Origin of the sequence: Victivallis sp. Marseille-Q1083, from assembly GCF_903645315.1 — a bacterium.
Classification (GTDB): Bacteria; Verrucomicrobiota; Lentisphaeria; order Victivallales; family Victivallaceae; genus UMGS1518.
In genome coordinates, this window is sequence record NZ_CAHJXL010000002.1 from 692,058 (window position 1) to 749,728 (window position 57,671).

Consider the following 57,671-nt stretch of genomic DNA (forward strand, 5'->3'; position numbering starts at 1 on the left):
TACTTCTGATTTGACTAAAAATAATTACGTGCTCTATTTTAGTAAATAAAATAAATTGTTTTATTTTTTTTTACTGTATTTATATATTTTGCTTTATTATATAAGTGAAAATATTATTAGTTTTTTTCTTAAAAAATAGCAGAAAAAATCTTGAACAAGGTAGCCCTTTATTGTGTTAAGGTCTTGAAGGAATAGGATTTGTAGAGTATATTCTCTCATGGGAAGGATATAGAGTGAATAAGGTTATTTTAAAGCTGATATTAGCGAAAAGTAAAGGAAAAAAAGATTCAAAGATTATATTCATCGTAGATACTCATTATTTTCTTGTTCCTATATATGTAGCAAGTGTATTGGCATACGAGTTCACGTCTATGAAAAAACGTTAGGAAGGAAAATTTTGAAATACTTGGCTGATGGCAAGGTTTATGCACCAAAATAAGGTTAGAGTAAAAAACTTACAGAAAAGAACAGGATCGTTGGATTTTGTACAGCTAAAAAGAAGGAGGAAAGTAAAACGGATTAATATGCGTGACCCCAGAATTTTAGAAAATCGCGATCCATTGGGAATATAAGCAAAGCTGGTAATTATTTAGGGTTTGTATTACTGGCATGTTTGATTATTATTTTGAGGCCAGTTCTAAAAATGATAATATCGGAGGGGATATGACTAAAAAAACTGTAAAAAAACAAAATGCTCATGAAGAAATAAGTAATATTCCAATTCGTAAAAATGGAGCACCTCCTCCCTATCATGTATTTGAAGTATTTAATGATTTTTTTTGTTTTGATACTTCAACTAAAGCTCTTTACAAAATCGATGAAGTGAGTTATATACTTCTTGCCAAGTGTCTTGAAGGTGTTTCTATTCAGAAAGCGAGCACGTGGGTACTTACAGAGGGACGTTTTGATGCTACTGACGTGGATAGTGCTGCTCGTGAAATAATGCTTCTTGCACATAATGGATTATTTGATGTGCCGAATTATAAGTTTACTGACGAGGAACTTGAAATTTCATTTGCAAAATATTATGAGAACTTTTCTATTTCAAGTATAATCCTTGCAATGTCTGAGTCATGTAATCTTGCTTGTAGATATTGCTATTGTGGGGATCGATTGCATACCAGAAATATATCGCGCGCAAACATTAGGGAGTCAATTCACTGGATGTTGGAAAATTCGGGAGATAATCAGGAATTAGAGCTGGTATTTTTTGGGGGAGAACCATTGATGAACAGATCTGGCATTGAATATGCTATAGACTATAGTACTGAAATAGGCAAATGTTATAGTAAGAGTTTTAAATACCGAATGACATCAAACGTTACTTTGATTGACGACAAAATTGCTGATTTTCTCGTAAAAAATAAAGTACAAGTTTTAGTGAGTCTTGATGGCCCGCAAGAAATTCATGATATGCAATGTCCGACAGTTGCTGGAGGTGGATCTTTTGAAATGGCTTCTGCTGGAGCAAAAAGGTTATTGCAACGTCAAAAAAATGTTGCAGTGCGGAGTACTGTAACTTCTCCTGTAACTAATATTGAAATGTTACTTAAATTTTATGAAGAGTTTGGTTTTTCTAGCCTGAATATTGCGTAAATTTTCAAAAACAAAGAGGCAGATTCTCGACTAATGTATTATATTGTAATATTTTACGTGACAATATAACGCCGAGGTCTGCCAATGACAAAATGTAATGTTTCGATTCCGGTCTTTCAAGGTCCGAAAAGCAGAAAAATTGAATTCAATTTCGCCGGTGGAGATATCAGCAGTGACGGCGGGTTGCTTTTTGTGAAAGAATTCGACCGCAAACCCGGTTTGACCCGGCGCGCCGGTAACCTGCTGGATTCTTTTGATATTCGACAGCCCGGAAAAGTTGAACATTCCTATCTGAGCATGCTTCGTCAACGAGTTTTTGGTTTGGTTGCCGGCCATGAAGATCTCAATGACCATCATGAATTGCGAACTGATCCGCTGATTCAAACTGTTGTCGGTCGTGATCGTCAACTCGCCACTCCAAGCACTTTATGTCGATTCGAAAATGGAATCGATCGTCGTGCTTGCGTAGATTTGAGCCGATTGTTTGTCGAATTCTTTATCGAAAGTTTCTCCACGCCGCCTCGAGAATTGATTCTTGATTTCGATGCTATTGTACCGGCAACTAACTAACTTGCATATAAAACAGTCTTGGAATGGAATAATTTCTTGATTCGTTCCGGTTGTTCAGCTATCATTTCCATATGTTGCTTGGCATGTTCGGTTATTTTTCCTTTGGCGCGTCCCAAGGGCTTGTTGTTCAGATTTGATTTCAAGTCGCGGTTGAGATATTCATCCGGGTTCAGGTCGGGACTGTAGCTCGGCAAGAAAAATAACTTGATGAAAGCCGCGTTTTCCTGCAGAAAGCCAGTCAACGTTTTGCTGTGGTGAACCCGCAGGTTATCCAGAATCAAATACACTTTCCGCTCATTTTGACGAATCAGACGTTCCATGAATTGGATCAGGAGTTGAGCCGTCATCGTTTCGCTGTAAAACATGAAATGAGTTTTCCCCTGGTTGGTAATCGCGCTGATCATATTAACTTTTTCGCGTACCGGATTGACTGCTTGCACCGGAGTGTTGCCTTTCGGCGCATAACTGCGGCCCTTGGCCTCGTCATTGCGAATTCCTGTTTCATCCCCCCAAAAGATATCCGCGTCTTCTGATTTTGCCAGCTTTTTGATTCGGGGATACTCCTCAATCAGCCATTTTTGAACGTGCGCCTCATTGCGCTGATAAGCTTTCTTAACTGGTTTTTGCGGCGTAAATCCCCAGCGTTTCAAGTACTCCCCCATGGTTCGGACTGGTATTTCGATTCCAAACGAAATCTTGATGTGCAACCGTACCGCCTGACGAGTCCAGAGCGCAAATGGCAATCTTAACTGATCCGGACAATGATCGACCAAATCTTTCCGTATCTTACTCTCTTCATGCGGAAGCAGACGGCGTCCAAAGCCGACTGGACGACCGCATTTCTTTACTTTCAAAGCAGACAAGCCGCTTTTTTTCCACTTGCTTATCCACTTGCCCACCGTGTTGCGGTGCGCTCCGACGATTTTTCCGATTTCTGTACAATTATTACATTTGCCGCTTTGATACAATCTCACGGCCTGCTTGCGCCGCTCTTCAAGAGCGACCTTATCGAGTTTTCGGGCATCTTGAGTTTCCATGATGATAATATACACCATCAAGCAAATATTGCACGTATGTTAATTGCCGAATCTATAACACCCATAATATAATTTCTGAACCATTTTTTATTCCTTCGTGGATTCAATACCCCCTTGCTCTGCATCGGGGATAGTTTGACCTGAAGCAAAAATTTTATTATCTCCGGTAATACATATTTGATATAGTTATATGGATATTCATCGCGATTAGCCTGAATATTATTGTGCCGGCAACTAACTAACTTGCATATAAAACAGTCTTGGAATGGAATAATTTCTTGATTCGTTCCGGTTGTTCAGCTATCATTTCCATATGTTGCTTGGCATGTTCGGTTATTTTGCCTTTGGCGCACCCCAAGGGCTTGTTGCTCAGATTTGATTTCAAGTCACGGTTGAGATATTCATCCGGGTTCAGGTCGGGACTGTAGCTCGGCAAGAAAAATAACTTGATGAAAGCTGCGTTTTCCTGCAGAAAACCAGTCAACGTTTTGCTGTGGTGAACCCGCAGGTTATCCAGAATCAAATACACTTTCCGTTCATTTTGACGAATCAGACGTTCCATGAATTGAATCAGGAGTTGAGCCGTCATCGTTTCGCTGTAAAACATGAAATGAGTTTTCCCCTGGTTGGTAATCGCGCTGATCATATTAACTTTTTCGCGTACCGGATTGACTGCTTGCACCGGGGGGTTGCCTTTCGGCGCATAACTGCGGCCCTTGGCCTCGTCATTGCGAATTCCTGTTTCATCCCCCCAAAAGATATCCGCATCTTCTGATTTTGCCAGCTTTTTGATTCGGGGATACTCCTCAATCAGCCATTTTTGAACGTGCGCCTCATTGCGCTGATAAGCTTTCTTAACTGGTTTTTGCGGCGTAAATCCCCAGCGTTTCAAGTACTCCCCCATGGTTCGGACTGGTATTTCGATTCCAAAGGAAATTTTGATGTGCAACCGTACCGCCTGACGAGTCCAGAGCGCAAATGGCAATCTTAACTGATCCGGACAATGATCAACCAAATCTTTCCGTATCTTACTCTCTTCATGCGGAAGCAGACGGCGTCCAAAGCCGACTGGACGACCACATTTCTTTACTTTCAAAGCACGCAAGCCGCTTTTTTTCCACCTGCTTATCCACTTGCCCACCGTGTTGCGGTGCGCTCCAACGATTTTTCCGATTTCTGTACAATTATTACATTTGCCGCTTTGATACAATCTCACGGCCTGCTTGCGCCGCTCTTCAAGAGCGACCTTATCGAGTTTTCGTGCATCTTGAGTTTCCATGATGATAATATACACCATCAAGCAAATATTGCACGTATGTTAATTGCCGAATCTATACCGATGACCTCACTTACGGGATGCAGGAAAATCGCTTTTTTCATGGCTATTATGACCACTATTGCTTTTTGCCGTTGTATGTTTTCTGCGGGGATCAATTACTTGTGGCTTATTTGCGTCCATCAAAAATTGATGCGGCCAAGCATGCCTGGGCGATTCTCTCGCTACTGGTAAAGCGCTTTCGGCAGAAATGGCCGAAGGTTAAGATTATTTTCCGGGGAGACAGTGGCTTTTGCCGGCAGAAAATGCTGAACTGGTGTGATAAAAATGAGGTCAAATATATTGTCGGATTGGCGAAAAATCCACGTTTGCTGGAATTATCAAAAGATCTTCAAGTGAAAGCGGAAGCACTTTACAACGAAACACATGAAAAAGCAAAACTGTTTACTCAGTTCGAATATGCGGCAGGAACTTGGAAATATCCGCGCCGGGTGATTGCCAAAGCGGAATTCAACTCCCCCGGACCGAATAATCGTTTTATCGTCACCAATCTTGATGATGATGGACAATATCTTTATGAAAAAGTTTATTGCGCCCGAGGTGAGATGGAAAACAGGATCAAGGAACAGCAGCTGGATCTTTTCGCTGATCGGACAAGCTGCCATGACTTTGCGGCAAATCAATTCCGGCTTCTGCTTTCAAGTTTGGCTTATATTCTCATGGAACGGTTTCGGGCATTGTTGTTGACAGGAACTCAATTTGCCGAGGCTACCTGCGGCAGCATTCGCTTATACCTGGTGAAAATCGGTGCCATTATTCGGCGGAATACCAGAAAAATTTATGTTGCTCTTTCAAGTGCTTGTCCAAATCAGGAACTCCTCCGCTTGATCGCTGCGAAAATCATCGCTTGGGAATAAAACCTTGGAGAGCTGTCCCCGGCTCGCCGAACAACAACGGGGGAAAGGGGGAATATGCTCAATTTGCAAAAAAACGACAATATCCGACTCTGAAAATAAAAACTTCCGAATCTTCTGAACATTTCTCGACGATTCGAAAGTTTCATGCAACATTCAGGTTAAAGCTGCTGCGGCAGGAGATTACCGCCATCGAGGCAAACAAAATAGACCAAAACTGCATCGAGTGGCATTGCCGTGACTTCGGCAAACTGTGGGAAAAAATCCCAAGAGTTGAGCAAGTAAAAGTGATTGACCTGATGATAGAAAGTTTGATATTCGATGCCGCCAAAGGGACAATCAAAATCAACTACCGCGACCACGGCATCAACGCCGTCTACGATTATGTAACCTACAAAATGGAGCGATAAAAATGGCTTATGAAGTGGAAAAAAGAGTTCATACTGGGCAATGGCAAACCATTCCGGCGGCATACGCCACAGTTGCAGGGACAGGGCAAAGTACCGCATATCAGCAAACTGCTGGCGCTGGCTCTGCGTTACGACCGGCTGTTGCGTGAGCGGCAGATTCCGAATGTGTCAACCTTGCATCATATCGCCGGGGTAACCAAGCCCCGGATGACCCAAATCATGAACTTGGTGAACCTCGCCCCGGACATTCAAGCGGAGGTGCTGACCTTGCCGAACATCTGCCAAAGCCGCGGCTTCTTCACCGAGCGCAAACTCCGTCCCATCGCCCGCGAACCCGACTGGTCAAAGCAACGGATGATGTGGATGATTTTGAGCAAACCTACCGCATCGGCGTGTAATTGACAGCGGCATCCTCGTTGGTGGCTTCGAGCTTGAAGATCACCGGGCGCAAGCCGTCATTGCAACTGCAAATCGCCACACCGGGTTTTAGAATCCAGTCGCCATGATAGAATAACTCATTGCCGCCGCCGTGCGCCAGGGCGAAAACATACTGGTAAATCGCTTTCCACGCCTCGTCGCAGAAACCTTCCGGCTTGGCGTAGTCGGCGTAAAAGATCATTCCAACTTTCAACATCGGGCACGGCCCCAGGTTTTCCGACCCGTATTCCGCGGCAAGCTCTTGATCCAACGTGGTTTTCAAAACGGTGATTTTGACTTTCTTCATGATCATACCTCTTTGATTTTTAGGTGCAAAATCGGAAATGGATTGCCTTGTCCGTCAAGTTCGGAGCGGCCGATCACCTCAAAGCCGCAGTGCTCGTAGAAGCCTCTGGCCTGCAGATTTTGCTCGTTGACATCAATGTATTGAAGATGATGTTGGGTCAATCCATGCTGAAGCATCTTGCGCCCGAGGCCGCACCCGAAACTCGCCGGAGCGAGAAACAACATTTCAAGTTTGTCGCCGTCAATGCCCATGAATCCGGCGATTTTCTCTCCGTCAAAGGCTAGATAAAGGTGCGGGATTCCCTGCAATCCCATCGTCACCAAAGGGCGCAATCCAACGATTTGCTCTTCCGTTAAAAAGTAGTGCGTCGCCCGCACCGAGGCTTCCCAAACTTGCAACAGCGCGTCTAAATACAGATCGCGCGGCTGATTTATTGCAATAATATTCATAATGTTCCTAACCTGAATATTGCGTAAATTTTCAAAAACAAAGAGGCAGATTATCGACTAACGTATTATATTGTAATATCTTACATCACAATATAATGCCGAGGTCTGCCAATGACAAAATGTAATGTTTCGATTCCGTTCTTTCAAGGTCCGAAAAGCAGAAAAATTGAATTCAATTTCGCCGGTGGAGATATCAGCAGTGACGGCGGGTTGCTTTTCGTGAAAGAATTCGACCGCAAACTCGGTTTGACCCGGCGCGCCGGTAAACTGCTGGATTCTTTTGATATTCGACAGCCCGGAAAAGTTGAACATTCCTATCTGAGCATGCTTCGTCAACGAGTTTTTGGTTTGGTTGCCGGCCATGAAGATCTCAATGACCATCATGAATTGCGAAATGATCCGTTAACCTCAATACTGCTTACTTTAATCAATAAAGCATTCATGCGGAGCCGTCTTGGATGAAAAATCCTGCTTGATGTTCCATCCTTTGATTTTGCGTTTTACTGCCCGTTCTCGTGTAATCCCGCGAGAAGAACAGGCAGTTGTTGCCGCAATTTCCTGAATGATTGCTTCGCGAATATACTCAATTTCCTGTGGTTTGAGGGGGAAAATGAGCAGCAGTGATTTTTCTGCACAGAATTCGTACCGCATTGATAAAGGAAAGCCGGTCTGGATCGACCTTATTTTTCCGTGCGGCTTGATGTATTAACCTGAATATTGCATGAAACTTTCGAATCGTCGAGAAATGTTCAGAAGATTCGGAAGTTTTTATTTTCAGAGTCGGATATTGTCGTTTTTTTGCAAATTGAGCATATTCCCCCTTTCCCCCGTTGTTGTTCGGCGAGCCGGGGACAGCTCTCCAAGGTTTTATTCCCAAGCGATGATTTTCGCAGCGATCAAGCGGAGGAGTTCCTGATTTGGACAAGCACTTGAAAGAGCAACATAAATTTTTCTGGTATTCCGCCGAATAATGGCACCGATTTTCACCAGGTATAAGCGAATGCTGCCGCAGGTAGCCTCGGCAAATTGAGTTCCTGTCAACAACAATGCCCGAAACCGTTCCATGAGAATATAAGCCAAACTTGAAAGCAGAAGCCGGAATTGATTTGCCGCAAAGTCATGGCAGCTTGTCCGATCAGCGAAAAGATCCAGCTGCTGTTCCTTGATCCTGTTTTCCATCTCACCTCGGGCGCAATAAACTTTTTCATAAAGATATTGTCCATCATCATCAAGATTGGTGACGATAAAACGATTATTCGGTCCGGGGGAGTTGAATTCCGCTTTGGCAATCACCCGGCGCGGATATTTCCAAGTTCCTGCCGCATATTCGAACTGAGTAAACAGTTTTGCTTTTTCATGTGTTTCGTTGTAAAGTGCTTCCGCTTTCACTTGAAGATCTTTTGATAATTCCAGCAAACGTGGATTTTTCGCCAATCCGACAATATATTTGACCTCATTTTTATCACACCAGTTCACACGCCTGTCCTAACAAACTTTTGAAAGGGTGAAAAAAGTGGAGCCAACTTGTCCGTAATAGTATATTACGGTTGCCTAAACCACAAGGAGGCTCCGTAATGAAGAATACATCAGTCAGTCTTTTTCGTCAAGTGTTGGATTTGATACCGAAGCGAGAATTTGAAGAAATAGTCATGAAACACAATGGAGACAAGCGAAAACAGTCCTTTGACAGTTGGGCACATTTTGTGTCGATGATCTTCTGCCAGTTGGCGCAGGCCAATAGTCTGCGAGAGATTTGCGGAGGTTTGAAAACCTGTGGAGGCAAATTGAATCATCTTGGAGTGGAATCCGCTCCAACCAAATCCAACTTGTCGTACGCCAATGCCCATCGCTCTCCGAAAATGTTCGGCGATATTTTCCATATGCTTCTGGGACACTGCCATGCAATTGCGCCACGGCATGAGTTTTCGTTTCCCAAGAAACTTTACAGTCTCGACGCAACGCTGATTGAGCTTTGCGTTAAAGTTTTTCCATGGGCAACCTATCGGCAAACCAAAGGGGCAATCAAGCTCAATATGCTGTTGGATCACGATGGTCATCTTCCCGTGTTCGTTGATTTCACCAATGGAGATGTTCATGAGGTAAACAGCGCCAGACGAATGGAACTCCCGCGTGACAGCATGGTGGTTTGTGATCGCGGATACGTTGATTTTTCCATGCTGTATAAATGGAATCTCTCCGGTGTGGATTTTGTCACGCGCCTCAAGACCAATACGACCTACGACATCCCGGAATACGATGTCAAGCAATATCCCGGAACCGTTTTGAGCGATGAAGTCATTTTTCTGCGTGGTTCGCAAGACAAATATCCGGAACGTCTCCGCAAAGTGGTCGTCTGCGATGTGGAAAACCATCGGACATTGACCTTGCTAACCAACAATTTTGAGCTGGACGCACAAACGATCGGCGACATCTATAAGGCTCGCTGNGGTTCGCAAGACAAATATCCGGAACGTCTCCGCAAAGTGGTCGTCTGCGATGTGGAAAACCATCGGACATTGACCTTGCTAACCAACAATTTTGAGCTGGACGCACAAACGATCGGCGACATCTATAAGGCTCGCTGGCAAATCGAAAGCTTTTTCAAGATGCTCAAGCAGAACTTCAAGATCAAAACGTTTATCGGCACCAGCGAAAATGCGGTTCGGATTCAAGTTTGGACAGCGCTTATCGCTATTTTGCTGACCAAGTACCTGAAGTTTTTGTCGAAAGCGCAATGGCATTTTTCAACCCTGGTCACTTTCCTGAAATGGAATCTATTTGTTTACCGCGACTTGCGCCAATGGCTGGATCAACCATTTACCAAACCACCGGAGCCGGAATCATTTCAACCAGAGTTCGCTTTTTAGGACAGCAGATTTACAACAAAGGGGGGCTACTTTTGAGAATTGGTGTGAAATAGATGAAAATGAGGGGGCGTAATCAGAAAATTACGCCATTTTGAAAATTGTTAGGACAGGTGTGNTCAACCAGAGTTCGCTTTTTAGGACAGCAGATTTACAACAAAGGGGGGCTACTTTTGAGAATTGGTGTGAAATAGATGAAAATGAGGGGGCGTAATCAGAAAATTACGCCATTTTGAAAATTGTTAGGACAGGTGTGTGAAGGAGTATATTATCAGCTTGGAAACTCAAGATGCCCGAAAACTCGATAAGGTCGCTCTCAAAGAACGGCGCAAGCAGGCGATCATTGTCCGGATCAGTTAAAATTGCCTTTTGCGCTCTGGACTCGTCAGGCGGTACGGTTGCACATCAAGATTCCCTTTGGAGTTGAAATCCCAGTCCGAACCATGGGGGAGTACTTGAAACGACGGGGGGGACCCCGCAAAAACCAGTTAAGAAAGCTTATCAGCGTAATGAGGCGCACGTTCAAAAATGGCTGATCGAGGAGTATTCCCGAATCAAAAAGCTGGCAAAATCAGAAGACGCGGATATAATTTTGTCGGCGATCAACCGGACCTGGTTACCTCCTACTCCTATGACGCCAAGAACCGGAAAACTTTCGAAACCGTCAGCGGCGGCGGACTCAGTTTAACCGCAATGTGGCAATACAATCCGGCCGGCCAGCTGATCCAGGCCACCGACGCCACCAGAACGGTGACCAGTTACTCCTATGCAAACGGCGTCAACAGCGGTGGCGATTTGCACGGAGGCAGAACCGTCGTCACCCTGCCGGGCAACTATGAAGTGACCGCCGCAGGCTCTGGGAAGAACGGTCAAGACCGAACGTTCTGGCTTCAACGGCGCGGTGGTCACCGATAGTTACTCGTATAACGAAAAAAATCAACTGGCTAGAATCGCCCGCACCGGCCAACCGACGGTCATCCTCGGATATGACGCTCTCGGCAACCGTACGCAAACCGGCTGGAACGGCGACGGCGACGGCCTGCTGACCGCCGCGTCGAGCGACCGGATCGTTATCGACGAGACCGGCTATCTGAAAGAGAACGGCAACTGGTTCCTGCACTAGGTACAATCTTACGGTATATTGAACGACGATACCGCAACCGCCGTTGCGCAAACCAAAGAACAATTCTCTGGACTGCCGGCCGGCACAGTTGCGGCGGTCAGCGGCATCGACATCTACGGCAATATCACCACGCAATCGGCGGAGATCGACCGCAGCACCAAGACCATCACCGTAAGCGCCGTAAGCCCCGGCTCGACCGAAGCCCGGCAGCTGGTTTACGTCAACGGCCAGCCGGCCTCGCAAACGAGTTGCTCCGGTCTGACCACCGTCTACGGCCATGACGGCCTCGGCCGCATCATCTCCGTCACCGACCCGCGCCTCGGCGCGGAGCTGACCGCCTATTATACCGCCGGAGCCGGAAAGATCGGCCGCATTCGGTCGCTGACCGACGCCGCCGGAAATACCACCGTCTACGATTACGACACCGCCGGAAACGTGGTTATGGTGCAAAATCCGCTCAACCGGAAGAATTATTACTACTACAACCCGATGGGGCTGCCGACGCGGGCGTGGGGAGAAGCGCAGTACCCGGTCGAGTTCGCCTACAACAACCTCCTCGGCCAACCGACCGCGATGAAAACGTATCGCGGCGACAGCGGCTGGAGCGGCGCGGAGTGGCCGGCGGGCGATACGGCGGCGGATATCACTTCGTGGAGTTACGACGCCGCTTCCGGCCTGTTGACCGCCAGAACCGCCGCCGTCGGCAAATCGACGGCCTACTCTTATTCGCCGGACGGCAAACTGCTGAGCCGTACCTGGACGAGAAAGCGTTACGGGCAGCCGGTAGTCACCACCTGCAGCTATGACGACTTCAGTCAACTGCAAAACGTCCATTATTCAGACAACACCCCGGCCATCTCCTTCACCTACAACCGGCTCGGGCAACTGCAGAGCGTCGCCGACGCGCTCGGCAACAGAAGTTTCAGTTATAATGTGCAGTTTTCCTTGCAACAGGAGGCGATCATCGGTAATTATACCAGAAAGTTAAGAGTTTATCAACTAATAAATGATTATAGCACCGGATAAAACCTTATGATTTTATTCATGATGATCATAGCGACCGCTAGCTTCAATACTGCTTACTTAAAACTTGACATTTACAAGCACAATGTTATATTATCCATCAAATCCCCCGGAAGACTGTATGGCGCGTACAAAATCTTGTTTGTCGGTTAATTTTCGTGAAAGTGATTTTTTGACCTTAGCCTCTCTGCTTGGAGTTGTTTCTTTCGATGCGCTCACCAATGCGATGTAAAAATGCGGTCTTGTAACAAAACGCTATCGCAAATTGCCATTGGAATTGATGGCATATTACGTTATTTGTCTTTCGCTCTACTCAAGCGTGTCTTTGCAGGAAGTTCTTCGATGCCTTCTGGAAGGTATGCAGTGGCTGAAGTTAAAATTTCCCTGCAGAGCCATTGAAGGCCGCGGAGGAATTTCACGCGCAAGAAAACGCTTGGGCAGTAAGTTAATGGAAGTCTTATTTCAAGATATTTGTCGCCCTCTGGCCTCGCCGGAGTCAACATTTGCTTTTTACAAAAAATGGCGCTTGATGGCGATAGACGGAACAACTTTCGCTCTCCCGGATGAAAAAGCGAACAGTGATTATTTTGGTCTCCCGCTCGGATCCGAAATAATATGAAATTTGAATGTGAAAAGATGTTGCCTGACGGCTCATTTTTGAGTACATTTTACAGCGGTTTAGAACATCGGAAAAAGATCAATGGAAGTCAGGTGCGGGTTATTGAATATGCACTCAAAGGTGCGAAAGAGAAATACCGCCTGATCACAAATATACTTGTGCCGGAAGAAGCTCCGGCAATTGAACTCGCACAATTGTACCAGGAACGATGGGAAATTGAAATTGGGTATGACGAGTTAAAAAATCACTTGAAATTGCCGGGGACAAATCTACGAAGCAAAACCCCGGAATTGGTTATTCAGGAACTTTATGGATTTTTCCTTGCACACTATACGGTACGGACATTGATGTACAAGGCGGCACTGAAAAAACACATTGATCCGGATTCATTATCGTTTATCGGAACTGTCAGGATTTTGCGGAGAAAGATCACCACCGCGCGTTTTCCCCCTTAGTCGGAATCTGATTAAAAATATCCGACGCGAAATTATTGAAGAAATCGCCGCTACGCGATGCGTATCCTCACGCGGTGTTACTCGCGAACGAGCGGTGAAGCGAAAAGTCAAAGGATGGAATATAAAAAAGTGTTTTTTGTCGATTCCAAGGTGTCAACAATGCATGATCTTAACTAAGTAAGCAGTATTCAAGCTAGCCAACTACCGCTGGCAAATTCCGTCAACCGGTTCCGGCGAAGGCGGCGCTTCGCCGCCCACTCAGATATAGTGGTCGAAATGGTCGTACAGCAGGAAGTTGCTCACCTGCCGGGCAGCCGCCGTACTGAACAGAATTCCGGTATGGGTGCCGTTCAACATGATGAAATCGTTTTCGGTCTCCAAATGCGCCGACTGCTCCGAAACACAATGATCGCGGTCGGCGGCGATAATGCCGATTTTCAGGTGGCGGAGCACCGGCAGCGTCGCCGCCGGCGCATCTTCGCCGTAACGCAAATCCGGCAGCGATTTGACCAGTTGTTCGCCGCAGGGAATCTTCGACAGCCAGTAATCAGCCTGCCTGGAACCGCAATTCGGCGTACAGATCATCACCAGATGTTGAAAACGCGGCGGAACCAGACATTCGTTCTCCGGCAGTTGTTCCGCCGCCAGATGGCCGAACGCACAACGGCACAGCAACCCACCCATACTGTGCGCCACCAGGTCAATCGGTCGCGTCGACGGCAGATCAGCCGCCAGTTCTTCCAGAAATTTTTTCAGCCTGGCGCCGTGTCCGACGATCGTATCGCGGCTGGAACGATAATCATAAATGAACACCTCAAATCCCTGACTGCAGAGAAAGCGCCCCAGCATATGCATCACCGGACCGACCAGCATGATGCCGTGAACCAGCACCACAGTGCGGCCGCAATCCGTCCCGCGCGGCGCCAGACGGTAAGGCCAGGCGGCGTTGACGGCGACTTTATGAAAAATTTCTTCCAGCATAATTTCCTCTTGCTTTGGCGGTTGCCAAACAATAACCGGAAGCGGAGCGTTATGCAAATCCCGCGATGAAAAAAAACGGATATTTCCGCGGCGGCCGCCCGGATTGCGCGGCGATTTTCATCAATCACGCCACCGGCAAGTTTTTCCATGATCCGGCTGGCTTAGCGGACACCTGGCAGCGCGTCTCAAAAAAAATTGCCTACGGCGTTCAATCGCATTTTCTTTTGTAAAATGTGATTGACAACTGGAAAGCGCCCAGTATATTCCCTCCAGGTAGTCAATTTCGTTTCTGGAGCATACTATGCGGCAATCCTGGTTGTGGTTCACCCTTTTCGCCGGCTTGGGGCTTTCCGGCTCGACGCTGGCCGAGTCCCCGGCGGATTCCTATTTTGCCATCGCGTTGAAACGGCCGGATTCCATTCATTTGTTCAACCGGTTTTACGAACACTACGATGCGGCGCAGGAATCGCTCGAAGCATTTTTGCTGCGCCAGGCGGAAGTGCCGCAGCAGGCCGACGCCTGCCGGCGGCTGCTGGTCAATCTTTACGAAAAGGAAGGGCGCTATCAGCAGGCGGTCGAATTGCTGCGGACGCTGCTGGAAAAGGATTCCGGCAGTATGAACGACCGATATGCGCTGGCCCGGCTGGAATTTTTCCGCAATCAGCCGGAACGGGCCGAAGCGGCGCTGCAGGATTTGCTGGCCCACCATGAGGAACTCAATTTCGATCTTTATCAGTCGGCGGTGAAACTGGCCGGCCAGGTGTACGATGCGCTCGGCAAACCTCAGCAGGCCGTCGAGCTTTATTGGCAACTGTACCGGGAATTTCCGGAGGACGACAATGCAGATTTGCTGTTGCAACTGTTGATCGAACAAGGGCTGTATCCGGAAGCGGAAAAGTTTGCCAGGCAATGGCGGGAGCAGGCGTTAGATCCTTTTCAGAAGATGAAGGCGACAATGCAACCGGCCGAAATCGCCCTGCGGCAGGACAACCGGCCGGCGGCGCTGGCGGGAGATGAGCAACTGCTGGAGCAAAGCGGCAGCGCCAGGTTTCTGGAACGTGATTTGTATGCCAAAATCTGCGATACGTTGAAAAAAGCCGGCGAATATAAAACTTTGTTCGACTGGTCGCGGCGCTTCCTGACGCAGCATCCGGAACGGCTCGAACTGCAATTGCTTTTCTGCCGGCAGTTGGCGGAATACGGCGAGTCGGCCGAAGTGTTGGAACGGTTGGCGCAACTGGTGGAACGGGCGCCGCTGAACCGCGGCGTTCGGGAGGCTTATGCCGAACAGTTGGCCGGGAGCGGACGTTTTGCCGAAGCGGACCGGCAATTGCAGCTGCTGCTGGTCCAATATCCGGATCAGAAGGAGCTGCTGTTGAGCGGGGCTGCATTGTTGCTGCGCGACCTGGAAGCGGCGCCGGCGAAAATTTCCGAACGCCTGCGGGCCTATTTGACTTTGGCCGGCAACAGTGAATACGCCTACGGCAAGGTGCTCGATTTATTGACGTCAAGCGACCGGCCGGAATTGTCCGACTCATTTTTTCAGGCCTGTCTGGCCGCCTATCCGGACAGTCTGGAGGCCGTATTGAAATATGCCGATTGGCTGTATACGGCGGAAAAAGCGGCCGACGCCGATGCCCTGCTGCGGCAGGCGATGCCGGCTTTCGATGCCGACCGGCTGTTCCGAATCGCCAATTTGCTGCTGAAACGGGAACGCAAAGCAACTGCTCTGGAATTGTTGAAGCAATATCACCGACAACCGTCCTTCGGCTGGCGCAACGCCAAACTGTTGTTTCCACTCGCCCTGGAACAAGCGGACCGGCCGCTGGCTTTGACGGTTCTGGGACAATTGCTTGATGCGGTCGACAATTTCGAGGAATTTGAACGGCTGGCGGCCGGCGCCGCGCCATTGCTGGCAGAGGCGGATGCCCGGCTGGAACTGTTTGACGCCGAAGCGTCGACGCCGGGACGGCTGGCGCTGCAAATCTCCTCGCAGACGGAGCCGGAGGCGGCCTGGACCGCGGTAGAGGAGGCCGGCCGGCGTTATCCGGATTCCATTTTACTGCTGTCACAGAAACTGGCGCTGCTGGAGCGCGGTTATCGTTACGAACCGGCCATTGAGGTTTTGACGCGGTTGTTGGATTTGGACGGGCGCAATGTCAAAAAGCATCGGCAGCGCCTGCTGCGTTTGCTGCAGCGCACCGGGCAGACGGCCCGGGCCGGCCAACTGCTGGAAAGGTGGCGGCTCGCCAATCCCGAAGACCCGGACCATTGGCTGGCGGAAGCCGATTTCTATCAGACTGCCGGCCAGTCCGCCGCGGCGCTGGAACTTTTGACCCAGGCCTGGCATCGATTCCCGGATTTGCCGGAACTCAGTCGCCGGTTGATCGACTTGCAGCAGCAGAGCGGTGATCTGGCGGCGGCGCGGGCGCTGGCCTGGCGGCTGTTCGAGCAAGCCGAAGATGTCAATGTGAAGCGTTCACTGGGGACCAGGCTGTATCGGCTCAGCGTTCAGGACAATACGACCGACCAGTTGGTGGCCCGCTTTCAAACCCTGAGCGGGGAAGATGCCAAGAACCCGTTGCCGCTGCTGGTGTTGACCGACATTTATCGGCAAGCCGGCCGGATGGCCGAATATGAGGCCGCCTTGCGCAAAGCCATCGCCCAGACGGAGGATAATTTCGATTTGTGGAATGAACTGGCGCTGTTTCTGGAGCAGAACGGTGACCTGGACGGGGCGGAAGCGGCCTGGAAACGTTTCCCGGATTCCACTGCGGCGAAACAGGCTTTGATGGACTTTTACTGGCGCAACGACCGGCTCGGCCTGGCTTTCGAATTGCTGAAGCAATTGCCGGCCTTGCAGGCTGATCCGGAAAAATTGCAGCGCAGTATCGGCAATCTGATTGCCTGGCGGCAGCCGGAAGCCGCATTGCAACTGATCGAGGAGTTTGCCGAAAGTTTGCCGGATGATTTCAATAGCTGTTATTTGCGGGCGGTGGCGCTAGAAAGTGCCGGCGACACCGTTCAGGCCATTCCGGCGCTGTTGCAGGCACTGCCGCTTGCCGCGTCGTTGACCGGATCGCCGGCGAACGCTTTCGGCAATCCGTATTTCGACCGGATGCTCGACAAACTTCCGGCCGAGAGCGCCAAACTGGCGGCGATGTTCATCGATCGCCGCCAGGCTTATCGGTTCGGGGCCGACAATTCCAATGGATACAATTCGTCCCTGCTGTCCGGTTGGAGCAATGTCGTTTTGCCGACAAGACCGGAAGTGGCGGAAGCGTTTTGCCTGATCCACCTGCAGCGATTGCTGCAAATCCATCCGGAGCGGCAGAACGAAGTCCGTAATGCTCTGGCGGCGTCCGGCGTCAATTACCTCGACTTGAAGCTGCGCAGCAACGAAAATTTCAGTCTGGACGAATTCCGGCCTTATCTGGATGATCTGAACGTCGTACAAATGCTGACTGCCGTGATGCCCTATCTGTTGACGACCGAATTGAATCAGGCCGAATTGGACGAACTGTTGCCGAATTTGTACCGGATGGCGCCCGGCCAGGCGCTGGTGTTGCTGGTCGATTTGTTTCAGCAGAAGCGGGAAATCAGCGAGGTCGGCCGCCGCTTGTTGGTGCGGGCCTGTCAGGATCGCGTTCCGCCGCCGGATTCCTGGCGGCAGTTGTTTTTGGTGGATCTGTGGAATCTGTCGCCTTTTACGGCGGAAGAGCAAGCCGTCATTGCCCGGTACGCCGCCGATTGGCGCCGGGAGCAGTGGGAGAATCAGCTCAACGCTTCGTTCGATATTTTTCCTTCTATTGCGGTTTACGATTTGGAAAGCGGCAATTACGACGGCGCCATTCAGTTTATTGAGGAGGCATTTCGCCGGCAAAAGGCCCGGCCGGTTTCCGTCGCCGGCCGGCAGTCATTCAATCGCCGGGGCGGGGAATCGAATTTCCTGCCGCTGCAGTTTCCGGTGGCGGAACTGCTGGACAATCCGGCGGTTGCTTGCCTTGCGAGCAGCGTATTGAATGCGAATTTCTGGAAAAATCCGTTGCGCCGCAATTGTCAAATCGACTTCGAAGCTCTCTGGAAAGCGGCGCGGCAATTGACCTCTCCGACCGCCCGATTGCTGCTCGCCGAATTTTGCCGACAGCAGGAAGAAGGACAGCAATTGGCTGCGGCGTATTTGCAGCAGGCCGACCGTCTGCCGGCGCATGAATTTTTGCAGATCGTCGCTTACCTGGGGCGCAGCGATGTCGAGGCGGTCGTTCCGGCTTTGCTGGCGAAAGCGGCCGACGAAAACGGCGAATCTTCGAATTTGTTTCTGTGGCTGGCCGTCACTTACCTGGAGCAATGGCCGGAATCGCCGGTCCGCCAGGAGATGGCGGCGAAACTGTTGGAGAAGCTGACGCCGCAGACGATGCCGCTCGACAATTTGGCGCGGCTGGCCGCCTGGTGCCGCCGGCTGGGCTTGTTGGACGCCGGCAGCCGGTTGGAGCAAAAAATCATACAGGAACAGTTGCGGAAGCCGCTGGCTCCGCCGGCGGCAGCGCCGGCGGGCCGGTCGCGCTTGGAGCCGCCGGAAAAAGTTGCCGACCTGTTTCAGAACGATCAGGCGGAAAATGCGCTGCTGAATGCGGCGGCCTCGCTGCAGCGCGGGATGAAAAAGGTTCAGGAGAGTTGGCGCCAGGAAGCGGATTTTTATCAGGCGCAGCGGGAACTCCGTCAATTGGAGGCGATTCTGGACGTGGTGCGCCAGCATGGCCAACTGGAAAAATTACAGGCTTTGCTGCAGGATAACTCTCTGGCGCTGGTACTGTTGCTGCTGTACACCCGGCAGTTCGATTCCGCCATTGCGTTGGCCGCCTCCTTGGAAGAGGACCCGAGCGCCGGGCGCTTGGCTGGTCTGTTTGCCTTGCAGGCGAAGCTGCAGAAAAAGTTGCCGCTGGAACCGGATGTGGCGCTGCCATCCCTTTCTTTGCGCGATTTGTTGTTCATTTACTTTTTCCGGCTGCAGGAACGAGAGGAATATTTGCCGCAAATACTGGCGTTGACCATTCCCCGTCTGGGGGATGTTCGGAAGTGGACGGAAGAGAACGATCTGTCTTATCAATTGGGTATGCTGCCGGATCTCCTCTACCGGAACCAATTGGCGGACCGCTCCCCGGAAGAAAATCCGGAAGCCCGCCAATTGCTGCTGCGATGGAGTGAGGCAGCTTTGCGGCAGCCGGGCGGTCTGGGCGATTATGGTTTGGATCTGAAAATTCGTGTGAAGCCGGATTTGAGTGACCGGGAATTTCTCGACGATGCTTTGGAACTGGTTCGGCTCAATGCGGAAAGCGGTCTTGGCGGCGCCGGTTGTTACCTGTACCGGATGGCAACCGACCAGACTGTCGTTGAGCGTTTGCAGGAGTACCTGGCCCGGCATTCCGCAATGGCCGAAGACATTGCCGGCCGGTTGGCTTCCCTGCCGGAGTCCGCTGACGTGAAGGTCTTGAAGGCTTACGCACAGAATTGCCGGGAAATGAGCTCTTATGACGACGACGCATTGCTGCGGCATTTCGACACGGCGCTGTCCGAACTGGCCGCCCGGAACGATTATTCGGTCCTGGAAATTCAATTCGAGGAAGCGCTGCAGCGCCGCCTTCACGGCGCAGTCGGAGATTTGATCCTGCATCATTTCGAATCGCTTGCCGAGTCCGGCAACGGCCAGTCCAAAATGATTCTGAATCAGTTGCTGGAACAGTTGTTCCAGGCGGAAGAGGCCGTTTCTCGGTTGAATCTGTCGGATTATTTTCGGCGTTATGTCACCATATTGGCTGCCAAATTGAGTAAAGTTACTTCGGAAGACAGCTTTTATTATTGGGATAGCGGACAACTCCGCGAATTGAGCCGCCTTTGGTTGACGGCGCAGCCGGATGCCTTGAAAGAGTGGTACGATGCGATGCAGATATTGCGCCAATTGCCGATGCTCTGGTATCAGTTGTCGCCGGGAGATTGGCTGTTCGAATTCGACAGCGGGCAGATCACGGCTGAAAATGCCTCGCGTGTCGCGGCGCCCTGGCTTGAAATGTCGTTGAAAACGTTTGACGCCGGCTTGCTGCCGGCCGGGAACGCCTCGTCGACCATCTCGCTGTTGGAGCTGTTCGAAGGAAAGTTGCCCGAAGACGAAATGGAAGACCGGCCGGATTCCTTCGGCGCCGACCTGTGGCGTATCAGGCCGCAAAATACCGGCGAGTTGCTGCGGATCATCGAGGAAAAACGTTGGGATGAATTCGAAGCGCTGACCGAGGAGGAACGGAACCGGCTGCTGTCCCAGTTGGCCGAATTGTCCGGCATCTTTTTCAAGGATCAAACAGTCCGCACGGAAAAAACACCGTTGGCCGCCGCGATGGCTGCTGCCGAGGCGGCGAGTTTGAAACAGCAGGCGGAAGCATTCTTCGATCAGCCTTTTGTTCTCAATGCCCGGTTCTACCAACCGATGTTCCAAAACCTGTTCGAACGTCTGGCCGACTGCGATGCCGGAGCCGCCTGGGATTTTTATCAGCGTTTTAGCCGGGTTGCCGAAAAAAGCGGAACGAGCTTTCTCTATCTGAAAAGAAATCTCTTCAACTCGTTTCTTTACTCTTTCCAGCCGCGCAGCCTTGCCGCGTTGCGGGTCGGCTATCAACTGCTGCAGAGCAATGCCCAATGGCTGGAATATGACCAGGGGCAACGCTGGTTGAACTGGCAGCAGCAATTGCCGGTCGAATACGATGAAGCGTTTCGCAAACAGTTGAGCGATCATTTCGCCGATCTGCCGCCCACCGATCTGACTGCTCTGATTGCCGGAGCATTGCAGCGGCAAAGTGATCTCCAGCTGGAACGGATTCGGGCGGCGGCGGCGGAATCGGCGAGCTGGACCGACCGGCAAATCGTTCTGAGCGTCGACTGCCTGAAACGCGCCAGAGCGCAACAGCCGCTTTCCGCCGAAGAAGCGGCGCGTTGTTATGAATGGTTCGATTCGGAACGGTTCCTCAGTTTCAAACTGGCCAACGGCTGGCGGCTCGTTCAAATTGCCGGCTTGGAGAACATTGCCGTCGACCTGGTCGATTTGTTGTATCTCGAAGCGGCGCAAGAGGGTGGTTATCGACGTTTCGAACAGCTCGATGCCCTGTTGGAAAAATTGGCGAATTGCCGGCCGGACCAACGCCATTCCGAGGCCGATCATCAGGCCGCAGTCAGCAAGGTGATCCGTTTCTGTCTGCAATATTATCAATTCTGGCAGGGAAAGTGGCCGGATAACCGTCTGGGAATAAAACTGCTGCGATTGGCGGCCCGCTCCGGCCGGCCGGAAGCGGTCGGGGAATTGCTTGGTTTTGCTCCGCTGCAGCTTCGGCAAACTCCGGAAACGGTGCTGATTCTTGCCGGCGCCGGCCGGGAAAAAGAGTTGGAGCAGCTCCTGAACCGGCAATTCCCGCCGCTGGGCGACCGGGAGCTGCCGAATCTGGATGAACAGGCGCTTCAGTTGCTGAAAAGTAAAATCATGGCCGACGCCGACGCCGGGCGCCGCCTCAATCATCTGTTGGTGTTTTATCCGGTAACCGGGCTTTTTGAACCGCGGGAGGTGCTGGAGGTTTACCGGCAATTGCCCGCTGACGTTTCTCCGGAAATCAGGCAGCAGGTATTGTCCTGGCTGGCGGCGGCAGCGGATCTGGAGCTGACGGCCGAATTGACCGCCTGGCGCCAGGCGCTTTCCAGTGAAGGGTTGAGTACGTTGCCGTTTCACTCGGCGTTGGGACGGCGGCTGCAGGAGGAGTTCGAGCAACTTCTGCGGCAGGACAAATTTGCCGCGGCGGCCGAGCTGGCCGAATTGGTATTGCAGCCGTTGGCTTCCCGCCCGCAGGCGTTCTCCGATGAACAGCAAAACCTGCTGAAGGATCAGTGGCTGCCGGGGCTGGCCGGCCTGCTTTCCGCCAATTTGCTCAATCGTTCCCCGCTGGAATTGCCGGAGGACGCCAAAGCGCCGCTGTACCGTCTGGCCCATTTGTTTCAACAGGGAAGTTGGGAAATGACGGCGTTTTTATTGCAGCTTGCCGATCCGGCCGACGAGACTTTTGCCCGGGCGGCCCGTTTGCAATTGACGGAGGTTGAACCGGTGCACTTCCGGCAAAGTGCCGAATCGTTTTACGCGCTGCAGGTGATGCTGTCGGGAGAGGAGGCGGCGCAGCGGCGGCTGGCGCAGTTGTTGACCGATGTTCGTTTTCGGGAAAGTTGTCCATCTCCTTCGGTGCTGGCGGCCAGATATCTGACGGTTTTACAATTGCTGCAGGCTGCCGGCGTGGATATTACTGGAGCCATGTTGGAATTTCCTCCGGATTTTCTTGAAGGAAAGTCTATTTTCCTGGCTTTCGAGTCGCTGCTGGTCAACCAGGCGGCCCAAAGTGACCGAACTTTGGAATTGCTCAATCAGTTCAGCCGCGGCATCGGGGAGCTTCTGCCCGGGGAGCAGCTTGCCTGCGCCGCTAAATTTCAAACCATACTGGAACAGACGTCGGCGGAGCAGTTGAGCGCCTGGTTGACCGGGGCACTGGCCGGCAATTGCGGATATGTGGCCCAAATGACCGCCCGGCTCTGGCAATGGCGCCATGACGAGGCCGAACGGAACGAGTTTATCCTGCTTTTTGATGAATTGCTGGAAGAAGAAAACATCCCGGTTGACGAGCGGCTGCAAGCGGTTGTTCAATTGTGGAATCTGCCGGAACTGGGGCCGGCAATGTTGCAGCAGCTTCTGCCGCTGTGTCAACTGATTGCCGAAGCGGAAGCCGCCCGGGCGCAGGAGATGTTTCTGCTGTTGACCGCTCATATCGGCGAGGACCGGGCCAATTACCTGAAGAATCTTGCTTCGCTGCATATCCTTTATCAGCAATTGCTGCTTCAGGGTGTTTCCTTCGCGGATTTACCGGCGGAGTCGGCGATCGACTGGTGCGTTCAACTGTTGCAACTGAACGATCTGGAAGCGCTGGCCAGCTGGCTGGAACAGTCGCCGGAATTGGCCGGCCAGCCGGCGGTTTTCCTGATGCTGATCCAGGCCGGGCAGGGAAGGCTGGCCATCGATATCTTGAAGAATTGCGAAGAAGAACTGGCGGCGGCACGGCCGCTGGCCAGACAATTCCGTTTTTCCCCGGCATTTTTCCGGCAGTATCAGGCCTTGACCAGCACGCTCTCCAATGAGTCGGAAAAATTATTGTTGGCCTGGGTGTTCTGCCAGGCTTCCAATCAGGACAGTCCGACTTCGCTGCAAACGCCGGCGGAAGCGCCGGGAGGACCTTTTGAATTCTTTCTGCCGCCGGGCATCAACTGGAGCCGGGAAACCCGCTACAGACTCGACCAGCTTCGTGTCCCGGCACTCCGGGCGTTGCGGACCGGCACTTTCGGCAATGCCCGCCTGGAAACGTTGCGCCAGGAATTCTATCCGGCGGCGGAGGCGCAATGACCGACCCGATCGAACAATTCATCCATTTACTGCGACGCGGCCTGAACCGGCGGCTGCTCTGGCGCCGGTTCTGGTATTATTTTGTCGCGGCGCTGGTTGCCATGACGCTCTGGGCTTTCTTCCGGCGGGTGCAGGGGCAGCCGGCCGAAGGGCAGATCTACGGCGGCATTGCCGTCGCCTTCGGCATCTGTTGGGGCGGTCACTGCTGCTTCCGGCGTTACACGCTGCCGATGGCCGCCCGTTACGGCGATGCGTTCTTCCGGTTGCACGACGCTTTGTTGAGCCATTTGGAATTTCGCGGCCGGTCCGGCAGCTTTCAATGCTTGCGTCAACAGCAGACGCTGGAAATCTGTCGCTCATTGTCCGTCAAACAACTGCCGTGGTATCGACCGCGCCGGAGCGTTCCGTTGGCCCTGCTGTTGTTGATCGCCGTGCTTGGCGGCGCCTTGCTGCCGCCGTCGCCCGCCGTCCGGGCGGCAGCAGTCCGGGCGGCGGAACTGCGGGAGGAAACCGGATGGCGGAATGCCGAATTGCGTCGGGAAGTGACGGAGCTGCAGCGGCAGTTGTCCGAAGCGGAACGGGAATTGTTCGAGGATGCCGGCATTGCCGACCTGATCGGGCAATTTACCCCGCAGGGCGATTGGAAGGACGCCTTGCGCCAGTATGGACAACTGGATCAAAAACTGGCGGCGCTGGAATATGATCCGCCGCTGGCGGCCGACCGGCAATTGCTGCAGCAGTTGGCCAAGGCGATGCAGCAGCATGCCGCCGGCAGGCAACTGGGAAAATTATTGTCACAGGAGGAATATGCCGCGGCGGCCGAAGAGCTGGAGGCGTTGCAACTCTCCGGCACGGAGGGGGTAAGCCGTCAGCAAAAGCTGGCGAAACTGCGGGAAATGCTGCAGAGTTATTCCTCCCGCGGCGATCGAAAGTCATCGACCGCGCTGGAACGGGAAGTGGAGGCGCTGCTGCGCCGGTTGGCCGACCGGGACGACGGGGCCATCGACAACCGGCAAATTGACGCTTCGCTGCAGAAGATATCGTCCCGTTTGCAGCAGATGCAGAATATGACTCAACTGTTGGCCAAACTTACCGCCTTGCGCCAGGCGCTCAACCGGGCCCAAAACGGCGTCGGCCAGAATCGGACGGCGCAGGCCGGCCGGAGCCGTCAGCCGGACCGGGATGAGCAGAACGCCAGAGGCGCCGGCAGCGGGGACGGCAACCGGAAATTGTCCGACCGCCAGACCGGGCAGGAAACCGATTTCGGCAATTTCCAGTCGGTGGAAGCCGCTGTTGGCGACGGGGCGGCGGACCGGCGGATTACCGAAACGGCGGCCGGCAGCGGGACTGCCGGCCGGGCGCGGCGGGAATTGGGCACCGCTTACCAGCGTCAATTGGAAAGCTTCATCCGCCGCAGCGATGTGCCGGAAAATCTGAAGACCGATGTAAAAAACTACTTTATTTCAATTCATCAACCCCAAGGCGGAGCAGAAGATGAGTGACAGCGACAGCCAAGCGGCAACCCGGGCGGCAGTGACGGAATTTTCGACTATGTTTCAAACCCTGCAGCGGGAGATCACCAAATTCATCGCCGGCCAGGACGAAGTGGTGGAGCGGCTGCTCATCGCCATCGTCGCCGGCGGCCATGTGTTGCTGGAGGGAGTTCCCGGCCTCGGCAAAACCGCCTTGGTCAGCACTGCCGCCAAGGCGATGAATCTGAACTTCAAACGCATTCAGTTCACCCCGGATCTGCTGCCGGCCGATCTGCTGGGAACCCATATTCTGCTGGAACAGCCTTCCGGCAGGGAATTCGTCTTCCAGCCCGGTCCGATTTTCACCAATCTGCTGCTGGCCGACGAAATCAACCGGGCGACGCCGAAAACCCAGTCGGCGTTGCTGGAAGTAATGCAGGAGAGAACCGTGACGGTCGGCAACCAGACCCACCGGCTGGCTTTGCCCTATTTCGTGTTGGCCACCCAGAATCCGTTGGAGATGGACGGCACTTACCCGCTGCCGGAGGCCCAGCTCGACCGTTTCTTTTTCAAATTGTGCGTCGGTATGCCGCCGATGTCGGCTCTGGCGACCATTCTCGAACGGACTGCCGGAGTGGATGCTCCGGAAATCAATCCGGTGGCCGACGGCAAGGCAATCCTCCGAATGGGCGAAATCGCCCGGCAGGTGCCGATTGCCGATTCGGTGCGGGATTACCTGCTGCGCATCATTCTGGCCACCCATCCGGAACAGTCCGGCGCATCGGCAGCCGTCCGGCAATTCGTCCGGTACGGTGCTTCGATCCGGGCCGCGCAGACGGTTCTGGCCGCCGCCAGAATCAAAGCATTGCTCTCCGGCCGTTATCACGTGGCGCACGAGGATATCGACGCGATGGTCGTGCCGGCGATGCGTCACCGCATCATTCTGAATTTCGAGGGACAGGCGGCGGATATTTCCATCGAGGCGATTCTGCAGGAACTGGTGAAAGCCGAGGCGGGAAAGAATTGAAATGCTGCTGACCGACGCGGAATTCGTCCGGAAACTGGACATGCTGTCGCTGCTGGCGCGCCGGATGGTCAGCGGGCCGTTGAAAGCGGACCGCCGGACCCGACGGGCCGGCTCCGGTTCCACCTTTGCCGATTACAGCGAATATCACAGTGGCGACGATTTTTCCGCCATCGACTGGAATATCTTCGCCCGGCTGGAAACGCTGGTCATCAAGCTTTTCGAACTGGAGGAGGATGCCAGAGTCTATCTGTTGCTGGATTTGAGCCGTTCCATGGCGCGCAAATTGTCTTATGCCCGGCAACTGGCCGCCGCAGTCGGCTACATTGCGCTCAATCGATTGGACTATCTGTCGGTCTTCGGCATGGCCGATCAACTGAAAGTCCTGATGCCGCCCGGCCACGGCCGGGAACGGATCATGCCGTTTTTGAAACTGCTCGAACAGACCGACTGTTTCGGGACGGCCAACGATTTCGACGCTTGTGTCAAAAGTTTGCTGTCGCGCTGCCGGCGGCCCGGCATCTGCCTCCTGCTGTCCGACTTTTTCCTGCCGGGCGGTTATGAACGCGGTTTCGACGCGTTGCGCTGGAGCGGCCATGAAATTTTCTGCCTGGAAATCATCGATCCGGCTGATGAGCGGTGCGAATGGCGCGGCGATATCGAGCTTGAATGCGTCGAAAGCGGTGCGGCCCGGGCCTTGACCATCGGAGCCGCCGAGGCGGCCGCTTTCACCGTCGCCGTACGGCGGTGGCGCGAACAGTTTCATCGCGACTGTAAAAAACGCGGCATCGGCTGGGCGGAAGCGGTCATCACCCTGCCGTTTGAAACGGTTATCCGGGAGCTGTTGAAAAAGCGCGGGGTGGCTTGATGAGTTTTTCTCATCCGTGGTTGTTGAGTCTGGGCGGCCTGATCGTGTTGCTCGGTATTTTTTACTTTCTGAAGGTCCGGCCGGAACGCCATGGCACAGCACTGTTGTTCCTGTGGGAAAGCGTGGTGCCGGACAAAAAATACAGTGCGTTGTTCCGGCGCCTGCGGGATTTGTGGAGTTTTCTGCTGATGGCGTCGGCATTTGCGCTGATTACGCTGGCGCTGGCCGGCCTGCACGGCAACGCCGGCGCCGACCGCCGGGACCTGTTGATGGTTGTCGATTTGAGTCCGTCGATGGCGGTGGAACACGCCGGCGTTTCGCGTCGGGAAGAGGTTCGGCTGGCGCTGGCTGGCATCATCGAAAACCTGGCGGACGGCCAGCGGATGACTTTGGCGGCCGCGTCCGGCGCCAGTTTGACGGTTGTGCAGAATGCAACCGACAACCGCCGGGCGCTGCGCCGGGCGCTGGAATCCCTGTCCGTCGGGGATGAGCCGCTGAAACCGGCTGCGCTGGAATTGCTGCAGTACTGGCGGGCCGCTTTGCCGGATGGCCGGCTCGTCTTGTGGTCGGACGGCGGTTTCACGCGACGGAACGCTTTCGAGTTGCCGGCCGCGCTGGAGTTGGGTAAGGTCGGATGTCCGGTTGATAATGTCGGAATCGTCAATCTGGAGTTGTTGCGGTTGCCGGATGGCGCCTTGCAAAGCTGGGTAGAAATTTTCTCCGGCAATGACCAGCCGGTGGAGTTGGAGCTGGTGATCGCCGAAGGAGCGCCGGAAGCGGAGCGCCAGCGGCTGCATCTCGCCATCCAGCCGGGCGGACAGCGGATTCCGCTGCTGCCGATCCCGGCCGCCCAGGCCGGTCTGTGGTATTATCGTCTCGAATTGCCGGAGCGGGATGCGCTTGCCGCGGACAATGAAGTCGTTGCCGTTTTGCCGGCCGTGCCGCAGTTCGAAGTCGCCTGCCTCGGCAATTCGCCGGCCCTCCGGCGGCTGTTCCGCACCTGGCTGGCCGGCGGCCCGTTCCGGGCTTCCGGCGGGACACCGCAGTTGATAATCGGTTCCGGTTCGGTTGAGCCGGTTGAACATTGCAATCACTATATCGTCTGGGCTCCGGAAGGCGAATCAGCGTGGTGGCAGGAGACGGCCGATGCCGCCGCCGAAACGGCGATTCTGGAAGTGCGCCAGCCGGAACATCCGGCGATGCGCTGGTGCGACATCGACGGGATTGAAGTCGGCGGCGTTCGTCCGCTTCGTCCGCCGGATAACGCATTGGTGTTGGCGGAATCGGCCGACGGACTGCCGCTTATTTATCTGACCGAACAGGCCGGCCGGCGAATTTATGTGCTGAACTTCGATCCGGAATCGGCCGATTTTGCCTTGCGTTTGGCTTTTCCGGTTCTCAATGGCAGCATGGCGATGGAATTGTTGGGAAATCGGCAGTCGCCTGCCGGCCTTTACCGGATTGGCGACCGGTTGCCGGGGACCGGCGGCGTGTTGCAAACGCCGTCCGGCCGGACAATTGCCATCGACGATGCCGGCGTTCGCCTGACCGAAAGCGGTATTTATACGTTGCAGCGCGGCGCTGTTTCCTATCGCTTGGCGGCGGCGTTGCTGGATCGGACCACCAGCGACACTGACAATTCCGCGGTCGTTTCGACGGTTCAGGCGTTGAATGCCGGGCCGTCGCTGTTGCGTTGGCTGTTCGTCGCCGCCCTGTTGCTGTTGGGGGTGGAAGAGTGGCTGTATCACTGGCGGAAAGTGGGGTGAAAAGGTGAATGACTGGTGGATGATCGATAGTTACCGGCCGTTGTGGTGGCTACTGCTTTTGCCGCCGCTGCTGGCGGCCGGATATTGGTCGAGGGTCAATCGTCCCGGCTGGAAAAAATATCTGGCGCTGGCTTTGCGGCTGGCCGGCATGGTTTTATTGATTCTGGCGTTGTGCCGGCCTTATTCCAAAATTTCCGGCCGGAAGACGCACACGGCCTATTGGCTGGATGTTTCCGCCTCGATCGATCCGGAGGCGGTACGGCAGGGGGCCCGGGACATCCTGGCTGATATTGCGGCGCTGCCCGGGAATCATTCCCATCGCATTTATCTGCTGGGTGACGGCTTGAAAGAGATCGACATCGAAGTCTTGCGGCAGCTGGAAAAACAGTTTCCCCAACCGGAAGAGTTGTCGTTCTATGGCGCGACGAAGTTGTCCGAAGCATTGAAAATCGCTCCCGGCCTGTTTCCGGCCGATGCCGGAGCGGAATTGATTCTGCTGTCGGATGGCGTCGCTACCGACGACGGTGCCGGCAAAGCGCTGAAGGCCCGTTTGGCTGGAAAGCTGGCCGTCTATCAGAAAAAGCTGGCGCCATTGGCGGCGGCGGAAGGCGCGATCGTCGATTTCAGCGCCGATCGGGAAACGGCTTACCCCGGCAGTACCGTGCGCTTTCGGGTCAAGTTGGTTGCCAATGCCGATTTGCCGGGAAAAGTCAAATTGATCAATCGGGAAATCGCCATCGCCGAACAGCCGGTTGTCTTGAAGGCCAACCAGCCGGTGACGGTCGGTTTCGATCTGCCGGTCGGCAAGGAGAACGGTGCGTTGTGGCAGGCCGAATTTCTGCCGGAGCGGGATCATTTCCCGGAAAACAACCGGGCGGTAACTACCGTGACGGTCCAGGGGGAACCGAAAGTGTTGGCGCTGCACCGTCAGGAACGGGAGTTGCGCAGTTTCGTTCGGGCTCTGGCCGCCCAGGGAATTCAGGTCACCGGCCGCGGCCGGTTCGGTTTTCCGGCGACGCTGGAGGAATTATTGGAATTCGATGCGGTCTGGCTGGCCGATTTTCCGGCGGAGAATCTTTCGGAAAGCCAAATGCAGATGCTTCAGAATTATGTGGAAGAATTCGGGCGCGGCCTGGTGATGTCCGGTTCGGAAAATAGTTTCGGGCTTGGCGGGTATTATCAGACGCCGGTGGAACACGTCCTGCCGGTCGTCTCCCGTTATGAGAAGGAGGAACAGCAGCCCTCGATGGCTCTGGTGTTGATCATCGACAAATCCGGCAGCATGGATGGCCGGCCGATCCAGCTTGCCCAGCAGGCGGCCAAAGCGGCCATCGACTTGCTGAGTCCCCAGGACGAAGCCGGCGTCGTCGCGTTCGACAATCAGCCTTGGACGGTAGTCGATTTGAAGCCGATCGCCGGCAATGCGTCGCCGGGAATCGCCATCGACGGCATTGTGGCCGACGGCGGCACTGAATTGTATCCGGCCATGGAGGTTGCCTGCGAGTTGCTGCAGCGCAGCAGTTGCAGCATCCGCCACGCCATCATTCTGAGCGATGGGCAGAGCATGCCGGGTGATTTCGCCTCCCTGGCGACGTTGATGGCCGGGCAGGGGATGACGCTGTCGACCGTGGCGTTGGGAGAAGACGCCGACCGGGCATTGCTCGAAAACCTGGCGCAGATCGGCCGCGGCCGTTATTATCCGGTGGACGACGCCGAAACGGTGCCGCGCATCTTTGTCCGTGAAACGCTGCAGGCTTCCCGTTCCGCCATTCGTGAGGAGCCGGTCCTTGCTGCTCAGGTCGGCAAAGCGGAATTTTTGAACGGCATCGATTTTGACGCGGCTCCTCCGCTGCTCGGGTATGTCCAAACCAGTGTGAAACCTCAATGTGAAGTGCAGTTGCTGACCGATGGCGGCGAGCCGTTGCTGGCCACCGGCCGTTTCGGTTTGGGACAAAGTGCCGCTTTTACTTCCGGCATCACTTCGCAATGGGCTTCGGAGTGGCTGCAATGGCATGAATGCGGTAAATTGTTCGGACAATTGCTGCGCAGTTTGATGTCATCCGGCGGAACGGGATCGATGCAAGTGGAAGCCGACCGGCTCGGCAACCGGTTGGAGCTTTATGCGCGCGTGCTCGAAACGAGCGGCGCTCCGGCCGCCGAGGCCGATTTGCGGGCGTTACGGCTGATTCCAGGCCGTCCCCCCGAGCCGCTGGCGGCCGAACCGGTCGGCTTCGGTCGTTTTCGCCTTGAAACCATGCTGCCAGACCATGAATCCTGCAGCATTCTGCTGCAGGATCCGTCCGGCGGCGCCCGCCGGACGCTGCATTACAATTATCACTATCCGGCGGAATACAATTTGAGTGCCGAACCGGTGGCGGAAATCGCGGCTCTGCTGGAATTTATACCGGGACAGCCCCGGACCGGACGGTCGGTTTCGTTGTGGTACGGTTGGCTCAATGGCTTGAGCATTGCCGGATTGCTGCTGTTGATGGCCGGCATCGCCTGCCGGCGGCTGTGATGATGCCCGGTCCCGGGTGTCGAAACAAGTAAAATCACCAATCCCGGTCCTGGCGCTGTCGCTTTTTGACGGAGTGCTTTTTCTTCGTTTCCAACCGCCGCCGGACGGCGCCGAGCGAAGGTTTGGTCGGTCGGCGGACTTTAGGCGTGGTCAATGCTCCGCGCAGCAGGTTTGCCAATTTTTCCGCCGCCTGCTGGCGGTTCTGTCCCTGGGTGCGGTAACTCTGACAGGTCACCGCCAGCACACCGTCGCCGGTGAGCTGGCCGGCCAGGCGGTCCAATATCCGGGCTTTCTGGTAGTCCGACAATGCCGAAGAGGCCGCCGGACGGAAGGAGAGCCGGACCGCGGTCGAAACTTTGTTGACGTTCTGGCCGCCCGGCCCGGAGGCGCAGAAAAATTCCTCCTGCAACTCTTCTTCCGGAATGATGATGCGGGCGGTCACCGCCAGAGGATTGGCCATTACAGAATTTCCAGCAGCTCCACTTCGAAAAGCAGCATGGCATTCGGCGGAATCGCTTCGCCGGCGCCGCGTTCCCCATAGGCCAGCGCCGCCGGAATGAACAGTTTGTATTTGCTGCCGACCGGCATCAATTGCAACGCTTCCGCCCAGCCGGGAATGACCTGATTGACGCCGAATTCCGCCGGCTGCCCGCGCTTGACGGAGCTGTCGAACACCCGGCCGTCGAGCAGCATGCCGGTATAATGCACCCGGACGGTATCCGCCGCCGACGGTTGCGGACCGTTTCCCGGCGTCATGACCTTATATTGCAGGCCGCTGGCGGTGGTCACGACATCGGGCAATTGCCGATTGGTCGCCAGGAATGCCGTTTCCGCCTCGCGATTCTCTTGGGAAATTTTGGCAATGGCATCTTTGGCCTTCTGCTGCATCTGCTGCTGGAACAGCTGCATGGTATTGTGATATTCTTCGCTTTTCAATTGCGGCGCACCGGCAAAATAATCCTTCATCGCCTGCAGCAGCACGTCCTTTTCTATTTCGATCGGCAAATGGTTGAGATATTCTCCCATGTTGATGCCGAGCGCGTAACTCATCCGGGTCTTTTCCTGGGTCAAATCCATGTTCATCGATTGCTTTCCTGTTGCTGATAGGTTATTCCGAATAGAATAACCGGCGAGTGCGACAATTGCAATAGCCGAAAGAATTTTATTCGTAAAAAGCTGCAGAAATGATTATCATTTCCGACTTTAGATATTGCATTTTCGAAATATTGAGCTATTATCAAAGCGGGAGTTATTGTGTGTCCGAAACTGACAGATTTTCAACAGAAGCGAAATTCATGTTCAAAAATATCTCTGTCTGGCGGCGTTCCATCGTATTGTTGTTCGCGCTCAGCATCCTGATGATTATGACAGCGGCTCTCCGGGCGGATGACCCGGATCGCAAGCCGCTGCATATTCTTTTTTTGACTTCCTATGATTCATCTTACAAATGGACGACCGATGTCGTGGAGGGATTTCAGGAGTATCTGCGGCGCCGGAATTTGCCGATCAAGACCGATATTGTCGAATTGAATTTCGCCCATACCGGCGGCAATCTGCCGGAACCGACCGATCTGACCTGGCTGGAACGTCATTTGGACAAGGGCGATTACGATCTGATTGTCGCCTCCGGCAGTGCCGCCGTTGAGTTGTTGCTGGACAATCAGGCGAAATTACCGGAAAATTTCCCGTTGATTTTCTGCGGCTATTACGATGACGGGAAACTGACTCCGGAGGCTTATCCCAATCTCACCGGCTTGCTGCAAAAGGTCGACATCGCCGCCAATGTCCAGCTCGGCATGAAACTGTTGCCGGAGACCCGGACCATCGCCATCATCACCGACGGCACTGCCACCGGGCAGCAGGTGCAGCGTGACGCGCGGGAAGCGCTGAAGGATTTCACCGACGCCGAACTGATTTTCATCAACAGCAGCGATTATTCCACGATGGAAATGTTGCAGAAAGTAGCCGAGTTGCCGGCCGATTCTTTCGTCATATTCAACAGTTGGAGCAGCGACACGCAGGAAGCTTCGCTGGCCACCCACAGCTTGACGCAGAAGCTGCACACGGTCAGCCCGGGACCGATCTTTTCGACGACCAACTCTTCGATGGGATTCGGCATCCTCGGCGGCGTCATGACCGATGGCAGCTTTCTGGGATTCGAGACCGCCAAACTGGCTGAACGGGTTTTGAACGGGGAAACGGCCGGCAGCATTCCGATCCGAACCATGCCGACCCGCGTACTCTTCGATTGGCAGTTGTTCCATAACAATTATCAGTTGAATTCCACGTTGACGCCGCCTGGAGCGATTTTTATCAATCAACCGCCCGGCCTCATCAATGTTTACCGCAATTGGCTGATCGTGGCCCTGTTCGTCCTGGTCATCCTGCTGGCCCGCTTGATTTTTCTGCAGCGCAGCCGGCGCGACGTCCTGAAAAATATGGCAATCTATGAAGCGTTTCCGTTTCGGCTGGTGGTCGTCGATCCGACCGGGAAAATTCTTTTCCAGCAGGTGGAAAAGGAGTTGCGGCAGGATTGTGAAACCATCGACCAACTGCCGGAAAACCTGAAGGAAAAATTTCAGGAAAGCATCGACAAGGTTTTTGCTTCGCGGCAGCCGCAGTCATTGGAATATGATTTTGCCGGCAGTCGGCGCCGGGTGATGTTTTCCCTGTTTCCCCAGGCTGTCTTCGATATCGACGCGGTGCTCTGGGTGTCGATCGACATCAGTGAATTGGATACCTCCCGGGAAGCTTTGGCCCAACTGGCCAACCGCTTCAAATTGACGCTGGAGTCGATCGGCGACGGCGTTATCGCCACCGACGACCGGCAGCTCATCACGCTCTGCAATCCGGTTGCCGCCACGTTGATCGGCCGCAAGGCCGAAGCATTGATCGGCAAGCCGCTGGATGAGGTATTGCACCTGGTCAGTTATCTGGATGACCGCCGGCTGCCGTCGCCGGTCACCCATGCGCTGGAACGCGGCGAAATTGTCGAATTGGCCAATCATACCGATCTGCTCGCCCTGGACGGACGGCGCTACCATATCGCCGACAGTGCGGCGCCGATCCGGGATATGGCCGGCAACATCGCCGGCGCGGTTCTGGTCTTTCGCGACGTCACCAAGGAATATGAACAGCGCAATCAATTGCGCATGAATAACTTTCTGTTGACCACCGCCGCCAACACCGCCGAACTGACTTATTTCAAAAGCAGCATCGACGGCAACCGGTTGATCGAAGAGATCGACCCGCACTACTGGGGGATGTGTGACGGCCGTCACCTGGACGTGGATGAATGGCTCATCCCGGAAGACCGCAGTGAATTCCGGCGGCAGAAACAGGCTTTGTTGTCCGGGGAGAATTCGGAAATGGAGATGGTTTACCGCTCCGATTACGAGGGGCGGCGGCGCTATTTTTACATCCGGGTGATGCCGTCGCCGGCTCCGGAGGAGAACAAGAAGGTCTTTTTCGGTATCATCCAGGATATTACCAAAGCGCGGGAAAATGAACAGAAGTATCACGATTTGAGCAATATGCTGCAGAGTATCCTCGACAACCTGCCTTGTGCGCTGTTCGTTAAAAACTTCGACGATGAAAACCGTTATATCATGGGCAATCCGGCCTATTGCTCGATGCTGGGCAGAACTTCCGAGGAAATCATCGGCCGGAATGATGCCGATCTGTACGATGCCGCCACGGCGGCCCGGCTGCTGTATGCCGACAGCCAGGTGATGGAGAGCGGCACTTCGCTCGACACGGTGGAAAATATCGCCGTCAACGGAACCGAACGGATTTACCGGACGCTCAAATCCAGGCTGCAGCGTACGTTCGGCGGCGATTGGTTGCTGGGCATCCGCCTGGACATCACCGAACAGAAACAACTGGAAGACGAACGCCTGGAATTGCTGGAACGGCTGCAAACCTACGTCAAGCAGGAGCACATGATCAACAATTGCCTGGAAGCGATCGTCATCAACACCGATTACAACCAGGCGATGAATGAAATTTTGCAAATCATCGGCACGCATTCCAATGCGGACCGCTGCTACATTTTCAGTTTCGATTACGAACGCGCCACTTTCTCCAATGATTACGAATGGACGGCCGACGGAATCCAGCCGGAGATCGACCATTTGAAAGACATGCCGATGACCGTCAATCCGTTGTGGAACGAAGCGCTGCAAAGCCGTCAAATCATCAAAACCGCCGATTTGGCCACCGATGACACCATGCCGGCCATTCGGGAGAGCCGGGAGATCCTGCTGGCTCAGAACATCAAATCGCTGATCGTCACCGGGATTTGGTTCGGCGGACGGTTGTGGGGGTATATCGGCGTCGATTATGTCCGGCAGCAGCATGATTTTACCGTGATGGACGAAGCGATCATGCAGGCGGCGGTCCGAATCATCGAAATCGGTCTGGAACGCCGCCGGAACATGACCGATCTGGAAAGCAGCGAATATGAGAAACGGTTGATTTTCGACAGCATTCAGATTCCCATCGCCCTTTTCGATACCAATATGAAATTGCTGCGGGTCAATCAGGCCGCCGCCAAAATGGTCGGCACGACACCGGAAAATGCCCTGACCTTGCCCTGTCATCTCACCTGCTGCGGGCATCAGGAACCGCCGGAATATTGTCCGACCCGCCTGGCGTTGGCCGACAGTCAGAGCCATCAGCATCCCTTTTCGATCCGGGGTCGGGATTTCATCGCCGTGGCCAATCCGATCTTCAATCCGGGCGGTCAATTGACCCATGTGCTTGAAAGTTGTATCGATGTCACTGACATCAATGAAAACCAACGAAAGCTGCAGGCCGCGATGGAAGCGGCCCAGGCGGCGGACCGCGCCAAGAGTTATTTCCTGGCGACCATGAGTCACGAACTGCGGACGCCGTTGAACGCGGTCATCGGTTTCAGCGAATTGATGCAGACGGCTTCGATGTCCTCGGAGGAACAGCAGGAGGCGCTGCAAGCCATCCATTTTGCCGGCAACACGCTGCTGACGATGATCAACGACGTGCTGGACCTGTCCCGCATTGAAGCCGGTCAAGTGGAGATTGTCAATGCGCCGATGGACTTGAAACTGGCGGTTCGCGATATCGTCAATGTGTTTCAGGCCCGGGCGAAGGCCAAGAATATTCAGATGGAGTTGCGTTGTCGGGATGATTTGCCGCTGCTGGAACTGGACGGCATGCGGCTGCGGCAGGTGTTGCTCAATTTGGTCGGCAATGCCGTCAAGTTCACCGATGAAGGCGGCATTACCGTGACGGTCGATTATGAGTTGAACGACCGGCGCGAACAAAGCGGTACGCTGCGGATTTCCATCTGTGATACCGGCAGCGGCGTCGCGCCGGAATATATCGAGAAAATTTTCCTGCCGTTCGAACGTCAATACCACCATGTCCGCGGCAACCGGAGTTACGAAGGCACCGGCCTCGGTTTGCCGATTTCCCAACGGCTGGTCGACCGGATGGGAGGCCGGATCGAGCTGAAGAGCGCGTTGGGCCAGGGAAGTTGTTTTACCGTGGTATTGGACGGGGTCGTGTGCCGCCCGAACGAGGACAATGTTTTGCCGGCCAAAGCGCCGGAAATTCATTTCGGCAACCTTTTGAAGGTGATGATCGTCGACGATGTCGAGATGAACCTCAAAGTGCTGGGCGCGATGCTGAAAAAGCTCAAGGTCGATTATGTCACCTGCCGGTCCGGCCGGGAGGCGCTGAATACGTTGCGCGGGCAGAATGATATTCAACTGATTCTGACCGATTTGTGGATGCCGGAAATGAACGGGGAAGAGCTGGCGCACCTGCTCAGTCAAAATCCGCAGTTTGCCGCCATTCCGATCGTGGCGGTGACGGCGGACACCCAGCTGGCGACGCCGGAAGGGCTGTTCAGTGCAGTTTTATTCAAACCGCTGACGATGGAAAAACTGCAGGATTTGTTGATCTCCTATCAATAAACTCATAATTCAAAAGGAACGAAAATGAACCTGGAATTGGTTTATCCCGGCGTCTGGAAACTATCCTTCGGCCTGCCGTCGTCCCATACCCCGGTTGCCTTCCGCAGCAAACCGCCGGCCGACGGCGCCTTCCTGCCGCCGGCGGAACGGCCGCCGCTGGATTGCGACGCCATCCGTTTCGAAGCGACACGGCGGGGCTGCCGCCTCGAGCTGCCGCATGACGCATCTGAAGACCTTTACGGGCTCGGGCTGCAACTGAAGTCATTCCGCCAAACCGGCAAAAAGAAGCAGTTGCGGCCCAATTCCGATCCGATTGCCGATCTGGGAGACTCCCATGCCCCGGTGCCGTTTTATCTTTCCACCGCCGGCTACGGCGTGCTGATCGATACCGCCCGTTACGCCGTTTTTTACTGCGGGACGCACCATGACCGGCAGGCGGCGGCCGCCGCGGAGTCACCGGTGCGGGGCCTGGCCGACTCCACCGAAGCCCTTTATGCGGCGCCAACCGAATCGGGCGATCCGGTGACGGTGGAAATTCCGCACGAAAAAGGCGTTGAACTCTATCTTTTCGCCGGACCGGCCATGCGGGATGCGTTATGCCGTTACGTGCTCTTTTCCGGCGGCGGCGCCTTGCCGCCGTTGTGGGGCCTAGGGATTTTTTATCGCGGTTATGTCCACAATGACGAAGAGGGCACTTTGCGGTTGGCACGGCAGTTGCGCGAGTCGCAGATGCCTTGCGACGTCTTCGGCCTGGAACCCGGCTGGCAAAGTCACTCCTACAGTTGCAGTTTCGTCTGGGACCGGCAGCGTTTTCCAGCGCCCGACCGTCTGGCCGGCGAAATGCGCAAACTCGGTTTTGAGCTCAATTTATGGGAACATCCGTTCACACATCCGGCCGCGCCGTTTCATGCCGATATCGCGCCGTTTTCCGGCAGCGTCGAAGTCTGGAACGGTTTGGTACCGGACTTTGCCACGCCGGAGGGCCGGGAACTCTACGGCGCTTATCATCGGAAAACCTTTCTGGAACGAGGTATCACCGGCTTCAAAATCGATGAATGCGATCATTCGGATTATATCGCCTCCGACTGGTCGTTTCCGGAATACGCCGGATTTCCGTCCGGCCTCGACGGCGAAGAAATGCACTCGCTGTTCGGTTTGCTGTCCCAGCAAGTGCTGCTGGAAGAGTGCGAACGAACCGGCATCCGGACCTGGAGCAATGTCCGCAATACTCAGGCGCTGGCCGCGCCGCTGCCGTTCACGCTTTACAGCGACCTTTACGATCACCGGGATTTTCTGCGCGGACTGGTCAACAGCGGGCTGTCCGGCTTGCTGTGGACGCCGGAAGTGCGGCAGTGTCAATCGGAAGCCGACCTGATCCGCCGGCTTCAACTGGTGATCTTTTCGCCGATGGCGTTGATCAACGGTTGGATGATCAAAAATCCGCCGTGGCTGCAGTTCGATGTCGAACGCAACAATCGCGACGAATTGCATGAAGACCGTGAAGCCATTACCGCCCGCTGCCGCGATATTCTGGAGTTGCGGATGCGTCTGGTGCCGTATCTTTACAGCGCCTTTGCCCGCTACCGGATCGAGGGCGTACCACCGTTCCGGCCGCTGGTCGTCGATTATCCGGATGACCCGACCTGCCGGAATATCGACGATGAACTGCTCGTCGGCGATCACCTGTTGCTGGCGCCGCTGACTGCCGAAATGACCGTTCGAACGGTTTATCTGCCGGCCGGAAACTGGTATGATTACCGGACCGGCGAACGGTTTGCGGGAAGTCGGACGCTGGAAATCCGGCCGGCACTGGAGGAAATTCCGCTGTTCGTCAAAGAAGGTACGCTGATGCCATGGGCCCGCAGTGTCGAACACATCACGCCGGCAACCCGCTTCCAGCTGGAGCCGCGTTGTTACGGACGGGCGGTACGGCCGTTTCGTTTGTACGATGGCGACGGCTTTCAGCTGGAGCCGCCCTTGACGGCGTGGGTGGAACTGCTGCCGGCCGGTAACGGCCAGCCGGTACGACTGTCGCAAACCAGCCGGTTGTACGGCCTGATGGATTGACCATCCGGCGCGGCCGGAAATTCCGCTAAAAAAATGGCGCCGGTTCGACCGGCGCCGGTAAATTTCTGTTTTCTGCGATTGTCTTCACAATTTCTGCTGCAGCAACTCCACCACCAGTTGCGGATTGGCCTTGCCTTTGCTCAACTTCATCACCTGTCCGACGAAAAATTGCAGCACTTTGGGATTGCCGGCCTGGTACTGCGCGACTTGTGCCGGGTTGGCGGCGATCGCCTGGTCGACCAGTGCCGCCACGGCGCCGGCATCGCTGAGTTGCACCAGACCTTTGGCGTCGACGATCGCTTTCGGATCTTTGCCGGTGGCGAACATTTCGGCGAACACCTCCTTGCCGATTTTGCCGTTGATGGTCTTGTTTTCGATCAGGGTAATCAACGCGGCCAGTTGTTCCGGCGCAATCCGGCATGTTTCGATGTGCTGCTGCGCATTCGACAACTCCCGCAACAGTTCGGAGGTGATCCAGTTGGCGGCCAGCTTCGGAGTTTTCAACAATTGGGCCGCCCGGTCGAAATAGGCGGCGGTCCGGCGGTCCTGGGTCAACACTTCGGCATCATAGGAAGTCAATTCATAATCCCGGACGAAACGTTCGCGCATCGCCGCAGGCAATTCCGGCAGTTGGGCGCGGATCGCGTCGATTTCCTCGGCCGGGAAAACGAACGGCATCAAATCCGGGTCCGGAAAGTAACGATAGTCATGGGCCTGTTCTTTGGTCCGCATCAAATAGGTTTCGCCATGATCGTCATTCCAGCCGCGCGTTTCCTGCTGCAGCGTCTTGCCGGCGTCCAGCAGTTCGGCCTGCCGCCAGATTTCATATTCCAGTGCCCGGTGGACGGCGCGGAAACTGTTCAGATTTTTGATTTCGATTTTCGTGCCGAATTTTTCCGTTCCGGCTTCGCGCAGTGAAATATTGACATCGCAACGCATCTGGCCTTTCTCCATGTCGCAGTCGCTGATATCACCGTACTGCATGATCTCCTTGAGGGCGGTCAGGTAGGCGTAAGCCTCGTCCGGGGTGCGCATATCCGGTTCGCTGACCGTTTCCATCAAAGGCACGCCGGCGCGGTTGTAATCGACCCCGCTGGCGCCGGGAAAATGATTGAGTTTGGCGACGTCTTCTTCGAGATGAATGCGGGTAATGCCGATCTTTTTGGCCGGCAAATCGGCACCGGAAAAACCTTTGCCGCCGATTTCGACGTAGCCGTGCTCGCAGAACGGCAGATCGTACTGGGAAATCTGGTAGTTCTTCGGCATATCCGGGTAAAAATAACTCTTGCGGTCGAACTTGCTGAACCGGGCGATCTGACAATTGGTCAGCAGCCCGGCCACGACGGTCTGGCGGATCGCCTGCCGGTTCGGCACCGGCAGCACGCCGGGATACCCCATGCAGACCGGACAGACCAGCGTATTGGGTTCCGCGCCGAATCGGTTGGGACAGGAACAAAACATCTTGCTGCGGGTGCGGACCTGCGTATGAACTTCCAGTCCGATGACTGCTTCGTATTTCATGAAAGTGTTCTCCTGATGAATATGATTAATTTTACCGGCTTACTGTACCACGGCGAAGCGGATTTGTCCAATTCTTTCTTCACTTCCGGCCGATAAAATCGCGGCGGCCGATTCAGCGGCAAAGCCGTTTATTTATTTCACTATCTATTTGACTTTTCCGATTCCGGACGCAATATTACAGGCATGTGTTTTTTTGTAACTTATTTTTGCAGGACAAAGGATGTCATGTCGATAGCGTCGCCGAAACCAAAAACCGAGGCATCGGGCGTCGACAAAGAATTTTTTAGCGTTCCTGACGCAGCGCCGGGCTGCACTATGGGTGTTGGAGATTAAGTTGAAGGCAAATTGGAAGAAAATTCTGTTGTGCGGGTCCTGTCTCTATCTGGCCGGCGTCTCCTGCAACAGTTATGCTGCTTTGATCGATACGGCGCTTCTGGAAGGGCGTAATCTGGCTGATTTGAAAAATACCCGGGCCGATGAGATGAACGTCGTCGGTTCGGTGATCATGGTGAAAGGCAATGTTTATATCCCCTTCAAAGATTTGACCGTTTACGCCGATTCGGCGATCATCGACCTGGAAAGCCGTGATATCGAGGCTTCCGGCAACATTCGGCTGTACCGGGTGAAATCCCAGCAGACCAATGTGACGATCGGCGAGCTGGAGCGGTTGAAGCTCAATCCAGAAGTGCTGGTTCAAATCCTGGGGTATACGACCGATACGCTCGGCCAGCAGAAGGTGAATATCAAACTCGAATACCGCGGGGAGGTGCTTACGGCGCAGAAGCTGGAAGGCAACCTGACCACCGGTTTTCTGAAACTGGAAGGAATCGAGTGCAATTTCAAGACCTTCGCCTGCAAAGCCAAATCCGGGGAACGCAAGCCGAATGGCGAAATCGTCGTCCGCGACGCCGAGGTGACCAGTTGCGAATATCTGATCAACGACAACAGCCATTATTCGATCTCCTGCAGCGAAGCGACCATTTATCCGCACCAGACCGACGGTTTTACTTTCGACGCCAACCAGTTCGATACCGGAGAGCACAGTTTGATCGGTTCGAACTGCTGGCTGAAATTTTACGGGGTGCCGGTGATCTGGGTGCCGATGATTTACAAGCCGAAGGACGAAAGTCCGGGCCTGTACAAGTTCCAGCTGGGCGATTCTTCCGACTGGGGCTTTTACGTCTTGGGCTCCAAACGTTTCGACTTTACCGACTATCCGTATTCGAGCGTCAAGATCCTGACCGATTATTACAATATGCGCGGTTTCGGATACGGGGCCGATTTGGAGGTCAACAGCGAAATCAGCAAGACGACGATCTTCGGTTACGGCCTGTACGATTTGCGGCCCTATTACAGCAGCGAAGTGGAAAATTACCGGCTGGAAATTCCCCACTACCGTTATAATTTCCGGATCAGCAATGTTACCCATTTGACGCCGCGGCTGGATTTCCGCGGTAATTTCGACATGATGAGCGATCTCTATTTCCAGGAGGATTTTTTCCCGTATGCGTTCAATGCCGACCCGGAGCCGGCCACTTACGGCGCCTTGGAATATCAGTTCGACCGTCTTTCGACCGCCTTGTATTTCCGGGCCCGCGTCAATGATTTCACGACCGCGGTGGAGCGTCTGCCGGAATTCCGGATCGACGTGCCGCGCCAGGAGCTGTTCAGCGGCTCCAATTTGTATTATCAGGGCGAAAACAGTGTCGATTATCTGCAGATGCGCTGGCGGAATTACGATAAACCGCGGCCGTTGCGCTTGGCTGATCCGGCTGATTACCAGTCGTTTCGTTTCGATACGCTGCATTTCATCTACTATCCGCTGGAATTTAAAAAATACGGGCTGGAGTTTCTCGATTGGCTGAATGTCATTCCACGGGCCGGGGGACGTTTTACCGCTTACAGCGCCTCTTCCGATACCGAAGTGACGACCGAAGACCTGAATCAGATCTTCATCGTCAACCGTCCGGAGGACATCAGCCGCGTTCCGATCGTCAACTATGACGACAACGGCGGCGCCCGCGGCCGCTTTGTGGCGGAATTCGGCGTCGAGGCCAATACCAAACTCTCCTATTCCTGGCAGAATATCCGCAACGCCTACTGGCGGCTGGACGGTTTGCGCCATGTCATGGAGCCGTACATCAATTACACTTTCATCCCGAAACCGACGGTGGACCGCGAATATTTGTATTTCTTCGACGACATCGACCGGATCGACAAACAGAATTTCATGCGTTTCGGGGTACGCAACCGTTTGCAGACCCGGCGCGGTTCGCTGGGGCGGGAAAAAGTGTACAACTGGCTGACGATGGAAAATTACTGGGATCTCTACATGGAAAAAGATCACAAATACAAATTCAACAATGCCGGGGATTTCTGTACGAAGATCGCCTTCAATCCGTCGGAGAAATTGACGCTGTCGACTTTCTTTTCGATCGACGCCGGCGGCAACAACGGTCACAATGCCGAAGCGCAGCGCCGGGGGCGCGATGCCGGCCGGCCGGGGCTCGATCTGAACTGGCTGAACCAGTGGAATTTCAATATCAAATACGAACTCTTTGAAGACTGCACCGTCAATCTCGGTTACGTTTACCAGGATGTTTATCACAGCCGTTCGGCTTATTCGATGGGTTCGACGCTGACCGACCTGGAATCCGGCAGTTTCTTCGATAAATATTTCGATACCAGGACCCAGGAGCTGACCGCCGGCATCACCGTGCCGTTGTCCAACGACCGGACGTTCTTCGGGTCCTATGATATTTTCTACGATTTCGAAGCCGGTTTCATCCGCGAACAGCGTGTCCGCTTGCTGAAGGTGCTGCACTGCTGGACGGTCGGCGCGGAAGCCGGCCAGGAAATCTCGTACGACAGTGACGGCGACCGGGATTACGATTACTCCTTTTTCGTGACGGCGTCGTTGAACGGCCTGCCGGGCCCGTTGGCCCGGACGCAGCAATCGGCGCTGGCCAGTTTCCGCAATCTGCAAAATCAAAACTGACGGGGAAGCATCATGTATCTTGTAACCGGCGCGGCCGGCTTGATCGGCAGCGGCATTGTCTGGTATCTCAACCGGAACAACATCGACGACATTCTGGCGGTCGACCACCTGGGGACTTCGGAAAAGTGGCGGAATCTGCGGGCGTTGAAGTTCCGCGATTACCTGGAGAAAGACGATTTTCGCCGCAAATTGGCGGCCGGAATGTTCGATCATCTGCCGTTGGACGGCATCTTCCACATGGGCGCCTGTTCGGCGACCACCGAGCAGGATGCCAGCTACCTGGTCGACAACAATTTTGAGGCAAGCAAAGAGCTGGCGCTTTTCGCTCTGAAACGTCAGGTCCGGCTAATTTATGCGTCCAGTTGCGCCACCTATGGCGACGGCGGGTGCGGCTACGTCGACGATCAGGCGGCAATCGCGGATTTGCGGCCGTTGAACATGTACGGCTATTCCAAGCAGTTGTTCGACTTATGGGCGCTCCGGCAGGGATGGTTCGACCGGATTACCGGCTGCAAATTTTCCAACGTTTACGGAGTCAACGAACGCCACAAGGGCAATATGCGCAGCGTCGTCTGCCGGGCCTACGAGCAGATCACCGCCACCGGCAAGCTGCAATTGTTCAAATCGTACCGGCCGGAATATGCCGACGGCGAGCAGATGCGGGATTTCCTTTCGGTCAAGGATGCGGTGAAAATGTTGTGGTTTCTGTTTCAACATCCGCAAGGCGTCGGTTTGTACAATATCGGCAGCGGGCGGGCGGAAACCTGGAACGCCTTGGCCCGGGCGGCTTTCCTGGCGCTGGACCGGCCGGTAAACATCGAATATATCGACATGCCGGAGTCATTGCGGCCGAAATACCAGTATTATACCAAAGCTGAAATGGGCAAATTGCAGGCTTTGGGATATACGGCGGAAGCGACCAGCCTCGAAGAAGCGATCCGGGATTACTATCAGTACCGGTTGCACGACCGCTTCCTGGGCGACTGAGAATGGAAGAGCCGGCGACGCCGCAGGCGGAGCGGATTCTGCAGGCGGCCCTCCATGCCCTGCGCCAGTGGGAAAATGGCATCAGTCTGGATGACATTCTCGATTCGCATTGCGCCGCTCCGGCGTTGCGCCGTACTTTGGGCAGCGTGCTTTACAGCCATTTCCGGCATCTTCACCGTCATCGGCTTCTGCTTCAGGGCTTGTTGCGCCATGCGCCGCCGCAAGAGGTGGAATGGCTGCTGTTGCTGACCTGTGTTCAAGTTTTTCAACTGGATGGTTTGGCGCCGGAGTCTGCGGTCAATATCGCGGTCGATTACGCCAAAAAACATTACAGCCGCTCCTGCGCCGCTCTGGTCAATGCGGTCATGCGGCGGGCACGGGAGCAGGGGGTGCCGCTGCCGACCGCCCGCAACGTCCTGCCGCCGCCGGTTTACAAATTGTGGCAACGGCGTTATGCGCCCGGACAATTGGAGACGTTAGCGCAGTTGCAATTGCAGCGTCCGCCGTTCACCTTCCGGGCCTGCGGCGATTTTCAGCCGCCGGCGGAACCCGGTCTGCAGGCGCTGGCACTGCCGTGGCTGAATCACTATCGATTTTTCTCCCATTTATCCGGCCAAACCGTTCTGGAACGCCCCTGGCTGGCGGAGGGCCGAGTTTATATCCAGGACCCGGCAGCCGCGCTGGCGGTTGAAATGCTGGACTGGCAACTTTTACCGTCCGCGCCCCGGCTTCTCGATCTCTGTGCCGCGCCGGGCGGCAAAAGCCTGTTGTTCGCCGAGCGTCTGCCCGCCGGCGGCAGGATCGTTGCCGCCGACCGTTCCGCCCGCCGCCAGCAATTGACCGCGGCCAACAACCGGCGTTACCGGGCCGGACTGGAAATTGTGGTCGGCACCTGCCGGGAACTGGCATTGCCGCCGGAGTCATTCGATCTCCTGCTGGCGGATCTGCCGTGTTCCAACAGCGGCGTATTCCGCCGCCGGCCGGATGCCTTATGGCGTTTGACGCCGCAATCGCTGCTGGAGGTGCGGAAACTGCAATGGGAAATCCTGCTTGAGGCGTTGCCGCTGGTGAAACGAGGCGGACTGCTGCTGTACAGCACCTGCAGTATCGAACCGGATGAAAACGAGCGGCAGCTGGAACGTTTGACGCGGCAATTTCCCGAATGGCGGCGGCTGAAGCAGCGGCAACTGCTGCCAACTGCCTTGCACGACGGCGCTTTTGCCGGATTGCTGCAAAAAAATTGACTTTCCTTAAAAACGGCGTATAGTAATGGTTGGGGATTCTCGGAGAAAATTACCTGGAAATTTTTATTAAAAATTGGGAGATCAAAAAATGAAGAAATTTATGATGATGGCTTTGGCCGCGGTTGGAGCTTTGGCGATTACCGGTTGTGCTCAAGTCCAAGTATCCGAAGGTCAGAATTTGAGCGGTCAGGGGATCGCAACCAGCGGTACGCCGGTTGCTCATTTGACCGGCAACAACAGCGGTCTGTATTTCCTCAGTTTTCCGCTGATCACCGGTTCGACGACCGAAGTCGGTTCGGCGGCATTCGGCAAGGATATGGCCAATGTTCCTTCCGTGGTTCAGATGGTTACGGAAAAGAGCAACGCGCTGGGCGCCAAAAAGACGTTGGATATCACTTCGCAGTATTCCAGCACGATGATTCCGATTCCGTTCCCGTTCCTGTTCTACTATCAGTCGGTTAACGTTTCCGGCAACGCAGTTAAATAAGTTCGCCGAAACTCCGAGTTACCTGCAAAAAATCCCGGTCGGAAGCCGGGATTTTTTGTCTCCGGATATTTTCGGCGGTTTCTGTTCAGCGGTCGGACGCTTTGTAGTTTTCGTTTCTGCTGCAGATATCTTCCGCAGTCAGCGGCCGCGGCGCCAGCATGCCCGGCTCCTTGAGATAAACCTTCAAATCGAATTCGAGATCGCCGAGATAAGTGTAGACGCCGAACGGATGAAGGCCTCTGGTCAACGTCAGTTTCCGCGCTTGGCTGCCGGCCTGGTCATATTGAAATTCAAGACAGGGGGCATCGTCCACCGTCACCATCGCCGGGGGCAGGTGATCGTCATAGTTGCATTCCGCGACAATCGTGTATTCGCCATCGGCCGGGATGACCAGAAAGCCGGACAATTTCACCGCCAGCCGTTTTTTCAGATAAGAGGAGAGAAAACCATTGGATTTGATCGCTTTTACGACATCGTTGTCGTAAACGTGCAAGCTGCAAACCGGCGCTGCATCCCAGTCAAAAGATTCATTCGTGCGCACATGGCGCGGCAATTCCCAAACATCCGCCAGATAACCGGGGACGAATTCCTTCTCCGCATTTTGGGCGGCAGTCTGGCTTGCCGAATGATTGCGCACGACTTCCCAGCCGGCCGGCGGATCAATCATTTGAGGTTCCCGGCTGCCGTTGCCGCCGCCGGGACCGGCGGGTGCCGGCTGTTCGATCTGGACATTTTCGACGGTGACCGTCGTCCCATTTGGCGTGCTTACCGTCGTTTTGCCTACCGAACAGCCATAACCGGATATTGCACATCCCAACGCCGCCAGCCAGATTCTTCCCATTTTCGTCCCCCCGCTCCCTTGGTGTTGACTTTTTTCATCCGATTGAACGTCCACGGTGAAATATAACAGGAAGAAATATAAAAATCAATGAAAAAATTTACAATCTCCGGCAAGAATCAATCCGGAAGAAATTTCAGGCCAGACCGGACAGATGCTCAATCAGAATCTTGACGCCGATTAAAATGATGACGACACCGCCGGCAATTTCAATTTTCTTGCTGAAGAAGCGACCGCTGCGGACGCCGAGCTGAACCCCGAAGAGCGACATTCCGAAGGTGACCACCCCCATCGCCAGGGCCGGTTGCCAAATCGAGGTGTTGAGCATCGCATAGGAAGCGCCGACCGCCAGCGCGTCCAGACTGGTGGCGACTGCCAGGATCAACATGATCCGCCAAGTAAAAATATTGCTGCAATCGCCCTCTTCGTTTCCGTGCTTCAGAGCTTCATAGATCATCTTGCCGCCGACCAGCGCCAACAATCCGAAGGCAATCCAGTGGTCGCAGCGCTCCAGCGGCCCTTTGACCAGGCTGGCAATGAAGTAACCGAACAATGGCATCAAAATTTGAAAGGACCCGAAAAAAGCCCCTGCCGTCAACCCGTGACGCCAGGGGGTGGTCCGATTGCTCAAGCCGCCGCAGATCGACACCGCCAGCGCATCGATGGAAACGCCGAAAGAGACCAGAAGGATGTCAAGCCAACTCATCGTCGAAAATCATCTGCCCATCAACATGGTCATCACCGCCTTTTGCACATGCAGTCGATTTTCCGCCTGATCGAAGACGATCGAATAATTCGAATCCATCACTTCGCCGGCAATCTCCTCGCCGCGGTGCGCCGGCAGACAATGCAACACTTTGACTGCCGGCTTGGCCGCTTTGATCATCGCCATATTGACCTGGTAAGGCGCAAGTATTTTGAAACGTTTGGCGCTTTCTTCTTCAAATCCCATGCTGACCCAGACATCGGTATACAGATAATCGGCCCCGGCGGCGGCGGCCAGCGGATCTTTCTGCCAGTTGATGTTGGCGCAATCGCCGATCAAATCGGCACGCGGCCGGAACTCCTCGGGCGCGGTGATCACCAGTTCGAACCCGGTCAGGCGGGCCGCCAGAATCAACGAGTTGGCGATATTGCTCTGGCCGTCGCCGGCAAACACCAGTTTCGTCCCGGCAATCCTGCCGCTGCATTCCAGCATCGTGAACAAATCGGCCAGGATCTGGCAGGGGTGGTAATCATCGGTCAGCGCGTTGATGACCGGAATCGTCGCCACTTTGGCCAGTTCCTCCACATCGGCATGGCTGTAGGTCCGGATGACGATGCCGTGCAGATAGCGGCTCAGCACCTGGGCGGTATCGGCGATTGTTTCGCCGCGGCCGACCTGCATTTTGCTTTGATCCAGATAGAGCGGGGTGCCGCCGAGCTCGCTGACACCGACCTCGAACGAGATCCGGGTCCGGGTGGAGGATTTGGCAAAAATCAAGCCGATGCTTTTGCCTTTCAGCGGCGGAACGGCGGCAGCCTGCTGCCGCAACGACTGGTCCTGCCATAACGCCGGCCGCTGCTTTTTCAATTTCGCGGTCAAAGCCATGATCGCGTCGAAATCTTTACTAGTGATATCCCTGAGGGTCAATAAATCTTTCTTCATCATCAATATCCTTGGTATGCCGCCTCACAAGCCGGCGGCGTATTCGTCCAAACTTTTCTCCAGTATTGCCAAACCGTATTCCGCTTCTTCCTGCGTCAGATTCAGCCGCGGCAGCAGCCGGATCACCGTTTCGCCGGCCGTCAGCGCAATCATACCATTTTTCAGCAGCAGCGGCAATACCGCCGCCGCCTCCCGGTCCAGCACGATGCCGATCATCAGTCCGCAACTGCGCACCGCTTTGACGAACGCGTATTTTTGCGTCAACTTCTCCAGATTTTCCTGGAGAAACGCCGCCATCTTGCGACAGTTGGCCAGGATATTTTCCCTTTCGATGACTTCCAGCACTGCCAGGGCGGCGGCGCTGACCAGCGGCGTCCCGCCGAAGGTGCTGGCGTGCATGCCGGGCTGTAATGTATTCGCATATTGCCGTTTGACGATAAATGCTCCCATCGGCAACCCGTTGGCAATCGCTTTGGCCATCGACAGCGCATCCGGCTCGACGCCGAAAGTCTGGTAGGCAAATAAATTGCCGGTCCGTCCCATGCCGCATTGCACTTCATCGAATAACAGCAGAATTTTTCTGGCGTCGCAGAGCGCCCGGACCTTTTTCAAATATTCCCGGTCGGCCGGAATGATGCCGCCTTCGCCTTGCACCGGTTCCAGCAGGATTGCGCAGGTGTGCTCGTTGACGGCCGCTTCCAGTTCGGCAAAATCATTGAAAGTCACCTGCCGGAAGCCCGGCATATCCGGCGCGAATCCTTTGCGGTATTTGCTCCGGCCGGTCGCGGCCAACGTCGCCAGCGTCCGGCCGTGGAAGGAGTCATGCATCGAAATGATTTCATGCTTGCCCTGTTCCGACCCCCATTTGCGGGCGAATTTGATCATCCCTTCGTTGGCTTCGGCGCCGCTGTTGCAGAAAAAGACGACGCCGTCCATCCCGGCTCGGATCAATTTTTCAGCCAGGATGGGAGTGACTTCGTTGAAATATAAATTGGATATATGCACCAATTTGGCCGCCTGCCTCTGAATCGCTTCGGTCACCGCCGGATGACAGTGGCCGAGATTGCAGACGCTGATTCCACAGGCGAAATCCAGATAACGTCGATTGTCAGCGTCGTACAGCCAAGCACCTTCACCGCGGACCAGCAGAGTCTTCGGCGCATAGGTCGGCATGATGTAGTGTTGATACTTTTCGACGATTGTCTGATACAAACTTCCGCTCATTTTCTGGAAACTCCCAATGATACTTTCACTACCGAGTGACGATTTGAAAATGACTACTGTAGCGCGACTTCAATGAAATACAAGAGAAATTCCCGGTCAAAATATAAATTTCACGGCAAAACGCTGATTTCCCGGCGGTAACGCCGTGGCGAAAATCCCATGATGCACTTGAAGCGACGGGAAAAGTGATACGGGTCGACATAGCCGAACCGGCGCGCCACCTCCGCCACCTTCAAGTCGCCGGCCAGCAGCAATTCGGCCGCCTTGGTCATCTTGAAACGATCGACATAGACTTTGGGCAGGACGCCGGTATGTTTCAAGAAAATCCGCCGCAACTGATCGATGCTGGTATTGCACAATTCAGCCATCTCCTCGACTGTCCACCAGTATTCCGGCCGGGCTTTGATTCTGGCCAGCAGCAGTTCGATCTCCGTCTCGCTGGTAGACTTCCGCCTGGCATTGTACATTTCCACCAGCAGCTTCTGCAGTTCCAGATTGGCGTTGATCTGGGCATCGATCGCCGGATCGCCGGCCAGTTCAATAATCGGCTGCAGCCGGCGCAGTTTGCCGAAGTGAACGACCTCATCCCGCAAGATCCCGCTCTGCCGGAGCATATCGGCCACCGGGCCGTAAAAACGGATGGCGTCTTCGCAATAACTCTTGTTCCAGTCGCCGCCGTAACGGTTGCGGGTACCGGGACAGACGATCACCGCGTCGCCGGGCACCAGCACCCGTTCCTCTTCGGCGGCCAGTTTGAGCCGGCCGCCGCCTTCGCGCAGATGGGAAATCGAATAATATTCGAAATAACGCCAGGGGCATTGCGCATAACTGCCGGCCGGCGCCACGCAGGCGCCGCCGCCAATGATCCACAATCCATAATTGCAGTGAATGCTCTGCATTCCTCCCGGCAGCCGGTGAATCTGGCAATGCTGTTGATCAATATTCATTATTTTGTCATGAAATATGCGGTTTTTATCCATTTTTTTTAAAACGGGACAATATATATTAATAGGAATCCAAAAACAAATTTAAATGCATAAAATGTTTTCCCAATCAAGATAAAAGGAGCTATTGATCATGAATCAGCGCGAAGTGAATATCGCAGTTCTCGGCGCCGGTGGCCGTTCGCAATGCATCGTTGCCAATCTGCTGCGGGATTCCAACAACAAGGTCAAAATTCTTTCGGTTTTCGATCCGGACAAGGAAGTGATGGCTGCCGCCCAGGAACGTTGGCAGTCCGAGGCCAAGGCTTGCGATACCTACCAGGAAGCCATCGACGTGCCGGGAGTGGAATGGGTCATCGTCGCGTCGCCGAACGCGTTTCATAAAGAGCATATTCTCGCCGCGTTTGCCGCCGGCAAACACGTTTTTTCCGAAAAACCGCTGGCGACCAGCATCGAAGATTGCGAAGCTATTTACGAGGCGCATCAGAAAACCAATTTGAAGTTTGCCACCGGCTTTGTATTGCGTTATGCGCCGCTGTACCGCAAAGCCAAAGAGCTGTTGACCAGCGGCAAGCTCGGCAAGCTGCTCAGCATCGACGCCAATGAAAACATTGCGCCGGACCACGGCGGTTACATCATGCGCAACTGGCGGCGTTATACCAAACTGGCCGGGCCTCACATCCTGGAAAAGTGCTGTCATGACCTGGATTTGCTCAATTGGTTCTGCGAATCGGTCCCGACCAAAATCGCGTCTTTCGGCGGCCGTGACTTCTTCATCCCGGAGAATGAGTATATGAACGAAAAATACGGCGAGAAGACGTTTGCCACCTGGCACGATCCGCATGCGGAAAAATCGCCGTTCACTTCCGAGAAGGATCTGATGGACAATCAGGTGGCGATCATGCAGTATCGCAATGGGATCCGGGTGATGTTCCAGGCGACGATGTCCAATGCGATTCCGGAGCGCCGCATGTATTTTTCCTGCACCGAAGGCACGATGGTGCTCGACCTTTATCCGAGCACGTTGAAATATCGTTGTCTGGGCGATGAAGGCGTCGTTTTCATCGATTTCGGCGGCGACGGCCACGGCGGCGGCGATTCCTATATCATGAAGGAACTTTACGAGACGATGATCGATGAAAAGGCGCAGCCGAAATGCAGCGGCAATGAAGGCCTGGAAAGCGCGGTTGTCGCTTTGTGCATCGACAAAGCGGCCCAAACGACCAGCCTGGTCGACTTGGAACCGATCTGGAAAAGCCTCAATCGCTGATCGATTCCCGCCGGCGGAACGAATTCAACTCGCCTTCCATGGAAAGGCGAGTTTTTTTTGCGTACGCCCGGCATGGGTGATAACTTGACGGTGAAAGTCCGTTACAGACTTGGCAGTAGGAACTGTTAGCTTAAGGCAAGGGTGTCCACCGCGAGGTGGAATCTGAAGGAAGTCGGCGGCAAATTCCCGGCCTGACGAACAGAAAGTACATATAAGGCATTTGCAAGGCGGACGAGCTTGCACAACAAAGCGAAGTCCAATACTGCCCGAACCTTGTGGTGTAGATGTACCAGGCGCCTGGGATGAAAGTTATCGCTCTTATCCGGGGAGATCTCAACGGTATGAATGAAGCCGTGAATGCATGGTAATTTCAACCCGTACAGTGATGTGCGGCTGAACGTTGAGAAGTCAGCAGAGGCCATAGTACCGTGTTTTTTTTTACGGGAAGGGCCGAACAGTAGTCGATCTTTCGCAAGTGAAAGGTGCAGCATGTGTAGAGAGCAGAAAATCCGGAAACGGAACTGCCCGGGGATGGATAGGCTGGAAGCCGAAGAGAATCCGGGAGTGCGGAGCATGCTTACGCGGGAAACTGAAGCGAAAGACGGTGCTGATTTGTTTGAACGCATCCTTGAGCGTAACAACCTCAACCGTGCGTACAAGCAAGTCAAGAGAAACGGCGGAGCGCCGGGCGTGGACGGAATGACCGTTGACGACCTGTTGGCGTATCTGTGCGAACACAAGGAAAGTTTCCTTGAAAATCTCCGAACCGAAACGTATCGCCCGCAACCGGTGCGCCGGGTTGAAATCCCGAAACCGGACGGGGGGATACGGATGCTTGGTGTTCCAACGGGCATGGATCGGATGATTCAACAGGCAATATCGCAGGTCCTCTGCCCGATATTCGAGGAGGAATTTTCAGAAAACAGCTACGGTTTCCGACCGGGGCGTAGCGCTCATCAGGCCATCCGGCAAGCACGGAAATACTACAATCAAGGCTATCGGCGGGTTGTCGATCTTGACTTGAGCAAGTATTTCGACACCATGAACCATGAGCTGTTGATGGAAATGTTGCGGGCCAAAATCTCTGATCAACGAGTTTTGTGCCTGATTAAACGCTACTTGAAGAGCGGAGTCATGATCAATGGCGTGGTGACGCGAACGGAAGAAGGCAGTCCACAGGGCGGCAATCTTTCGCCATTGCTGAGCAACATCTACCTGACCGCTTTCGACCGGGAATTGGAACGCCGTGGACACAAGTTCGTACGATATGCGGACGATGTCAACATCTACGTCAGAAGTCAACGCGCCGCCGAACGCGTACTTGCGAGCAGCAGACGGTTTCTTGAAGCGAAATTGAAACTCAAAGTAAACGAATCCAAAAGTAAAGCGGGAAGTCCGCTGAAGCTGAAGTTTCTCGGCTTCGCACTGCGAAGTACGACGAAAGGACAGGCCGGAATTCGAATACACGAGAAGTCTATAGACCGCTTCAAAGCCAAGGTTCGCGAGCTGACCCGAAGGAATCAGGGAAATTCGGTGGAATATATGCTGTACAAACTTCGGCAATATACCGTCGGATGGCTCGGATACTATGCGATTGCGGACATGAAGATGTTTATGCAAAACATGAATGAATGGATTCAACGGAAAATTCGGACGTATGTTTGGAAACAGTGGAAACGAGTACGGACACGATTTACGCGACTGCAATCGTTGGGTATTTCCGAGGGAAAAGCGTGGGAATGGGCGAATACGAGGAAAGGCTACTGGCATATTGCCCGTAGTTGGATTTTACATCGTGTATTGCCGTCTCAACGCATTGCCGAAATAGGGTATGACGATATCCTACTTCGGTACAAAGCGTTGCACTCAAGCTGCTGAACCGCCGTATGCCGAACGGCACGTACGGTGGTGTGAGAGGACGCCCGGCCAACTAATGACCGGGCTCCTACTCGATTCTTTTTTCGCATTTCCCGCTTTCCCTCGTGTTGTCTTCATTGCAGATGGAAATTTTACTCCTATTATGAAAAAGTCAAGAGACTGACTCTTTCTTTGTTTGTATTTTTCCTGTTATTTGTTGTTATTTGCGAAACTCCGCCTCAAAGGGCAGAGGACTTCCATCTGTAAATATTTTTACAGTCTTCCAATTAAAGATTATCTTCTGGTTGCGGTTCGGGCAAAAATCGGACACTATTATTGACGACAACTCTTGAATGAATTCAAGGTTTCGCATTTTGCTGTTCCACTCTGAAATAGCACTCGCAAACTGTTTTACATGATCCCCTCGGATCAAGGAGCAAACGAACGACGTGCTAAAAAGAACCGAATTTCACAGTCACAGCAAACAGAATCTCCGAAACTACTTAAATCTTATTCACTTGCGGATACCATGTAATCACGTTCCTGGAGCCACACGGCCCGAAGCGCATAGAGCAATTTCTTGCCGATGATCGAAATAGCCCGTTGTGGACTGGCCCCCTTATGAAGCAAGGCTCCATATCTGGCCCGAATCTCCAGATTGTACGACACCGACCTCCACGCCGACTGGATCAGGATGGCATGCAGTTGCTTTTTCTTGCGATTCCCGGCGGATTTGACGGCCTCGTGTTCGCCGCTGCCGACCAACCTCGGTGCGAATCCCACATACGAGCTCAGCGAATCCTTGTCTTCAAAGCGCAGCAAGTCCCACAATTCGGCCTGCAGCATCACCGCCGTATGAAACCCGACGCCAGGTATACTCTGTAGATGCTTCTGTACTTTGTCGCGCTTCAAACGCTTCAGACACCGCCGTTCATCGCGGATCACATGCAGTTTCTCTTCTCTGAGAAAACGCAGTTCCCGCAACATGCTCTGCAAGGCATAATCGTAACGCTTTGCCGCGTCCGCATACATCATTTTCAAAGAACTTCCAGACCAACTTCCAAACTTCAACCCCATGAAATTCAGGTGTCCTTTGATCCGGTTTTTGACCCTGGTTATATTGCCGGTCAGTTTCGTTTCACGTCTGACCAGGTTTCTCAATTCCAAATTATCTTCAGGCGGAATATAGATCCCTTCCAATGTCCGGTTCTCCAGTTCCCGCGCCAATTTTCGGCTGTCCACCGCATCGTTCTTGCGGTCGCGCTCCTTGCCGCTGGTCGGCACGTCCGCCGGGTTGATTACGATATTCTCAATCCCGAGCTCACACAATCGCCGGTGCGCCCAGAATCCGCTGAATCCTGCCTCGTAAACGCTCCGGTACTCGGCGCCCGGATAGTTCATCTTCAGATACTTCGCCAACATCTCAGGGCTCGGATTCATGCTGAACTTGTCCAGTTCACGGTGGCAATGCCGCAAATTCACCACCCAACTTTCCTTGTGCACATCAATTCCGACAAATATCACTTGACCTTCGAACGATACCGTGCTACATTTTCTCATGGCTGATGTCTCCTTTTGTGATGTTTTAACTGTCTGCATGACTCTGTCCGTCAGAGCCGATGTCTTATTTTACAGTATCACATCTTTGAGAATCAGCCTCTTTCATTTCATAACCGCTACCTCATTCCTTTTTACCATAGCAACTGTTATAGTACCATGGCACAACCGGTCTGCTCGGGAAGGGAGTCCTGCCGCCTCCGGGGCTCCCGATCGTTTTTTTCACTGCCGAAATGTTTTTTGACTGCGGTTGAATTCAGCAATGCTCTTTTCGCCCTTTATGTCATCAATCTATTCCCGACCTTGTAATTTGACAGCCCCCAAATATCAATTTGTATTTCCGCCATCAACCGTGTATGGTAAACGGAAGGAGTAAGAAGTCTGCAATCTTCAACATTAGGGGAGGTTAATTATGAAAAATTGTTGTTGCAGTGAATCGATTCTGTTGTTGCCCGGGACCCCGTCCTTCAACCGCGACGATCGTGCTCTGCCGCTGCTGGTGGAATCGTCCGGCATTTCCGGCGGGATTATTCAAGACCGTTTCGGCAAACGCGGCCATCAGCAGTTCAAAGGTATGCCGACCCGCTCGCTGCCGGTCGCGATTTCCAGCGCGCCGGTCGGTACGGTAAGTTATGCCTTGACGCTGCTCGATTACGATGCCGTCCCGGTGGCCGGCTTCTGCTGGATTCATTGGCTTGCCGCCAATATCTCCACCCCGGAATTGCCGGAAAATGCTTCGATAGAGCTTCGGGGACAATTCGTTCAAGGAGTCAACAGTTGGCATTCGCCGTTGCTGAAAGAACAGGCCTTGCCGGAGGAGGCGGCTACCGGTTATGGCGGCATGGTTCCGCCGAATGCACCGCACCGTTATCTGTTGACGGTCTATGCGCTAGACTGTCGACTGACGCTGCAGGAGGGATTTAAGTTCAACGAATTGCTTGAGGGGCTGTCCGGTCATATTCTGGCAGCCGGAACCCTGGTCGGCATTTACGACAATTAATATGGCACTTTATTGACGTCCGGGGGCGTTGGAGCTCTGATGATTGACGGATTGCCTGGCTTTCGCCAGGAATTCATTTTTTAATGACTCTGGACGATATTCTCATTGGAATCGAATGAAAAAAGAGAATTCCGGAGCTATGTAATTTGCATTTTGAAATAATTGTGATATGATATATAGCATGATGTGTCCGTAGCTCAGTTGGATAGAGCGTCTGCCTCCGGAGCAGAAGGTCGTGCGTTCGAGCCGCACCGGGCATACCATTTCTATTATCGACATGTTAGAGAAATAAAACAGCAGAAGTTTTACTTTTCGCTGATTTTTTCGCTTTTTTGTTCCGCATGCTTCCTATTGGCCTGTCGTGCCATGCTTTTCTTTTGCTGTTTTTTGCCGGCAAAATCCGGATCGGCGGCTTGCAACTTGCCGGCTTTGCAGGTATATTCGAGTGTCTGATTTTAACTTGAACGAGGTAGGTTGATGGAAATACACGTCGTGGACCGCGGGGAAAACTACGCGCTGGTCACTTTGAACGGCAGTCTGGACATTGCCGGCGTACAGAAAATCGAAATGGATTTTTTGAATGAAGTCAATGGCAAACGCAATCTGGTGCTTGATTTAAGTAAAGTAACCTTCATCGCGTCGCTTGGAATGCGGATGATTCTGGGGGGCGCGAAGAAGATGGTTCACAACCAGTGCAAACTGGTGTTGCTGCATCCGCAGCCGCTGGTGGAGAATGCGTTGGAAGTCGCCGGGTTGAAGTCGATCATTGAGATCGTCGATGACCTCGATACGGCGTTGGCGCTGGTAAAATAATTCGTTTTTTTTCGCGTCCGGGCGGGCACGGCAGGTATGGCGACGAAACTGAACTATCGGGTTGACAACAACATGGAAGCGCTGGTGGCGTTTTCGGAATT

General features: G+C 54.0%; 43 protein-coding genes, 1 tRNA gene and 2 pseudogenes (1 of these 46 only partly in view). 31 read left to right on the forward strand and 15 right to left on the reverse strand.

Annotation, left to right across the window (positions count from 1 at the left end; translation table 11 throughout):
• Window positions 1-609: 609 nt before the first annotated feature.
• Together HWX74_RS18860 and HWX74_RS18865 are read left to right on the forward strand one after the other, a co-directional pair.
• The gene (locus tag HWX74_RS18860; protein ID WP_176015100.1) at window positions 610-1,596 is read left to right on the forward strand and encodes a radical SAM protein; all 987 of its coding nucleotides are present in this window, start codon (window positions 610-612) and stop codon (window positions 1,594-1,596) included.
• A gap of 84 nt (window positions 1,597-1,680) precedes the next feature.
• Window positions 1,681-2,166, forward strand: coding sequence for a transposase (locus HWX74_RS18865; protein ID WP_176015101.1), 486 nt, complete (start codon window positions 1,681-1,683; stop codon window positions 2,164-2,166).
• Here the strand turns inward: HWX74_RS18865 and HWX74_RS18870 are convergent.
• On the reverse strand, window positions 2,163-3,203 hold the full coding sequence (locus HWX74_RS18870) for an IS630 family transposase (RefSeq protein ID WP_176015102.1): 1,041 nt from the start codon (window positions 3,201-3,203) through the stop codon (window positions 2,163-2,165). The genes HWX74_RS18865 and HWX74_RS18870 overlap by 4 nt on opposite strands.
• Before the next feature lie 238 nt (window positions 3,204-3,441).
• Complete coding sequence (locus tag HWX74_RS18875) at window positions 3,442-4,482, reverse strand: IS630 family transposase (protein WP_176015103.1); 1,041 nt, start codon at window positions 4,480-4,482, stop codon at window positions 3,442-3,444.
• A gap of 50 nt (window positions 4,483-4,532) precedes the next feature.
• Here HWX74_RS18875 and HWX74_RS18880 point away from each other — a divergent pair, with 50 nt between their 5' ends.
• Genes HWX74_RS18880 through HWX74_RS18890 form a run of 3 tightly spaced genes read left to right on the forward strand, consistent with a single transcriptional unit; the run spans window position 4,533 to window position 6,205 of the window.
• Complete coding sequence (locus HWX74_RS18880) at window positions 4,533-5,396, forward strand: IS1380 family transposase (protein ID WP_303048132.1); 864 nt, start codon at window positions 4,533-4,535, stop codon at window positions 5,394-5,396.
• Window positions 5,387-5,803, forward strand: coding sequence for a hypothetical protein (locus HWX74_RS18885; RefSeq protein ID WP_176015105.1), 417 nt, complete (start codon window positions 5,387-5,389; stop codon window positions 5,801-5,803). The genes HWX74_RS18880 and HWX74_RS18885 overlap by 10 nt, the downstream gene beginning before the upstream one ends.
• A gap of 9 nt (window positions 5,804-5,812) precedes the next feature.
• A complete protein-coding gene (locus tag HWX74_RS18890; protein ID WP_176015106.1) occupies window positions 5,813-6,205 on the forward strand; it encodes a hypothetical protein in 393 nt (130 codons plus the stop codon).
• Here the strand turns inward: HWX74_RS18890 and HWX74_RS18895 are convergent.
• Window positions 6,183-6,527, reverse strand: coding sequence for a TIGR04076 family protein (locus tag HWX74_RS18895; RefSeq protein WP_176015107.1), 345 nt, complete (start codon window positions 6,525-6,527; stop codon window positions 6,183-6,185). The genes HWX74_RS18890 and HWX74_RS18895 overlap by 23 nt on opposite strands.
• 2 nt (window positions 6,528-6,529) lie before the next feature.
• On the reverse strand, window positions 6,530-6,976 hold the full coding sequence (locus HWX74_RS18900; protein ID WP_176015108.1) for a GNAT family N-acetyltransferase: 447 nt from the start codon (window positions 6,974-6,976) through the stop codon (window positions 6,530-6,532).
• A gap of 111 nt (window positions 6,977-7,087) precedes the next feature.
• On the opposite strand from HWX74_RS18900, the gene HWX74_RS18905 reads away from it, so the two are divergent.
• Window positions 7,088-7,438 (forward strand): transposase, encoded by a 351-nt coding sequence (locus HWX74_RS18905; RefSeq protein WP_176015109.1) that lies wholly within the window; start codon window positions 7,088-7,090, stop codon window positions 7,436-7,438.
• A gap of 405 nt (window positions 7,439-7,843) precedes the next feature.
• Here the strand turns inward: HWX74_RS18905 and HWX74_RS18910 are convergent, their stop codons facing one another.
• A complete protein-coding gene (locus HWX74_RS18910) occupies window positions 7,844-8,452 on the reverse strand; it encodes a transposase (RefSeq protein WP_176015110.1) in 609 nt (202 codons plus the stop codon).
• A gap of 98 nt (window positions 8,453-8,550) precedes the next feature.
• Here HWX74_RS18910 and HWX74_RS18915 point away from each other — a divergent pair, with 98 nt between their 5' ends.
• The 7 genes and pseudogenes from HWX74_RS18915 (at window position 8,551) to HWX74_RS18945 (ending at window position 13,060) form a co-directional block, all read left to right on the forward strand.
• Entirely contained in the window at window positions 8,551-9,843 is a 1,293-nt protein-coding gene (locus HWX74_RS18915; protein ID WP_303048128.1) for an IS4 family transposase, read from the forward strand.
• 344 nt (window positions 9,844-10,187) lie between these two features.
• Window positions 10,188-10,348 (forward strand): annotated as a pseudogene (locus HWX74_RS18920) (winged helix-turn-helix domain-containing protein); the annotation flags it as partial.
• A 20-nt stretch (window positions 10,349-10,368) separates the two neighbouring features.
• A complete protein-coding gene (locus tag HWX74_RS18925; protein ID WP_176015113.1) occupies window positions 10,369-10,755 on the forward strand; it encodes a hypothetical protein in 387 nt (128 codons plus the stop codon).
• Window positions 10,742-10,963 (forward strand): hypothetical protein, encoded by a 222-nt coding sequence (locus HWX74_RS18930; RefSeq protein WP_176015114.1) that lies wholly within the window; start codon window positions 10,742-10,744, stop codon window positions 10,961-10,963. Before HWX74_RS18925 ends, HWX74_RS18930 begins: the two co-directional genes overlap by 14 nt.
• A gap of 18 nt (window positions 10,964-10,981) precedes the next feature.
• Window positions 10,982-11,989: an RHS repeat domain-containing protein gene (locus tag HWX74_RS18935; RefSeq protein WP_176015115.1), complete on the forward strand. Its 1,008-nt coding sequence runs from the start codon at window positions 10,982-10,984 to the stop codon at window positions 11,987-11,989.
• A gap of 244 nt (window positions 11,990-12,233) precedes the next feature.
• A pseudogene (locus tag HWX74_RS18940) lies at window positions 12,234-12,605 on the forward strand (transposase domain-containing protein); the annotation flags it as partial.
• Window positions 12,602-13,060, forward strand: coding sequence for a transposase (locus HWX74_RS18945; protein WP_176015117.1), 459 nt, complete (start codon window positions 12,602-12,604; stop codon window positions 13,058-13,060). The pseudogene HWX74_RS18940 and the gene HWX74_RS18945, both read left to right, overlap by 4 nt.
• Window positions 13,061-13,318: 258 nt before the next feature.
• Here HWX74_RS18945 and HWX74_RS18950 read toward each other — a convergent pair whose 3' ends face one another.
• Window positions 13,319-14,041, reverse strand: coding sequence for a triacylglycerol lipase (locus tag HWX74_RS18950; RefSeq protein WP_176015118.1), 723 nt, complete (start codon window positions 14,039-14,041; stop codon window positions 13,319-13,321).
• A gap of 301 nt (window positions 14,042-14,342) precedes the next feature.
• Between HWX74_RS18950 and HWX74_RS18955 the strand changes: the two genes are divergently transcribed.
• Genes HWX74_RS18955 through HWX74_RS18980 form a run of 6 tightly spaced genes read left to right on the forward strand, consistent with a single transcriptional unit; the run spans window position 14,343 to window position 31,158 of the window.
• Window positions 14,343-23,510, forward strand: a complete 9,168-nt coding sequence (locus HWX74_RS18955) for a hypothetical protein (protein ID WP_176015119.1) — start codon at window positions 14,343-14,345, stop codon at window positions 23,508-23,510.
• Window positions 23,507-25,012 carry a hypothetical protein gene (locus tag HWX74_RS18960; protein WP_176015120.1) on the forward strand — a complete coding sequence of 502 codons (1,506 nt, stop codon included), beginning with the start codon at window positions 23,507-23,509 and terminating at the stop codon, window positions 25,010-25,012. The genes HWX74_RS18955 and HWX74_RS18960 overlap by 4 nt, the downstream gene beginning before the upstream one ends.
• Window positions 25,005-26,009, forward strand: coding sequence for a MoxR family ATPase (locus tag HWX74_RS18965; RefSeq protein WP_176015121.1), 1,005 nt, complete (start codon window positions 25,005-25,007; stop codon window positions 26,007-26,009). The genes HWX74_RS18960 and HWX74_RS18965 overlap by 8 nt, the downstream gene beginning before the upstream one ends.
• A gap of 1 nt (window position 26,010) precedes the next feature.
• Complete coding sequence (locus tag HWX74_RS18970) at window positions 26,011-26,874, forward strand: DUF58 domain-containing protein (protein ID WP_176015122.1); 864 nt, start codon at window positions 26,011-26,013, stop codon at window positions 26,872-26,874.
• Window positions 26,874-28,640, forward strand: a complete 1,767-nt coding sequence (locus HWX74_RS18975; protein WP_176015123.1) for a BatA domain-containing protein — start codon at window positions 26,874-26,876, stop codon at window positions 28,638-28,640. Before HWX74_RS18970 ends, HWX74_RS18975 begins: the two co-directional genes overlap by 1 nt.
• Before the next feature lie 19 nt (window positions 28,641-28,659).
• Complete coding sequence (locus HWX74_RS18980; RefSeq protein ID WP_176015124.1) at window positions 28,660-31,158, forward strand: VWA domain-containing protein; 2,499 nt, start codon at window positions 28,660-28,662, stop codon at window positions 31,156-31,158.
• Window positions 31,159-31,192: 34 nt separating this feature from the next.
• Here the strand turns inward: HWX74_RS18980 and arfB are convergent, their stop codons facing one another.
• A complete protein-coding gene (gene arfB, locus HWX74_RS18985) occupies window positions 31,193-31,618 on the reverse strand; it encodes an alternative ribosome rescue aminoacyl-tRNA hydrolase ArfB (protein WP_176015125.1) in 426 nt (141 codons plus the stop codon).
• Entirely contained in the window at window positions 31,618-32,241 is a 624-nt protein-coding gene (locus tag HWX74_RS20580; protein ID WP_176015126.1) for an FKBP-type peptidyl-prolyl cis-trans isomerase, read from the reverse strand. Before HWX74_RS20580 ends, arfB begins: the two co-directional genes overlap by 1 nt.
• A gap of 212 nt (window positions 32,242-32,453) precedes the next feature.
• On the opposite strand from HWX74_RS20580, the gene HWX74_RS18995 reads away from it, so the two are divergent.
• Window positions 32,454-37,115, forward strand: a complete 4,662-nt coding sequence (locus HWX74_RS18995) for an ABC transporter substrate binding protein (RefSeq protein WP_176015127.1) — start codon at window positions 32,454-32,456, stop codon at window positions 37,113-37,115.
• A gap of 24 nt (window positions 37,116-37,139) precedes the next feature.
• Window positions 37,140-39,182, forward strand: coding sequence for a TIM-barrel domain-containing protein (locus tag HWX74_RS19000; RefSeq protein WP_176015128.1), 2,043 nt, complete (start codon window positions 37,140-37,142; stop codon window positions 39,180-39,182).
• 84 nt (window positions 39,183-39,266) lie between these two features.
• Here the strand turns inward: HWX74_RS19000 and gatB are convergent, their stop codons facing one another.
• Window positions 39,267-40,703, reverse strand: a complete 1,437-nt coding sequence (gatB, locus tag HWX74_RS19005) for an Asp-tRNA(Asn)/Glu-tRNA(Gln) amidotransferase subunit GatB (RefSeq protein WP_176015129.1) — start codon at window positions 40,701-40,703, stop codon at window positions 39,267-39,269.
• Between the two features lie 334 nt (window positions 40,704-41,037).
• On the opposite strand from gatB, the gene HWX74_RS19010 reads away from it, so the two are divergent.
• The 4 genes from HWX74_RS19010 (at window position 41,038) to HWX74_RS19025 (ending at window position 46,419) form a co-directional block, all read left to right on the forward strand.
• Window positions 41,038-43,701: an LPS-assembly protein LptD gene (locus HWX74_RS19010; protein ID WP_176015130.1), complete on the forward strand. Its 2,664-nt coding sequence runs from the start codon at window positions 41,038-41,040 to the stop codon at window positions 43,699-43,701.
• A gap of 12 nt (window positions 43,702-43,713) precedes the next feature.
• Window positions 43,714-44,688 (forward strand): ADP-glyceromanno-heptose 6-epimerase, encoded by a 975-nt coding sequence (gene rfaD, locus HWX74_RS19015; protein WP_176015131.1) that lies wholly within the window; start codon window positions 43,714-43,716, stop codon window positions 44,686-44,688.
• Window positions 44,689-44,690: 2 nt separating this feature from the next.
• Window positions 44,691-45,932 carry an RsmB/NOP family class I SAM-dependent RNA methyltransferase gene (locus HWX74_RS19020; RefSeq protein WP_176015132.1) on the forward strand — a complete coding sequence of 414 codons (1,242 nt, stop codon included), beginning with the start codon at window positions 44,691-44,693 and terminating at the stop codon, window positions 45,930-45,932.
• Window positions 45,933-46,020: 88 nt separating this feature from the next.
• On the forward strand, window positions 46,021-46,419 hold the full coding sequence (locus HWX74_RS19025; RefSeq protein WP_176015133.1) for a hypothetical protein: 399 nt from the start codon (window positions 46,021-46,023) through the stop codon (window positions 46,417-46,419).
• 85 nt (window positions 46,420-46,504) lie between these two features.
• On the opposite strand, the gene HWX74_RS19030 is transcribed toward HWX74_RS19025, so the two are convergent.
• The 5 genes from HWX74_RS19030 to HWX74_RS19050 form a co-directional block, all read right to left on the reverse strand.
• Window positions 46,505-47,260, reverse strand: coding sequence for a hypothetical protein (locus HWX74_RS19030; protein ID WP_176015134.1), 756 nt, complete (start codon window positions 47,258-47,260; stop codon window positions 46,505-46,507).
• Between the two features lie 133 nt (window positions 47,261-47,393).
• Window positions 47,394-47,963 (reverse strand): manganese efflux pump MntP family protein, encoded by a 570-nt coding sequence (locus HWX74_RS19035; protein ID WP_176015135.1) that lies wholly within the window; start codon window positions 47,961-47,963, stop codon window positions 47,394-47,396.
• 9 nt (window positions 47,964-47,972) lie between these two features.
• Complete coding sequence (argF, locus tag HWX74_RS19040; protein ID WP_217705031.1) at window positions 47,973-48,908, reverse strand: ornithine carbamoyltransferase; 936 nt, start codon at window positions 48,906-48,908, stop codon at window positions 47,973-47,975.
• A gap of 21 nt (window positions 48,909-48,929) precedes the next feature.
• Window positions 48,930-50,129 (reverse strand): aspartate aminotransferase family protein, encoded by a 1,200-nt coding sequence (locus HWX74_RS19045; RefSeq protein ID WP_176015136.1) that lies wholly within the window; start codon window positions 50,127-50,129, stop codon window positions 48,930-48,932.
• 110 nt (window positions 50,130-50,239) lie between these two features.
• The gene (locus HWX74_RS19050) at window positions 50,240-51,076 is read right to left on the reverse strand and encodes an AraC family transcriptional regulator (protein ID WP_176015137.1); all 837 of its coding nucleotides are present in this window, start codon (window positions 51,074-51,076) and stop codon (window positions 50,240-50,242) included.
• A gap of 130 nt (window positions 51,077-51,206) precedes the next feature.
• Between HWX74_RS19050 and HWX74_RS19055 the strand changes: the two genes are divergently transcribed.
• Window positions 51,207-52,343 (forward strand): Gfo/Idh/MocA family protein, encoded by a 1,137-nt coding sequence (locus HWX74_RS19055; protein WP_176015138.1) that lies wholly within the window; start codon window positions 51,207-51,209, stop codon window positions 52,341-52,343.
• A gap of 531 nt (window positions 52,344-52,874) precedes the next feature.
• Window positions 52,875-54,221: a group II intron reverse transcriptase/maturase gene (gene ltrA / locus HWX74_RS19060; protein ID WP_217704802.1), complete on the forward strand. Its 1,347-nt coding sequence runs from the start codon at window positions 52,875-52,877 to the stop codon at window positions 54,219-54,221.
• Window positions 54,222-54,710: 489 nt separating this feature from the next.
• Here ltrA and HWX74_RS19065 read toward each other — a convergent pair whose 3' ends face one another.
• The gene (locus tag HWX74_RS19065; RefSeq protein ID WP_176011898.1) at window positions 54,711-55,760 is read right to left on the reverse strand and encodes an IS110 family transposase; all 1,050 of its coding nucleotides are present in this window, start codon (window positions 55,758-55,760) and stop codon (window positions 54,711-54,713) included.
• A gap of 490 nt (window positions 55,761-56,250) precedes the next feature.
• Here HWX74_RS19065 and HWX74_RS19070 point away from each other — a divergent pair, with 490 nt between their 5' ends.
• From HWX74_RS19070 to HWX74_RS19085, 4 genes are all read left to right on the forward strand, one after another.
• Window positions 56,251-56,757 carry a YbhB/YbcL family Raf kinase inhibitor-like protein gene (locus tag HWX74_RS19070; protein WP_176015313.1) on the forward strand — a complete coding sequence of 169 codons (507 nt, stop codon included), beginning with the start codon at window positions 56,251-56,253 and terminating at the stop codon, window positions 56,755-56,757.
• Window positions 56,758-56,943: 186 nt separating this feature from the next.
• Window positions 56,944-57,020 (forward strand) — tRNA-Arg (locus HWX74_RS19075).
• A 214-nt stretch (window positions 57,021-57,234) separates the two neighbouring features.
• Window positions 57,235-57,570, forward strand: a complete 336-nt coding sequence (locus tag HWX74_RS19080; RefSeq protein ID WP_176015139.1) for an STAS domain-containing protein — start codon at window positions 57,235-57,237, stop codon at window positions 57,568-57,570.
• Between the two features lie 36 nt (window positions 57,571-57,606).
• On the forward strand, window positions 57,607-57,671 hold the beginning of the coding sequence (locus HWX74_RS19085) for an ATP-binding protein (protein WP_176015140.1). It continues 355 nt past the right edge of the window; 65 of the gene's 420 nt are visible here — the first part of the coding sequence; it begins with the start codon at window positions 57,607-57,609; the stop codon falls past the right edge of the window.

Excerpts from the sequence above, each read along its gene's own strand:
- HWX74_RS18860 (WP_176015100.1), top strand. The coding sequence starts at position 610 with ATGTTTGATTATTATTTTGAGGCCAGTTCTAAAAATGATAATATCGGA.
- HWX74_RS18865 (WP_176015101.1), top strand. The coding sequence starts at position 1,681 with ATGACAAAATGTAATGTTTCGATTCCGGTCTTTCAAGGTCCGAAAAGC.
- HWX74_RS18870 (WP_176015102.1), bottom strand. The coding sequence starts at position 3,203 with ATGGAAACTCAAGATGCCCGAAAACTCGATAAGGTCGCTCTTGAAGAG.
- HWX74_RS18875 (WP_176015103.1), bottom strand. The coding sequence starts at position 4,482 with ATGGAAACTCAAGATGCACGAAAACTCGATAAGGTCGCTCTTGAAGAG.
- HWX74_RS18890 (WP_176015106.1), top strand. The coding sequence starts at position 5,813 with ATGAAGTGGAAAAAAGAGTTCATACTGGGCAATGGCAAACCATTCCGG.
- HWX74_RS18895 (WP_176015107.1), bottom strand. The coding sequence starts at position 6,527 with ATGAAGAAAGTCAAAATCACCGTTTTGAAAACCACGTTGGATCAAGAG.
- HWX74_RS18900 (WP_176015108.1), bottom strand. The coding sequence starts at position 6,976 with ATGAATATTATTGCAATAAATCAGCCGCGCGATCTGTATTTAGACGCG.
- HWX74_RS18905 (WP_176015109.1), top strand. The coding sequence starts at position 7,088 with ATGACAAAATGTAATGTTTCGATTCCGTTCTTTCAAGGTCCGAAAAGC.
- HWX74_RS18925 (WP_176015113.1), top strand. The coding sequence starts at position 10,369 with ATGGCTGATCGAGGAGTATTCCCGAATCAAAAAGCTGGCAAAATCAGA.
- HWX74_RS18945 (WP_176015117.1), top strand. The coding sequence starts at position 12,602 with ATGAAATTTGAATGTGAAAAGATGTTGCCTGACGGCTCATTTTTGAGT.
- HWX74_RS18950 (WP_176015118.1), bottom strand. The coding sequence starts at position 14,041 with ATGCTGGAAGAAATTTTTCATAAAGTCGCCGTCAACGCCGCCTGGCCT.
- HWX74_RS18955 (WP_176015119.1), top strand. The coding sequence starts at position 14,343 with ATGCGGCAATCCTGGTTGTGGTTCACCCTTTTCGCCGGCTTGGGGCTT.
- HWX74_RS18960 (WP_176015120.1), top strand. The coding sequence starts at position 23,507 with ATGACCGACCCGATCGAACAATTCATCCATTTACTGCGACGCGGCCTG.
- HWX74_RS18965 (WP_176015121.1), top strand. The coding sequence starts at position 25,005 with ATGAGTGACAGCGACAGCCAAGCGGCAACCCGGGCGGCAGTGACGGAA.
- HWX74_RS18970 (WP_176015122.1), top strand. The coding sequence starts at position 26,011 with ATGCTGCTGACCGACGCGGAATTCGTCCGGAAACTGGACATGCTGTCG.
- HWX74_RS18975 (WP_176015123.1), top strand. The coding sequence starts at position 26,874 with ATGAGTTTTTCTCATCCGTGGTTGTTGAGTCTGGGCGGCCTGATCGTG.
- HWX74_RS18980 (WP_176015124.1), top strand. The coding sequence starts at position 28,660 with ATGATCGATAGTTACCGGCCGTTGTGGTGGCTACTGCTTTTGCCGCCG.
- arfB (WP_176015125.1), bottom strand. The coding sequence starts at position 31,618 with ATGGCCAATCCTCTGGCGGTGACCGCCCGCATCATCATTCCGGAAGAA.
- HWX74_RS20580 (WP_176015126.1), bottom strand. The coding sequence starts at position 32,241 with ATGAACATGGATTTGACCCAGGAAAAGACCCGGATGAGTTACGCGCTC.
- HWX74_RS18995 (WP_176015127.1), top strand. The coding sequence starts at position 32,454 with ATGTTCAAAAATATCTCTGTCTGGCGGCGTTCCATCGTATTGTTGTTC.
- HWX74_RS19000 (WP_176015128.1), top strand. The coding sequence starts at position 37,140 with ATGAACCTGGAATTGGTTTATCCCGGCGTCTGGAAACTATCCTTCGGC.
- gatB (WP_176015129.1), bottom strand. The coding sequence starts at position 40,703 with ATGAAATACGAAGCAGTCATCGGACTGGAAGTTCATACGCAGGTCCGC.
- rfaD (WP_176015131.1), top strand. The coding sequence starts at position 43,714 with ATGTATCTTGTAACCGGCGCGGCCGGCTTGATCGGCAGCGGCATTGTC.
- HWX74_RS19020 (WP_176015132.1), top strand. The coding sequence starts at position 44,691 with ATGGAAGAGCCGGCGACGCCGCAGGCGGAGCGGATTCTGCAGGCGGCC.
- HWX74_RS19025 (WP_176015133.1), top strand. The coding sequence starts at position 46,021 with ATGAAGAAATTTATGATGATGGCTTTGGCCGCGGTTGGAGCTTTGGCG.
- HWX74_RS19030 (WP_176015134.1), bottom strand. The coding sequence starts at position 47,260 with ATGGGAAGAATCTGGCTGGCGGCGTTGGGATGTGCAATATCCGGTTAT.
- HWX74_RS19035 (WP_176015135.1), bottom strand. The coding sequence starts at position 47,963 with ATGAGTTGGCTTGACATCCTTCTGGTCTCTTTCGGCGTTTCCATCGAT.
- argF (WP_217705031.1), bottom strand. The coding sequence starts at position 48,908 with ATGATGAAGAAAGATTTATTGACCCTCAGGGATATCACTAGTAAAGAT.
- HWX74_RS19045 (WP_176015136.1), bottom strand. The coding sequence starts at position 50,129 with ATGAGCGGAAGTTTGTATCAGACAATCGTCGAAAAGTATCAACACTAC.
- HWX74_RS19050 (WP_176015137.1), bottom strand. The coding sequence starts at position 51,076 with ATGAATATTGATCAACAGCATTGCCAGATTCACCGGCTGCCGGGAGGA.
- HWX74_RS19055 (WP_176015138.1), top strand. The coding sequence starts at position 51,207 with ATGAATCAGCGCGAAGTGAATATCGCAGTTCTCGGCGCCGGTGGCCGT.
- ltrA (WP_217704802.1), top strand. The coding sequence starts at position 52,875 with ATGGATAGGCTGGAAGCCGAAGAGAATCCGGGAGTGCGGAGCATGCTT.
- HWX74_RS19065 (WP_176011898.1), bottom strand. The coding sequence starts at position 55,760 with ATGAGAAAATGTAGCACGGTATCGTTCGAAGGTCAAGTGATATTTGTC.
- HWX74_RS19080 (WP_176015139.1), top strand. The coding sequence starts at position 57,235 with ATGGAAATACACGTCGTGGACCGCGGGGAAAACTACGCGCTGGTCACT.